This is a genomic window from Roseibium sp. AS2 (assembly GCF_038900065.1).
GTDB lineage: Bacteria > Pseudomonadota > Alphaproteobacteria > Rhizobiales > Stappiaceae > Roseibium.
Window position 1 is genome coordinate 115,343 of the sequence record NZ_JBBMQN010000010.1, and the last position, 57,671, is coordinate 173,013.

Sequence of the window (57,671 nt, forward strand, 5' to 3'; positions counted from 1 at the left end):
CGTGGGAGGTGGAATGCCAGGGGTACGCTTGGAAGGCATCGTCAAGGCCTATGGGGCCTTGCGTGTGGTGCACGGAATCGATCTGGAAGTGAACGAGAAGGAATTCGTCGTTCTTGTCGGCCCCTCGGGCTGCGGCAAGTCGACGACCCTGCGGATGATTGCGGGCCTGGAGGAGATTACGGAAGGTGATCTCGCCATCGACGGCCGTCACATGAACCGCATCGCCCCCAAGGATCGCGATGTCGCTATGGTGTTCCAGAATTATGCGCTGTATCCGCATCTGAATGTCGCCGGCAACATCGCTTTCGGCTTGCGCATCCGCGGCGAGAGCAAGGCCGCAATCGCGGCTGCGGTCGAGGAAGTCAGCGGCATTCTCGGCCTGAAGGACTATCTGCAACGCAGGCCTGCGGAATTGTCCGGCGGACAGCGCCAGCGTGTTGCCATGGGCCGCGCGATCGTCCGGCGGCCGAAGGTCTTCCTGTTCGACGAGCCCCTGTCCAACCTGGATGCCAAGCTGCGCACCCAGATGCGCGCGGAAATTCGCCGTCTTCACAACCGCCTCGGTGTCACCAGCATCTACGTCACGCACGACCAGGTCGAGGCGATGACCCTTGCCGACCGGATCGTCGTCATGAACAACGGCCACATCGAGCAGACCGGCGCTCCGATGGAGCTCTTCCTCAATCCCGTGAACACTTTCGTCGCCGGTTTCCTGGGGTCCCCGCCCATGAACATGGTCAAGGCGCGCCTTGCCGCGGGCGCCACAGCGCCGGTCGCCGAATTCGGCGGCCAGACGCTGCCACTCGCGCCGCTTGAGGCGCTGCGGGACAGTGTCGGGCGCGAGGTGATCCTCGGCATACGCCCCGAATTCGTGTCCGTTGCCGGCGACGGCGCCGAACATCGCATCACCGTGGACCTCGATCTTGTCGAGACCCTGGGCTCCGAGGCCCTGCTGCACACAAGGCTCGACGAAGAGCCTTTCGTGATCCGCACCGGAACCGTGGGCCACGCGGAAGGACTGCACGACGTCACCGGGTTCACTGTCGCGCCCGAAATGATCCGCGTCTTCGACGCCGAGACCGGCACGGCATTTCCCGGACAGGTGCACGTGTCATGATCAGCAATCCGGAATTCCAGGGCGGGACGACCGAGGAGCTGGTGATCGAGGCCTCCGAAGCCGTGCGCCGGCGCAAACCCGGCCGGATGGTGCGCGTTGGTGACCACCTGCGGCGGGAATGGCAGCTCTACCTGATGCTGCTCCCCACGATCGTCTGGCTGCTCCTGTTCCTGTACAAACCCATGTACGGCCTGCAGATCGCCTTCAAGGACTATTCGATCTTCCGCGGCATTGAAGCCAGCCCCTGGGTCGGATTCGAGCATTTCCGGACCTTGTTCGACAACGACCAGTTCCTCCGCGCCGTCAAGAACACGATCATCATCAGCGCATACGGGCTGCTGTTCGGTTTTCCGGTCCCGATCGTGCTGTCCCTGATGTTCAACGAGGTTCTCAACAGGTGGTTCAAGAAATCGGCTCAGACCATCGTCTATCTGCCGCATTTCATCTCGTCGGTCATCATCGCCGGCATCGTCATCACCGCACTGTCGCCCTCCGCGGGCATCGTCAACACGGTGCTGGGATGGTTCGGGATCGACGCGGTCTACTTTCTGACCAAGCCCGAATGGTTCAGGCCGATCTTCATCGGCACGGGCATCTGGCAGGAGGCCGGATTCCAGTCCATTGTCTATCTTGCCGCGATCGCCGGGGTATCGCCCACACTCTATGAATCGGCGGTTGTCGACGGTGCCAGCCGCTGGCAGATGATGTGGAAAATCACGCTGCCCTGCATTCTGCCGACGATCATCATCATGCTGATCATCCGCATCGGCAACATCCTCGAGGTCAGCTTCGAGATGGTGATCCTGTTGTACCAGCCCGCCACCTATGAGACGGCGGATGTGGTCAACACCTTCATCTACCGCCAGGGGATCCAGGACGGACAATACGACATGGCCGCCGCCGCGGGTCTGTTCAACGCGGTGGTTGCCTTCGTGCTGGTGATTTCGGCCAACACCCTGTCCAAGCGCTTCTCGCGCACATCGCTGTGGTGAGGGGACGACCATGAAGAAGCTTCATCTCTACAGCCGCGGCGACCGGATCTTCGTGATCCTGAACATGATCCTGATCGCCATATTCGCCGTCTCCACCCTCTATCCGTTCATCTACATCGCGGCCGTGTCGTTCAGTTCGGGTTTCGCCGCCCGCGCCGGCCAGGTCGTGCTGTCGCCGGTGGGGGCCACCTTCGAGGCGTACAAGCACGTCCTCAGCGAGCCGATGTTCTGGATCAGTTACAAGAACACCTTCATCTACACCATTCTCGGAACGGTGATGAGCCTGCTGATCATCATTCCGGGATCCTATGCCCTGTCGCGTCCGCAGCTCTACGGACGCCGGTTCTGGAACCTGATGGTGGCGTTCACCATGTGGTTTCACGCTGGCATGATCCCGTTCTTCCTGAACATGCGCGACCTCGGACTGCTGGACAGCTATTTCGGGATCATCATCGGCTTCGCCGTGAACGGCTTCAACATCATCCTTCTGCGCAACTTCTTCGAGGCGATCCCCAATTCCTTCGAAGAGGCCGCGCGCATGGACGGCGCCAGTGAATTCCAGGTGCTGTGGAAGGTCTATCTGCCATTGTCCAAACCCGCCATTGCGACCGTGACGCTGTTCTGCATCGTGTCGCGCTGGAACGGGTTCTTCTGGGCCATGGTGCTGCTGCAGGACGAACAGAAGATCCCGTTACAGGTCTATCTGCGGCACACCATCGTGACCCTGTCGGACGACAACGAATTCGGCGCCTCGCTGGTCGATGCGGCCTACAGCGTCGAAACCGTGACCGCGGCGATCATCGTCTGTTCGATTATCCCGATACTGGTCATCTACCCGTTCCTCCAGCGCTACTTCGAAAAGGGAACCATGCTGGGCGGAGTGAAGGAATGACGTTACGTGACACTAGGGAGGATACCATGCGAAATCTGACACTTGCAGCGGCTCTGCTTGGCGCGACCATGCTGGGCGGGCCTGTCATGGCCGAAGAAGACCTGCGCATCGTCGACGAACCGCTGGAGCTGACGATCCAGATGAACCACGCGCGCTACCCGCGCTACAAGGAAGACTGGCCGGTCGAGCAGATCGCCCGCGAACTGACCGGCATTCATCTGATCGACGCCACCGTGGGAGCGAACACCCGCACGGACGAGAACAACGGCAAGACCGAAGCACTGAACCTGATGCTCGCTTCCGGCGGCATTCCGGATATTGTCGGCTCCAGCCGCATCAAGGACTTCGTCAACCAGTTCGGTCCCGAGGGCGCGTTCATCGGCCTGAACGACCTGATCGAAGAGCATGCCCCCCACCTCAAGGCCTTTCTCGACGAGCGCCCCGAGATCCGCTCGGCGATCCAGGCCGCCAATGGCGAGATGTATTACATCCCCTACCTGCCGGACGGAAAATACGGCCGAGCGTATTTCATTCGTCACGACTGGCTGAGCAAGCTCGGGCTCGAAGCTCCGCAGACTGTCGAAGAGCTGGAAGAGGTTCTGATAGCGTTTCGCGACAAAGATCCGAACGGCAACGGACTGAAGGACGAAGTCCCGTTCTTCGCCCGCCAGTGGCCGGAGCTGATCCGCCTCGTCACCCTTTGGGACGGCCGCTCGTCTGGCTCCGATACCTATCATGATTTTTATGTCGACAACGGCAAGCTGCAACACCCATACGCCGGCGAAGGCTATCGGGACGGCATCAAGAACCTCGCCCGCTGGTATGCCGAAGGCCTGATCGATCCGGAAATCTTCACGCGCGGGTCCTCATCGCGCGAGTATCTGCTTTCCGAGAACCTGGGCGGCATGACCCACGACTGGTTTGCCTCGACCTCGGGCTACAATGATTCCCTCGGCGGCAAGGTGGAAGGGTTCCAGTTCAAGGCGTTCGCACCGCCTGCCTCCGTTTCGGGTGTGCGCATGGAAGAACACCGGCGCATTCCCATCAAGCCGGACGGCTGGGCGATCGGCTACACCAACGAGCACCCGGTCGAGACCATCAAGTATTTCGACTTCTGGTTCACCGAAGAAGGCCGCCGCCTGGCCAATTTCGGCGTGGAAGGCGAGCAATACACGATGGTGGACGGCCAGCCGCAATTCACCGAGGATTTCCTGACCAACGGCAAGCCGGTCAACAACCAGCTCTACGAGGTCGGCTCCCAGCTTCAGGCACGCGGCTATTTTCAGGATTACAATTACGAAAAGCAATGGTCGAACAAGTATGCGCTGGAAGGCATCGCCCTTTACGACGAAGGCGACTACCTGATCGACCAGTTCCTGGGCGTGGCGCTGAACGCGGAAGAACAGAAGGTCTACGACAAGTACTGGGCCTCGATCCGGACATACATGCTGGAACGCCAGCAGGGCTGGATCCTGGGCAATGGCGATGTCGTCGCCGACTGGGACGACTACGTGGCCACGCTCAACAAGATGGGTTTGCAAGAAGTGCTTGACGCGATGAACTCAGCCTACACGCGCCAATACGGCTGATCCCGCAAGCCGGCGGCCGCGGTGTTGATCTCCGCGGCCCCCTTCCCTTCGCAGACAACAGGATTTCTCCGCTCATGTCCGGAAACACCAACGTGCTCGATCAGCCCAGGACGGGCCGGCTGACCATTCAGTATGCGCCCGACGAACGGTCCGAAATTGTCGAGAACCCGCCAAGATTCACCTGGCTTCCGGTGATCGAGACCGAAGCCGAATACGTGCTGCGGATTTCTCCCGATGCGGACTACCCGGCTGGAGACACCCGGCAATACACCCGCATTCGCCTGAATTTCTTTACACCCGACACCGCCCTGGCGCCCGGCGAATACCACTGGTCCTACGCCGTCTGCGATCCGCACACCGGTGAACCGCTGTCGACGTGGAGCAAGACCAGAACCTTCACGATCAGGGCGGCACTGCCTGAAACGCCACTGCCGTCGCGCACCACACGCTTTGCAAGCGCCGACCGGTCGCATCCGCGCCTGTGGATGACGCCGGACAGGCTCGCGGCCTTCCGCAACGACGTCCTCGCCGACCCGGATCATTGCAGCTGGTCGACGTTCTTCGAAAAGTCCGTGCTGCCCTGGATGGATCGCGAGATCATGCAGGAACCTGCAGGCTATCCGGAGCACACGCGCATCGCCTCGGTCTGGCGGCAGACCTATATCGATTGTCAGGAGCTTCTGTATGCCATCCGGCACCTGGCGATCGGTGCGAAGGTCACCGGAAACGAGGCCATGCTGGAGCGGGCCCGCGCGTGGCTGCTGGCCGCCGCAGCCTGGTCTCCCACGGGCACGACCTCGCGCGCCTACACGGACGAATGGGCCTTCCGGGTCAATCTCGCGCTCGCCTGGGGATACGACTGGCTTTATGACGCGTTGAGTGAAGAGGAACGCCAGCTTGTGCGCGATGCCCTTCTGGCGCGCACCCGCGAAACGGCGGACCATCTGATCCGGAATGCCAACATCCAGCTCTTTCCCTTCGACAGTCATGCGGTACGCGCGGTATCGGCGGTTCTCGTCCCGGCCTCGATCGCTCTTCTGGACCATGCGCCCGAAGCCGAAGACTGGCTGAACTATGCGGTCGAGTTCCTGTTTACCGTCTATTCGCCCTGGGGCGATGCCGACGGCGGCTGGGCCGAGGGCCCGCACTACTGGATGACCGGCATGGCCTACCTGATCGATGCGGCCAATCTGCTCCGGTCCTACACGGGCCTCGATCTCTACCGACGGCCGTTCTTCCGCAACACAGGGGACTTTCCGCTCTACACCAAGGCGCCGGACACCAAACGGGCGACCTTCGGGGACGACAGCACGATGGGCGACCTGCCCGCGGTCAAGATCGGCTACAATCTGCGCCAGTACGCCGGCGTGACCGGCAACGGCGCCTACCAGTGGTACTTTGACGAAATCAGACGCACCAATCCGGGCACGGAAAAGGCGTTCTACAACTGGGGCTGGTGGGACTTCAACTTCGACGAACTCGTCTACAGGACCGACTTTCCCGAGATCGAAGCCGTGCCCCCGGCGGGAGACGACCGGCTCAGATGGTTCAAGGGCATCGGCTGGGCCGCGATCCAGCAACAGATCGACGACCCGGACAACCACATCCAGTTCGTGATGAAGGCCTCGCCCTTCGGCGCGGTCAGCCACAGCCACGGCGACCAGAACGCCTTCTGCCTCGCGGCCTTTGGCGAGGATCTCGCGATCCAGTCCGGTCATTATGTCGCCTTCAACAGCACGATGCACCAGACCTGGCGCCGCCAGACCCGATCCAAGAACGCAATCCTCATCGACGGCCAGGGCCAGTATGCCGGCAAGGACAAGGCCAAGGCGATCCGCTCGGCGGGGCGGATCGTCGACGCGGAGGACCGCGGCGATCACATCTTCATCCGCGGCGATGCCACGGCGGCCTACCGCACCCTGAACGACGACGTCACCTCCGTCCTTCGGGACGTCTATTTCGTCAATGGAGCGTATTTCGTCATTGTCGACAGCATCGATGCCCGCTCGCCGGTCGCGATAGACTGGCTGCTTCACGCCAATGCCCCGATGACCCTGGGCGACGCCACCTTCCGCTACACGGGCGAAAAGGCCGGCTTCTACGGCCAGTTCCTCTGGTCCGAGGCCGGGTCGCCGCAGCTCGGTCAGGAAACGGGTTTCCCGGGCGTCGATCCGGCGGAATTCGAGGGCCTGCCGGTGAGCACCTGCCTGAAGGCCACCTTCCCGAAGGCCGTCCGGCACCGGGTCGCGACCTTGCTGGTGCCCTATCCGCTGTCGGCCCCGCGCCGGGTCTTCAGCTTCCTGGACGACCAGGGCTACGACTGCGACCTCTATTTCACCGATTCCGACGACAGGACCTTCAAGGTGGTCGTTCCGAAAACTTTCGATGTCGGCAAGACCCCGGAAAAATGACACGCACAAAGGAAACAAGATGAAACTCAAGGGCAAAACCGCAATCGTGACCGGCGGCGGCAGGGATATCGGCCGGGCCTGCGCCATGCGCCTCGCCGAAGAGGGCGCCAGTGTCGCCATCAACTATTTCTCCAGCAGCAAGGGCGCGGACGAAACCGTCGCGAAGATCGAGGCCGCCGGCGGCAAGGCCTTCGCCCTGCAGGGCGACCTCAACGAGCCGTCCGGCGTGGACGCTCTCGTCGCCAGAACGGTCGAGACGTTCGGCGGCATCGACATCCTCGTCAACAACACCGGCGGCCTGATCGCGCGCAAGACCATCGCGGACATGTCGCTCGATCACTGGCGTGCGGTGATGGACCTCAACCTGACCAGCACCTTTCTGATGATCAAGGCCTGCCTGCCGCATCTGACCGCCGGCGCCATCGTCAACATCGCCAGCCAGGCCGGCCGCGATGGCGGCGGGCCGGGCGCCATCGCCTATGCCACCTCGAAAGGGGCGGTCATGACCATGACACGGGGTCTCGCGAAGGAACTGGGCCCGGCGGTCCGTGTGAATGCCCTGTGCCCGGGCATGATCGACACGGACTTCCACAACATCTTCACAAAACCGGAAGTCCGCCGCAACGTCGAGGCGGCCACGCCCTTGAAGCGTCAGGGAACCTCGGAGGATGTTGCCAATCTCGTGGCATTTCTCGCATCCGATGACGCGGCGTTCGTGACCGGCGCCAACGTCGACATCAATGGCGGCATGCTGTTCAGCTGATCGCTTGAAAAAGAAGGAAAACTGTCTTTGACCGAGTTTGCAGTTGTAAAGACCGCGGAAGGTGTCACCCGTCAGGTCATGGCGGATCATCCGGAACTGATGATGGTGGCATTCCGCTTCGAAAAGGCCGGTGCAGAAGGGGCTCTGCACAGCCATCCCCACGTGCAGTCGACCTTCGTGGAAAGCGGCAGGTTCAGGTTCATCCTCGGCGAGGAAGAGCGTGAAGTGCAGGCAGGCGACAGCTTTGTAATACCTTCCGGACTGACCCACGGATGCGTCTGTCTGGAACCCGGAAAGCTGGTCGACTGCTTCACCCCAAGACGAGACGACTTTCTCTGAGAAAAGACACTGAATTGTCTTCGGCGCGGGCGGGTCATCGAGGCCTCCGCGTTTTTCCCCTGACGCTTTTTCCCGGGCCTGTTTCCCTGGCCCGATACTCCGGTACCCTCGGTCGCGGCACCTGTTGCGACCGGGAGATCGGAAGTCCCGGTCGCCACCCCCGCCGGGTGACGAAGGCGCTGCCCGGCAATCCGGGGTCAAACGGTCCCCCGCTCCCGGCCTGAATCATCTTCCTGCCGTCTATTGATCTTCGTCAATTTTACCGGGCTTTTTCCTGCTATCTTCAGGCTGAAATCCAGTTTTCCAACTTGATCTGGAGGCCGTCATTTGGCGGGCCGGATCAAGGCCCTGCATCGGAAAGCTGGCGATGCATCGGCTCGACGGAGACCAATTGATGCCGAACGGGCGTGACCGCAAACGACGGGAAAACCGGGGTTTCGGCATCTGGCTAGCCGAAGCAATCGGATGACGACCAGGGGCGCTCCGAAACCGGATGCTTCAACGGATGGGCACATCGCCGCCATTCGCGGCGGAATTGTCGACGTGGCCTTCGACGGTCCGGTGCCCCGCATTCACGATCTCCTCTATGCGGGCGAGATTGCCCTGGAAGTGTCCGGACTGATCGGCGAGGGCATGGTGCGGGCCATGGCGCTGGCCCCCGTGCGCGGGCTGGGGCTCGGCATGACGGTCAAGGCGACCGGCGGCCCGATCAGGGTCCCGGTCGGAGAGGGTGTTCTGGGCCGGATGCTGGATGTGTTCGGGGCGCCGATCGATGACCAGCCAGCCCCTGCAGCGAAAGAATTCCGCTCGATCCATCAGCCGCCGCCGGACCTGAGCGACCGGGTCCTGCATTCCCGGATCCTGGAGACCGGGATCAAGGCCATCGATCTTCTGTCGCCCATTGAACGGGGCGGCAAGACCGGGCTGTTCGGCGGGGCCGGCGTCGGCAAGACGGTCCTGATCACGGAACTGATCAACAACACCGTCCAGCACCACAAGGGCGTAAGCCTGTTCTGCGGCATCGGCGAACGCTCGCGCGAGGCCGAGGAGCTTTACCGCGAGATGGGCGAGGCCGGGGTGCGCGAGAAGACCGTCATGCTCTTCGGCCAGATGAACGAGGCGCCCGGCGTCCGGTTTCTGGTTGGCAACACCGCCTTGACGATGGCTGAGTATTTCCGCGACGACAAGGGCCAGGACGTTCTGCTCCTGATCGACAACATCTTCCGGTTCGTTCAGGCCGGATCCGAGGTGTCGGGCCTGATGGGACGCATGCCGTCGCGCGTCGGCTACCAGCCGACCCTGGCAACGGAACTGGCCACGCTGGAAGAGCGCATCACCTCGACCAAGAGCGGGGCGATTACCTCGATCCAGGCGGTCTATGTGCCCGCCGACGATTTCACCGATCCGGCGGCCGCGCATATCTTTTCGCATCTTTCGGCATCTGTGGTGCTGTCGCGCAAGCGGGCCAGCGAAGGTCTTTATCCGGCGGTCGATCCGCTGGCCTCGGCCTCGGTGATGCTGACGCCTTCCGTTGTCGGACAGCGGCACTATGATATTGCCCGCGCCGTGCGCCGGACGCTGGCGGAATATGAGGAACTGCGCGATATCATCGCGATGCTCGGCCTTGAGGAACTGTCCTCCGCCGACCGTGCCACCGTGGCGCGGGCGCGGCGGCTGGAACGCTTCCTGACGCAGCCCTTCTTCACGACCGGCTCCTTCAGCGGGATGGAGGGCAAGCAGGTGCCGATCGCCGATACCCTGGCCGGTTGCGAGACGATCCTCTCACAGACCGAGTTCGAATTGCCCGAAAGCGCCTATTACATGATCGGCGGTCTGGATGATCTGGAGACCGGGACATGAGCATGGCCTCCGTGATGACCGTCATCCTGCGCCTGCCGACGCGCACGCTCTTCGAAGGGCAGGCCACGCGCCTGACGGCCGTGGCCCCGAATGGCGCATTCGGCATTCTGCCCAATCATGTCGACTTCGTCACCGCGCTGGTGCCATCGGTCATGACACTGCGTCTTCTCGACGGGCCGGAGGAAATCTTCGGTCTGGACGAAGGCCTGCTCGTGAAAAAGGGCCACGTGATCACCGTTGCCGCCCGGCGCGGCGTTCGCGGCGACGACCTGGACAGTCTGCAGGACACCGTGGAGACGAGCTTCATCCAGATGGACGAAGAGGAGCGCCAGGCACGCTCCGCCCTGTCCCGGCTCGAGGCCGACATGGTTCGGCGGTTTGCCGAGTTGCAGAGGCCGCTGCAATGACACCGGAACAGGACGAATCCACGGAGCAGATCGCCCGGCAGGCCAGGCGGATGAAGTCGACGCGCGATCATCCGGGACCCAGCCCGCTGAGGGGCATCGGCACATTCGGGATGGTCGGCTGGGCCATCGCCGTGCCGACGGTCGGTGGTGCTTTTCTCGGTCTTTGGCTGGACCAGGTCGCACCACAGGGGTTTTCCTGGACGATCGCCCTGATCCTGGGCGGTGTCGTGCTGGGCGCCATCATGGCCGCCGCGTGGATAAACAGGGAAGGAGGCGAATGATGATGGTTGTTGACTGGACCGCACTGTTGCTGGGGCTGGCGGCCGGCGCCGTCATGGGAGCCGTCTTCTTCCTGGGCCTGGCACTCGGGATGCGGCTCGCCCTGCGCAGCAGGAACACGATCGGGCTGCTGTCGTTGAGCGCCGTGCTGCGGATCGCTGCCCTGCTCCTGGCCGGCTGGCTGATCGTGGCACACGGCGGTCCGTGGGCCTTTGCCGGCTATGGTCTCGCGTTCCTCGCGGCACGATTCATCGCAACGACGCTTGCCCGCGTCGACGCACCCGCCGAAGGCGCGCCATGACCCTGTCCCCCGACCAGACCGTCATCGTGGACGCCTGGGGCATCCCCATCAACGCGACCGTTTTCTACACCTGGATCGTGATGGCGCTGCTCACCGTCGCGTCAATGCTGATCACGCGAAATCTGCGTCCGGACGTGCCGCCGAGCCGCTGGCGGACAATGCTGGAAGTGATCGTTCAGGGCATCGAGAGCCAGATCGGGGAAATCGCCCAGAGGCCCTCGCACCATCTGCTGTACTTCGTGGGGACCCTGTTCCTCTTTGTCGCCACGTCGAACCTGCTGCTGGTTGTTCCGGGGTTCGAGCCGCCCACATCGTCCCTGTCGACCACGACCGCGCTCGCGATCTCCGTTCTGATCGCGGTCCCGCTTTTCGGTGTCGGCAGCCGGGGCATAGGCGGATATCTCAGGACCTATATCGAACCGTCCGTGATCATGCTCCCGTTCAATATCATCTCCGAGTTTTCGCGCGGGGTCTCGCTGGCGATCCGCCTTTACGGAAACATCATGAGCGGGGCCGTGATCGCGGCCATCCTCCTGAGCGTCGCGCCCTTCTTCTTTCCGGTGGTGATGGATGTGCTCGGTCTCCTGACCGGCATGATCCAGGCCTACATCTTCGCGATCCTGGCGACGGTTTACATCTCAAGCGCCACCGCGCGCCCACCACAGTCCGAGCCTGAAAAGGATACTCCATGACAGACCTTGCCCTCATTGCCGCGATCTCGATCTTCACGGCGGGCCTCACCGTGTCGTTCGGCGCCATCGGACCGGCGCTCGGCGAGGGCCGCACCGCAGCCACCGCCCTCACCGCGATCGCCCAGCAACCGGACGCGGCCCCGACCATTTCCCGCACGCTGTTCGTCAGCCTTGCCATGATCGAATCCACGGCGATCTACTGTTTCGTTGTCGCCATGATCCTCCTTTTCGCGAACCCTTTCTGGAATGCGGCAATGGAAGCGGCGCAGACGGCGGGTAGCTGACCCATGTCCATAGACTGGATCACCGTTGCGGCCCAGATCGCCAACTTTCTGGTTCTGGTCTGGCTTTTGAAGCGGTTCCTCTACCGCCCCATTCTGGATGGCATTGACGCGCGCGAAGCGGAGATCACGACCAGGATGCAGGAGGCCGGGCAAGCCGAGAAGGCGGCACAGGCAGCCGAGGCGGCGTTTCTTGAAAAGACGCGCGCCCTGCAGGCAACCCAGTCCGGCCTGACGGAGACGATCCGGAAAAAGGCCGAGGAACAACGCGATGCGTTGCTGTGCGAAGCGCGCCAGCGGATGGAACAGGAACATGCAAGCTGGCGAGCGCATCTCGATCAGGAGACGCGCGATTACACCGCCCGCATGCATGGCGCCGGCGCAAGTGCGCTCCTGTCGCTCACGCGCAAGGCCCTGGCCGATCTGGCAGACGAGACGCTGGAAGAGCGGATGGCGCATCATCTCGTCCGGAAAATCAGGACGATGTCCACTGACCTGAAGCGCGCCGCGGGCAAGGCGACCGGCGCGGTGGTGACAAGCCATGCGCCCTTGCCGCAATCGGCGCAAGAGGGTCTGACCGCCGAGCTGGCAACCGTTTTTCCGCATGCATCTGTCCGGTTCGATACGGATACGGCACAGTCTCCCGGCGTGATCCTGCGCATGGGGGGCGCGCAGCTTGCCTGGACCGTGGACACATACATCGACGGGCTCGACGCCGTGATTTCGGAAAAACTGGCCAACGGCACCGATTTGAGAGCGCAAGATCATGAGCACTGACACCGGCAACATCGGCGCCGGTCCCGAGACCGTTCTGAAGGCCCTTCTGGACAGCCCGGCGCCCGCGCCCCAGTTGAGCGAGATCGGACGGGTCGAAGAGGTGGCCGACGGGATTGCCGTCGTGACCGGCCTGGAACGCGCGTTGTCGGAAGAATTGCTGCGGTTCGAATGCGGCGTCCAGGGCATCGTCCTCGATCTTGAACCGGGGCGCCTGGGCGTCGTTCTCCTGGGCGCATCGGACCGCGTCACCGTGGGAGAAAGCGTCATGCGCACCCGCAAGGTCGTCAGCACCAGGGTCGGTCCGGCGCTTCTGGGACGGGTCGTGGATGCTCTCGGTGACCCGCAGGACGGCAAGGGACCGGTCAAGGCCGAGGCGGAACGGCCCGTGGAGGCGGAGGCACCGAGAATTCTCGACCGGATGGCGATCTCGCGGCCGCTGGCGACCGGCCTGAAGGCAGTCGACGCGGCTGTGCCCATTGGTCTTGGCCAGCGCCAACTTGTCATCGGCGACCGCCAGACCGGCAAGACGTCTCTGGCCGTGGATGCGATCCTCAACCAGAAGAAGACCGAGGTCATCTGCATCTACTGCGCGATCGGGCAACGCGGCGACGCGGTGGCCAAGGTGATCGGCGCCATCCGCGAAGGCGGGATGGCGGCGCGCACCATCGTCCTGTCCGCGGGCGACGAGGGCGCAGCCGGCCTGGCCTATGTCGCGCCATATGCGGCACTGACAATGGCCGAGTATTTTGCGCATCAGGGCCGTGACGTGCTGGTGGTTCTCGATGACCTGACCCACCATGCACGATCGTACCGCGAACTCTCGCTTCTTCTGCGCCGTCCGCCGGGCCGAGAAGCCTTTCCCGGCGACATCTTCTACATCCATGCCCGCCTGCTGGAGCGCGCCGGGCAGTTCGCGCAATCCGCCGGCGGCGGCTCCATCACCGTTCTGCCGGTCGTCGAGACCCAGGCGGAAAACCTGTCCGCCTATATTCCGACCAACCTGATTTCGATCACGGACGGACAGATCTATCTGTCTCCGCGCCTGGTGCGCAAGAACCAGTTTCCCGCGGTCGATCTGGGCGTGTCGGTCTCCCGGGTCGGGGGTAAGGCCCAAAGCAAGGCGTTCCGGTCGGTGGCCGGAAACCTGCGTGTGACCCTGTCGCAATTCGAGGAGCTGGAGGACTTCGCCCGGTTCGGCACACGGCTGGATGATGCCACGCGGGCCCGGCTTGTGCGCGGGGCCGCCGTCCGCGCGTCGCTGCGGCAGGCAGAACGCGATCCGATCCCGGCCCTTGAGCAGCTTGCCGTCCTGGTGTCTGCCATGGACGGGCAATTCGATGGACTGAGTGAGGCCGACACATTCACGGCCATGAGCGCCCTCAGAGCGTCTGCCGCGCGCGACCTTGGCCCGTTGGCCGATCAGATTGCGCACAACCAGCCGCTCGGCGAAGAGGCCCGCGCGCAGATGGCTGCGCTTGGAAAGCAGGCCCGTCAAACTCTCGGGAAGCAAGATGGCGCAAACCCTTGAAGCACTGACCCGGCGCACCGCCAGCATGCAGGGCATCCGCAGCGTGGTTCACACCATGAAGACGTTGTCCGTCATCAATTCCGCCCCCTACGAGCAGGCGGCCCGTGCCATTGAATCCTATCACGACACCGTTCTGGAGGGCCTGCATGCCTTTGTGTCCCGAACCGGACCGATGATCTCCACGACACGGGACGTCGCGGCCCGGGTCTTCGTTGTTTTCGGGTCGGACCATGGCCTTTGCGGCAACTACAATGAAGCGCTGGCCACACATGTCAGGCGCCATATCGGGCTGAACGATGCCCCGTCCACAACGATCCTGTGCATCGGGGCACAGATGGCCGATGCCCTGAAGGATCAGGGGCTGAAAATTGAAAAGGCCCTGTTTCCGCCTGCGTCCGTCGACGGAATTGGCCGGCTCGCAAACCTCCTGACAAAGCGGCTGGACAGCATCCGGCACAGCAACCAGCCCCGGGAAATTTCCGTTTCGCTCGCCTATTTCGCCCGCTCCGGTGACGGATCGCAAGCGCCCCGGATCGCGGCCCTGCTGCCCCTCGATCCAGACCTTCTTCAGGATCTCGCGACCAGGCCCTGGTCCTCGCGCAGCCTTCCGACGTTCTCGATGCAGCCAGGCGATCTGTTCATGGCGCTGATCCGGGCGCATCTGTTCGCAAGCCTGTTCCGGGCGGCGGCAGAAGCACTGGTCACGGAAAACGCGGCCCGGCTCGCCCTGATGCAACAGGCCGAGCAGTCGGTCGACGATCGGCTGGAGATGCTCAGGTCCGATACCCAGGCCTTGCGCCAGAGCGAGATCACGACCGAGCTCCTCGATGTCATCATCGGCTTCGAGGCATTGAAGAAAGACAGGAAATCCGGAAAGCCCGTCCATCGCGGCGCGGACGAGGATGGGGATCGGGAGGAAACCTGACTTCGCACCGGTACAAGGCTGGTCCGCGCACAAGGTGATCCCGCCACGAGGTTGATCGGTGTCGGTGCCGGCAGCGGTTCCTTTTTTGAACCCGTCCCTGGCGGCGCGGATGTCCGCCTGTGCAACATCGACAGAACAAAAAAAACCGGCGGCCGGGTTGCTCCCGTGCCGCCGGTTTCTTTCTGACGTCTCAAAGGCCCTAGAACGTCGCCTTTGCACCTACGCCGAACATGCGCGGCGCCGACATGATCGCAAAGGATGCGACGCCCGGACGGTTTTCCAGATAGGTCGGAGAGCGTTCGTCGAAGATATTGTCCACATATCCGTAGATCTGGAAATGATCGTGGATCTGGTACGTCGCCCGGGCATTGGCGACCGTATAGGGATCCACCTGAAATGCCTGGGAGTTGAGGTCGTCGGAATAATAGCCGTCAAAATGCTCGACGTTCGCCGACAGAACCAGATTTTCCAGGATGCGCCACTCGGCGCCGAACCCGAGCGTATAGCCGGGGGCCTTGCTGAACTCGTTGCCTTCCACCGAGGGGAGCGCGTCGAACTGGCTGATATCGCTCTTCAGCACACCGGCATTCGCATTGAAGCGCAGGTTGTCCAGCACCTGGTAGCTCATCGCGACTTCAAGGCCATAGGCATGAGCCTTTTCCGCATTCAGCGTCAGGAGCTGGGTGACCGAACTGCCTGGAAGCACGGTCTGGAAGTATCTCTGGGAGTCCTGATAATCCGTGTAGAACAGGTTCGCGGATACGGACAGCTTGTCGTCGAGAAGTTTGGCACGGCCGAAGATCTCGTAGTTCCAGGACGTCTCTTCCTTGAACGCGAGGGGTGTTCCGTTGAGGAAGTCAAATGCGACACCGCCGGGATTGAAGCCCCGGTTGATGAGACCGCCCACGGTCACATCCGGCGTGATGCTGTATGCCAGGGCGATCTTGGGCAGGAGCGCGTTGAAGGTTTCGTCATAGTCGAAATCCACCGCCCTCGTGGCGGCCGTTGTAGATTGGCCTTCGCGCTTGACCCGGTCGCTTTCGAACCGGAGGCCGCCGGTCAGGGTCCAGACCTCGTTGATCCGATAGTCGATTTCCGTGAACACACCCAGGTTGGTTTTGGTGTCATCGAAATCCGGAGACCCGTTGAACGGCAGCAGCAGGCTCTCATCCGACTGTGTGTGTGCGGCGTAAAAACCGGCGACACCGCTGAACTTGCTGTCCTGGGTGCCGAAATTCAACAGGGCTTCGTTCGACCAGTTCTGCTGGTTGATGGTCGCATCGCCATTGCCGACGGTTTCCAGGCGGCGGTCGACATAAAGTTTGCTGTACTGCGTCTGGTTGCTGACGACGATACCGTTTTCAAACTCGTAGGAAAGATCGACGATCCCCGTGTTCGAGCGTGAATAGAAGCTCGGCACGCTGGCCTGTGAGTTCTCGAGCCTGTCGAACGGTTCGACTGTTGCTGCCTCATAGGTCGGCTGGTTGTTTTGCGCCGTCGAATAAGTGAGCTTGGCCGTCAGTCCCGGAATGGCGTCCGGAGTGAAGAGCAGCTTTGCGCGCCCGTTGAAGGACATGATGTCGAGGTCCGTGACATCCTCGGTAAAGCTCGAATTGATGTAGTCGATGAAGGTGTCGCGACCGTAATAGTCCATCGCAACGCGGGCGGCCAGTTGGTTGCTCAGGGGACCGGACAGCATGCCGGACACCCGGCGGGTGTTGTAACTGCCGTATTCCGCCTGGATGGCGCCTTCCGGCGTGAAGGTCGGATCCTTGGTCTTGACGATGATCGCCCCGGCGATGCTGTTGGCCCCTTGCGATGTGGTCTGGGGCCCGCGGAACACCTCGATCTGGTCGAGATCCCAGATGGACGTCGCCCCGAACACGGTTTCAAAGTAGGTCTGGTAGTGCCCGTCGATATTGATCGACGCGCGTGGCACGGTGCCGGAATAGAAGGCGACCGCCCCCGTGTTCGGCCCCTGCGTGTCCTGCCCGCGGATTACCGGCGCGACGCCGACCGTTCCGGGATAGTAGACGTTCGGAACGTCCTTGATGGCACTTTGCACACTCTGTTCATCAGGGCGCGTTGCCTGGTCAGCGCCGGAAATGATTTCCACCGAACTGGCCGTGTCCTGCAGACTGCGGGAGATTTTCTCTCCACTTACATAAATCGTTTCGAGAACAGTGGCACCTGGAGCGCCGTCTGGTCCAGTATCTTGAGCGAACGCGATACAGGAAACGAACTGTGAAATTGTGAACACAGCCGTACTGCCAAGCAACGTCGAAATCCGAGTCGGTTTCATCTTATTACCCTGATGATGATGTTTTTGCACAAGCTGGAATAATCTTGCCTGCGACAAATTTCGGAGGAGCAGACCCATTGACCAATGCGGTCCAAACTTGCCCAACCCCTTGAACAATGGATCAACTTGATTTCACTATACAGAATTGATTTCTCATTTCAACATGAGTTAAAAACTCATAAATAAAGGTTACCGAAACGCAACACTTGCTCTCAACAAGCTGAATTTTAACGAAAAATATCAGAGATGACCGATTGAACTCCCGGCGTTAGCCTCCTACCCTGACGGACAAACGGGAGGGAGACCCATGCAAAACAGTTTGAACAACGGCGGCGGGGGAGAGACGCACCGGTATCCCCAGCAGGTGCGGACTTCATGAGCAGCGAGACTGACGAGGACATGCCGGGACAGACGCCCAAACGCTCCGGAACCATCCAGTCCGTTTCCATTGCAACGCGGTTTCTGAACATTCTCGCCAACGGGACCGAAGCCATGGCCCTGGGCGTGATCGCCAGGAAAGCGGGCACCGGCAGCCCGACGGCGCATCGCTACCTGCAGAGCCTGGTGAAAGAAGGGCTGGTCATGCAGGACCCCCAGACCGGCTTTTACGATCTCGGACCGACGGCCCTGAGCATCGGCATCGGCGCCCTGAAGAGAATAGACCCCGTCGATATCGCCGCGAAGCACATGAAGCACCTGGCCGGCGGCTTTGCCGCGAGTGCCGGCGTGGCCATCTGGACGGAGCGCGGCCCGACTGTTGTGCGCTGGTACCGCAGCGCCCTCTTTTCCATCAGTTCAGTTGGACTGGGCGACGTTCTGCCGGTCGACAATTCCGCTTGCGGACTGATGTTCCAGGCCTTTTTGCCGGACAAGCAGATCGATGTGGCCCGAAAGCTCCAGCCCGCGCATTTCCGCGGCAAAAGCCCCTCGCGCGCAAGCCTGGAAAGCGTACGCACAAGCTGCTGGGCCGAACTGACCGACCATCTTCTGCCCGGCATCACCGGCCAGGCGGTTCCTGTATTCGATGCGCAACAGGAAATCGCGTGTGTCATGACGACGGTGACAAATCTCGGACTGCTGCACAAGCCGGAAGACAGGAAGGAATTGCTGAACTGCGCCAGACAGGCGGCACGGGAAACAGGCGGCACCACGGCCTTTTCTCCCGGGGACCACGCCCCCACGACAAACCCGGACGCCCTGTAGGATATTGATCGGCTCCACCAGGTAAAACCAACCGCAGTTGACAGGGGCAACCAGCGAACGCCCGGGACACTACCAGCCCTGGGAATTCAGACCCCCCTGCAAGAGCGTGTCGAGCGCGCGGGTGATTTCCGCAAAGCACGCGTCCAGATCCCCAACGGGCTCGCTCAGTTGCTGGACTGAAACCGCCGTCAGGAACTGGGTCACCATCACATGTGCCATGCCGTCGATTGTGAACATCGGGTTCAAAAATCGCGCAGGCGCCGGCGCGTCGGACTTCGGCAAAAGCGGCACGACGACCCTGGTGTTCAGGGTGTCGAGAATGTCCGCCTGTACGTCCAGCACCAGTACATTGTCGGGTTCAAGCCGGTAAAGATGGTTGCGCGGCATCAGAACAAACGGTTCCGGGCAAGCGGCAACCCGTGCCTGTCGACAAAGTCATTGGAGCTTTCCAGCGCCGCCTGGTTTTCCTGCTTCCACTGATCCGCCATCGTTTTGGAAACTGCCGAACGGATTCCATCCTCGGCCGCCTGGGAGATGTTGATCCCCAGTTCCTTGGCGGATCGAACCAGGGCGGCGTTTATCGTCAGGTTGGTGGGCTTGCGGGCAGATGATTGAGCCATGACGCCAACTCCGATGATTGAAAATCCGCTCCGAGACTAGGTTTGGAAATGCGTGCAGTCAATGCGCATAAGGCATGCGCGCAGTTCCGGACTTTGGACTTCTTTTGACCGTTTGAACATATTTCGCCGGCAGACAGAAACCGGGCGGGTATCTATCCAGGAGGTTAACCCCACACTCAATGAACTTTAGGCCGCAGGTCTTTTTCAGACACCGAGGCAAGAGGGTTTCGATGAAACCGGAGCGCATTGGCCCGCAGGCCAATGCGGAAATCTCTGCGACGGATCCCTCTCATGACGAGCGCGCGAAACTTTCGACCGTTTTCAGTGCGCCGTCGAGATCCGTACCCTTCTCGTCCTTGAGCGCTGCCTCGCGCAGGCGGGCGACCCATTCGGGACCGTCGTCCCGGTGTTCCACCAGTCTCGCGCCGGAAAGCACCTTGTCGAATTTCGACAGACCTCTGGCATGAGTGTCCGAATAGCCCTTGATCAGGCGCCGGCACTTGAGGACCTCGACCGCCATGGCATAGCGCGCGGGAAGATATCCCGCCACCATCTTCAGCCAGGTCTCCAGGTGGTCCTGCTCCATCCGGTGGCGCAGCGTCCTGCGGCGCCAGCCACGCAATCCGCCGAGCGTATAGAGCGTCAGAAAGCCACGCAGGCTGTCGGTGCGGATCCGCCGACCTCGGTTCACCCAGCGATCGATACGCTTCATCCAGACCGGATCGTTTTCCAGTTTGCCGCCGAGTTTTTCAGGCAGCAGGCCGACGATTTCCTCCGCGCGCGGGTGAAGATAATCGGTGAGCTGCAGGACATGCCCCGCGCCGACCCGCATCTCTGTCTCGATGCGGCCGAACCGTTGCGCCCTCGTTTTCAGGTCCGCCACCCGGATGACATCGTCATACGCCATGGCATTGGCGATGTGTTTCGCCGCCTCGCGCGACAGTTCGAAATCCTTCGCGGCATCGTCAGCGCCGACGAGCACCTCTAATTTGTCCAGATATTCCGTGCCGTAGGCAATGTCCTGAAAGTCGACGACCTTGCGCAAGCCTGCACGGGTCATCTCCTGCACGGCTTCCGGCAGCGCGACGATCCGCGCCTCCAGTCTGGCGTAGCCGTCGCGGATTTTTTTGGGACCGGCCGGCCCGAGTATTTCCTGCTGTGCGGGTTCGGATGCCTGTGTAACCGTCTCGCCGTTCCTGGCCAGGTCGAAGCCCACGGCGAAAGCGCGCAGACTGGCCTCGACGCCCTTGCCGCCCGCGCGGATCGCCTCTTCAAAAGCCTCCCGCTCGAAAGGCAGAGCCTGCGCGCCGGCCAGCGCACCGAACAGCGAGGCGGAAACGACGGAGCCGACCTTGAGCGCGGCCGTATCCATGTCGGCCAGCACGACCCTTCGTGCCGCCACCTCGGCAGCCGCCTTCACTTCATCGGACGAGGCCATGCCGTCACCCGGCACTGTCTTTTCGGAGACCGCGAGCATCCGGTGGGTCGAGGCGATCAAGGTGGTGCGGTCCGGCGTGACGAAGCCGCGCACGATGGCACGGCCCGCCTCCATCAGTTCCGCGGCAATGAGGATGTCGATATCACCGGCAGAAGGCGCCAGAGAAAAGACGGGGGCCGTCACGGTTCCGGGCGCCATTTCGACATAGTAGATCGTCGCGCCGGTGCGCTGCGCGACCCCGGCCACGCTGGTCGCCTGGCAGTGATAGCCCTGCGCGCGCGCAACGCTCTCGATCCAGTTGGTCAGGACACCGCCGCCCTGACCGCCGACGGCCATGACGGCGAGCTTGATGATGCCGTCGAGGGCCGGATCGGCCGGCTGTGCATCGAGAGGCAGGGCGAGAGACATCAGATCTCCTCAGCGGTGAAGGTCAGGCGGTTCCCGGATCGGCGGTCCTGAAGCCAGGTGATCACTTTTGTCCGCACACCGACCAGCCAGCGCTCGAAGCGACCGGGATTGTGCACCACCTTGGCCTCGAAGAACGACGGACACAGGATGGCGGCGTCGGCGACCTCGCCGCAGTTGCCGCAGCCGACGCAGGACTGATCGATATGGGCGACCGGATCGTCGCGCAGCGGATCGTCCAGTTTCTTCAGCGACAGGGACGGGCACCCCGACAGCCGAATGCAGGCGTGATCGCCGGTACACACGTCCTGATCGACGCCGAAGCGCGGCACCTCGACCCGGGTTCCGCCGGCGATGGCCTTGTTGCGCAGGGGCTTCTCGCGCCGCTGCCGGTTGAGCATGCATTCGGACGAGGCAACGATCACCTTCGGCCCGTCATAGTCGGTCGTCAGCGCCTCGCGAATGGTGTCGCGCATTTTCGTGACATCGTAGGTCCGGTCGATCTGCCGGATCCACTTGACCCCGGCCCCCTCGAGCGCCTTCGTGATCGGGTTGTTGGTCGACTTAGTAGTGTTCTTCGCCCGGCTGGAGGGAATATCCTGACCGCCGGTCGCCGCCGAATAGTAGTTGTCGACGATGATGGCGACGCTGTCGGACTTGTTGAAGACCATGTTGCCGATGGAGGAACTCAGGCCGTTGTGCCAGAAGCCGCCATCGCCCAGGATCGAAATCGCCCGCCGAGCACCGCCGCCGTCGAAGGCCGCGTTCGAGGCGGGACCCAGGCCATAGCCCATGGTCGAGCCGCCGATCTCGAAGGGCGGCAGGCAGGCGAACAGGTGACACCCGATATCGCCGGTAATCTGATGCTGGCCGACCTCCTGCTCCACCATCTTGAGCGACGCGAAGATCGGCCGCTCCGGACATCCGGTGCAGAATCCGGGCGGGCGGATCGGAACGGTCTGGCTGAGATCCGGCAATTCCGGCCTGGGCGCGTTCGGTGCCAGCACCTTGCCCGGCAATGTCTCCGGCGCATACCGCCGCACGAAGGCGTCAATACCGTCAAGCATGATTTGGCCGGTGTATTCGCCGGCGCGCGGGAAGATGCCCTTGCCTTCAAGCTTCGTGGTCCGGCCTTCCTTGTAGAGCATGGCACCGAGTTGCTGCTCGATGAATTCCGGCTGGCCTTCCTCGACCATCAGCACCGCCTCCTTGCCCGCGCAGAAATCCAGAAGATCGGATTTCACCACAGGATAGGTGACGTTGAGAACGTAGAGCGGAATTGTGGTGTTGCCGCTGATGTCGGCGAGACCCAGCCGCTGCAACGCACGGATCACGCTGTTGTAGATGCCGCCGGGACAGATGATGCCGACCCTGCCGTCTTCGAGGCCGAAACGCTCGTTCAGGCCCTTTTCCAGAATGAACTCTTCGGCCGCCGGCCAGCGGTTGTCGATCTTGTCGTGCTCGTGGGCGTAGGACATCGGCGGCAGCACGACGCGCTTGAAGTCGCGCTGCGGATTGGACAGGGCATCGCGGACCGACAGGGGCGGCGGAACGTTGTCTCCGGTCGCGAAACTGCCGGTCACATGGCAGGAGCGGATCCGGACCATCAGCATGACGGGCGAGTTGCTGGCCTCCGACAAGGCGAAGCCGTCACCGACGGATTTCACGATGGAGGTCAGGTTCGGGCGCGGGTCCAGAAGCCAGAACTGGGATTTCATGGCAAAGGCATAGGAGCGCTCCTGCATGATGGAGGAGCCTTCGCCGTAATCCTCGCCGACGATCACCAGCGCCCCGCCGTTCACCCCGGAAGACGCCAGGTTGGCGAGCGCGTCGGAGGCGACATTGACGCCGACCGAGCCCTTGAAGGTGACCGCGCCGCGAATGGGGTAATGCACGGAGGCCGCCAGCATGGCGGCAGCGGCCGCTTCCGAGGCATTGGCCTCGAAGCGGATGCCGAGTTCGCCCATCAGATCTTCTGCGTCCGCGAGCACATCCATCAGATGGGAGATCGGAGCGCCCTGATAGCCGCCGACATAGCCGACGCCGTTTTCCAGAAGCGCCTTGGTGATGGCAAGAATGCCCTCACCGGTGAAAGTGTCTCCGGCGCCTTTTCGAAGATGCTCTACCTCAGCCTTGAACGACCTTTCGGCCATCGGCTCCTCCTACGCGGTCACGTCAAATCGGGTGCTTGCGCACGTTTTTCAAGATGGTCTGCAGCGTGGCGACGAAGGTCCGCTGGTCGGCATCGCTGATGCCTTGAAACATCTGCTGATACGCATCGGCCAGATGCGGCCAGAGCTGCTCGTGGGTCTGGCGGCCCTTCGGGGTCAGGTGAACGCGCACGGCGCGGCTGTCGTCCTTGTCGGTAACCCTGAGGATCAGGCCGTCCCGCTCCAGGGTATCCAGCGCCCGGCTGAGGGTAGAGACCTCGACCACCGCATAAATCGACAATTCCCGGATCAGCAGACCGTCCAGCACGGACAGAACCGCGAGTGTTCTCATTTTCGGCGTGGTCAGACCCAGCCTGGTCATTTCCTCGCGAAGCGATGCGTTGTAGCGGCCCATGATGCGGTTCATCAGATAGGGCGGGAAATTCTCAAGTCCGATTTCGCCCAGTCGCGGCACACGGGTGTCTTCCACCAGTCGTTCAGCCGGATCCTCGTCGTTCATGCACCCATCCCTTTCGCCAGATTGTAGCCGGATCCGCCGCCAAGCCCCGGACCGGGGTGTGTCGAGGCACCTATCATGTGCAGGTTCCGGATTTGGGTGTCGCTGTTAGCGGAATGGGCAAAGGGACGCCAGAGAAAGAACTGATCGATGCTGCAGGACCCGCCATAAGGATCACCGCCGACCAGATTGATATTGAGATCGTTGAGATCCGCCGGCGAACAGGCGCTCCGTGCCAGCTTGATCTCGTCGAAATTCCTGATGTGCCGCCGCAGGATCTCCTCCACGCGATCGGCGAACGCCTCGCGGACGGCTTCCGTCCACTCCGGTCCGGTCTCGATGACCCCGGCGGCGTCTCCCTTGATCACACGCGGCGCGTCGGGAACCTGCAGCCACAAGATGCCCTTGCCTTGCGGTGCGCGGGAGGGATCGAGCCGGTGCGGCTGGCCGACACAGATGGTCGGCGTTTCGGGCAAGAGCCCGCGTTCGGCTTCGTTGCAGGATTTGGACACGCTGTCGATGCCGTCGGCAAGATGGATCAGGGCGACATTCTCAAGCCCTTCGGCGATCCAGTCCGGCTCCCCGTCCAGCGCATAGTGCAGTTGAAAGTTGCCGCGGCCATAGCGGTACTTGCGCACCGCATCGGGCGCCGGCTCTTCTCCCAGAAGCCGCTGGCTGAGCTGCGTCGGCGTCACAGAGGCAATGACCGACTGCGCGTCGATGGTCTCCCCGCTCGCAGTGCGCACGCCAACGGCCTTGCCGTTCTTGACCACAATGCGCTCGACATCTGTTCCGGTGCGGATTTCGCCGCCGTTTTCTTCAATCAGCTTGCAGAAGGCCTGCGGAACACTGGCCGCGCCTCCCCTGGCCACCGGCGCACCGACCGCTTCCAGGGCAAAGGCGATCACCCGGCCCATCTGACCGGAATAGGTGCTTTCAGGGGTCAACCCCGTGTGAAGCACCCAGGGTGCCCAGAGCGCCTGCAAGGTTTCGCTGGCATAGCTCGTCTCAAGCCAGCCTCGCGCCGGCTGAAGCGCGGCCCCGAACCAGGCCTTCAATCCGGCAAGGCCGCGTTTCCAGGCCTGCCTGGCCATCAGGCGCGCCATTTTGACCGACCAGAGCGGACTGCCGAGCAGCGCGAACAGGAAATCGGCATCGGCCTCGATGCCGCCCACGTCGGCGGCGTGCTGCCCGCCGTCTCCCGCAGCCAGCGCATCGAAAGCGGCCACATTGGCCGCCCGGTCCATGGACAGCACCGCCGTCTCTCCGCCCGGCCGCAGAACCGCCGCCGGACAAGGGCTGTGACAGAATTCCAGGCCATGCCGCCCGAGATCTCCCGCCAGCTCGCCATAGGCCGGCGACGTCAGAAACAGGACGAAGGTGGTTGCCATGACATCGTGCCGGTAGCCCGGCAGAGTGATTTCCTCGCTCCGCATGCAGCCGCCCGGCACCTCGGAGCGCTCCAGAACGAGAACCGGCTCGCCCTTGCGCGACAGCAGGGCTGCCGCAACCAGGGCATTGATGCCGGAACCGATGATCACGTGCGGGGCGGCCACGATGTCGACCTCAGGCTTTCGGAACCAGGACCAGGGCGCGGATCGGGCTGCCCGTCCCGCGTTCGATCTTCAGGGGCGCCGCGATCAGGATCGCGCCTTTCGCCGGCAGCTTGTCGAGATTGGCGAGCGACGCCAGCCCGAAGCAATTGTCCCGGTGCAGAAGATTATGCGCCGGGAACGGCGGCTCCATGCCTCCGGCCTGGCCGGCATCGGTGCCGATGCATTGCGTTCCCCAGCCGACGATCTTCTTCGACAGAAGGTACTCGATCGCATCCGGCGTCGGCCCCGGGCTGTGCGGTCCGGTTTCATCCGCGTTCAGAAACAGGCTCTCGTCATGGGCGCGCTTGTCCCAGTCGGTGCGCATGACGACCCACTCGCCGGCGCCGATCTCGCCGTTGGCCACTTCCCAGGCCTTGATCAGGTCCGCCGTCAGCAGAAAATCCGGATTGTCCGCGCTCTCCGCCGAGCAGTCGATGACATTGACCGGCGCGATCAGCCGCTGGACATTGAGCGTGTCGGTGAAGCCGTCTTCATAGTCCTTGCCGGTGATCCAGTGATGCGGCGCATCGAAATGGGTGCCGGAATGCTCCCCCAGGACCATCCAGTTCCAGGCAAAGAACGGGCCGTCGCTGTCGTATTCGCTGATCTTGTGAATTTCGATCTTGGGCGTGTTCTTGGCGAAATCGGGCGGCAACTGAAGAATCGGCGTCTTCGGCCCCAATGTTCCCGAACAATCCACCACTTCGATCTCTCCGGACAGGATCTTCGACCCCAGCCCGCTGAGCGCGCTCTCTGCAGACATGATGTGTTCCCTCTGTACCTCTTCGGCCTGTCGGCTCGTTATCGCAATTCAATGCTAGACAGATTTATTTGTATTTGCAATTATCTTCTTGATGAGGAGACGAGGTGCATGATGGACGAAACCCTGGACAGCGTGATTGTCGGCGGCGGACACAACAGTCTCGCCTGCGCTGTTCATCTGGCGTCCAAAGGCTGGAAAGTCGGCGTCCTCGAACGCGGCTCCCAACCGGGCGGCGCGGTAAAAACCGGCGAATACACCCTGCCCGGTTTTCGCCACGACTGGGCCGCCATGAATCTATCCCTGTTCGCCGGCTCTGCCTTTCACAAGGAATACGGCGCGGAGCTGAGCCGGCACGGATTGAAATTTGCCCCCGCATCCGATTGTTTTGCCTCCGTTTTTTCCGACGGCACCTGGCTTGGCGTCAGCAACGACCTGGAACTGACCGCCGGCAGGATTGGCGCCATGAGCGCGGAAGACGCCGAAACATGGCGGTCGCTTTCGGCCGAGTTCCCGGACCGGGCGGAATGCCTGTTCGGCCTGCTGGGCAGCCCGGCGAAAAAACGTGCATTTGCATATATATTGATCAAAGAGTGGCGCCGGAACGGCACCGGCGGCCTGCTCGACCTGATCCGCTTTCTGCTGTCTTCACCCAGGGACTGGCTGAACGAGACCTTCGTTTCGCCCAAGGTACGCGCCCTGCTGGGGGCCTGGGGCATGCATCTCGATTTCGCCCCGGACATTTCAGGCGGGGCGCTCTTCCCCTATCTGGAAGGCATGGCCAACCAGGCCTTCGGCATGGTGCTCGGCGACGGCGGTGCGGACACCCTCGTCAAGGCGATGGTGGCCTCGATCGAGGAAAAGGGCGGGTCGGTCGTCTCGAACGCCGAGGTGACACGTGTCATCGTGGAAAACGGCGAGGCCCGCGGCGTCGAACTCGCCGACGGCCGCCGGTTCATGGCCCGCCGGGCAGTCATTGCAAATGTCGCCCCGAAGGCGCTGTTGAAATTGACCGGCGAGACCGGCAACGACCGCTATGAACGCGGGATGACGACATCGGCGCATGCGCCTGGCACCATGATGATCCATCTGGCGATGTCCGGACTGCCCGACTGGCGGGCGGGCGAGGAGCTGAAGAACTTCGCCTATGTTCATCTGGCGCCGGATCTCGACCAGATGGCGCGCACTTATGCGCAGGCCCAGGCCGGCCTCCTCCCGGACGAACCGATCATCGTCTGCGGCCAGCCCACCGCCGTCGACCCGAGCCGCGCCCCCGAGGGCAGGCACGTGCTCTGGCTTCAGGTCCGCATGGCGCCCGGCACCATCACCGGCGACGCCGCCGGCGAGATCGGCGCCACCGACTGGAGCACAGCGGCCGAGCCTTTTGCCGAGCGCGCTCTTGATATTCTGGAGCACTATGCGCCCGGGACCCGCGCCAAGATCCTTGGCCGCCATATCGTGACACCCGCCATGCTGGAGGCGGACAATCCCAATCTGGTGGGAGGCGACCAGATCTGCGGAAGTCATCATCTGACCCAGCACTTCCTGTTCAGACCCGTTCGCGGCTTTGCCGACGGCACCACACCGGTGAGGAACCTGTTCCACACCGGTGCCGCCGTCTGGCCGGGGGCGGGCACCGGAGCCGGGCCCGGATATCTGCTCGCGCAAAAACTTGCCGGATAGCGACACAAAAAACGCGGCGGCACCAGAGCTATAAAATGGGGAACAGTAAACATGAAAGTATCAAGACGCACGCTGCTTAAAAGCGCAGCTGCCAGCGGAGTTCTGACGGCTGTCGGAACCCCGGTCCTTGCCAGTGAGATCGAGGAACTGGTGATCGCCTACAACGTCAACCTGCCAAGCTGGGACCCGACGGTCGGCCCCTCTGCGGTGAACCCGACCATCCAGGGACTCTATCAGTCCGTCTTCGACATGTTCATTCATCAGAACACGGACCTGAGTTTCGGACCAGGCCTCGTCACCGCCTGGGGCTGGAACGACGACAAGTCCAAAATCTGGATGGATGTGCGCGAGGGCGTGACCTGGCACAACGGCGATCCGCTGACACCGGAAGACATCGTCTGGTCGCTGGAACGCGCCGGCAATCCGGAGACCGGAAACCCGATCCAGTTCATCTGGGGCAAGATCGGCAATTTCGAGATCGACGGCAACCGCATCACCGCCGATGTCAAGGAATACGAGCCCACCATCTTCAAGTGGATGAGCTTCCTGACCGGTTATGTGCTGCCGAAAAAATACTTCGAGGAGGTCGGCGCGGATGGCTTCGAGGCCAACCCCATCGGAACCGGCCCCTACATGGTCGACAAGTTCGAGCGCAACGCCTTCGTGCGGCTGAAAGCCAACGAGAACTATTGGGGCGGCGCGCCGGAGTTCAAGTCGGTCACCATCAAGTTCGTCACCGACGCCTCCAGCCGCACCTTCGAGGTCATGTCCGGCAATGCCCACGTAACCCTGGAAATGCCCTACGAGGAATTCAACCGGCTGAAGGAGCAGGCCGGCATCGTCGGCACCGCCGCACCGGTGTCGGACATCGGCATGATCTTCCTCAACGACGTCGAGCCGATGAACGATCCGAACGTGCGCAAGGCCATGGCTCACGCCATTGACAAGAAACTGATCGTCGAGCGGCTGCTGTCAAACTACGGTGTCCCCATCGACACCCTGCAGACACCCGACTATTCGGCCTATGACGCCTCGATCACGGTGCCTTACGATCCGGAAAAGGCGAAGGAATTGCTGGCGGCTTCCGGCTACGGCCCGGACAATCCGGTCAGGTTCACCATCCAGACCACGCGTGGTTTCAAACCCAAGGACTACGAAATCATCCAGGCCATCGTCGGGCTGTGGCGCAAGATCGGCATCGAGGCGGAAATCGAGGTCTACGAGATCGCCAAGCATTACGAGCTGCGCGCTGCGGACACGCTCGCTCCGGCCGCCTTCTACAACTGGGGCAACGCCATCGGCGACCCGACCACCTCCACCGGCTTTGCCATGTTCGGCCCCTCGCCCCATTCCGTGTGGGACGGCGAGGACCTGATGCAGAAGATCCTGCCGCTGTGGGGCGAGGCCGACGAGGACAAGCGCATCGCGGGCTGGAAAGAGGTCGACCGGTTCATCGCGGACAACGCCCTGGTCATTCCGCTGATCCAGTATGTGCAGCCGATCCTGCACTCCGACCAGGTCAAGGTCACGCCCCATGCCTCCGGCGCGTTGCTGCCACATCTGATGACCCGCCCGTAGCGCGGTCACCAAACCCGCCTTCGCCGCAGCGCTCAAGCTGTTCCTTGCTCCCGGAGCGTTGCGGCGACTTTTTTTCCGACGGATCACAGGCCGGTCTTCATGCCAATTGCGCGCGCGTTCGCAACGCGCCTCTTCACCACCCTGATCACCCTGTTCGGGGTCGCCGTCATCGTCTTCGTCGTCATCCGCGTGGTGCCAGGCAACCCGATTGCCATGATGCTGCCACCGGGGGCGACCGAGGCCGACATCGCACGGCTTCAGGCGCTCTACGGCTTCGACAAGAGCATCCCGGAGCAGTTCTGGATCTGGATTTCCAACGTGGTCCAGGGCGATTTCGGCACGTCCATCACCCTGCGCCAACCGGTCTTCGGCCTTGTGCTGGGCCGACTTCCCGCGACGCTGGAGCTGTCCGTTCTGGCGCTTGTCATCGCGGTGGTTCTGGGCGGTGCGGCCGCCCTGACCGCGACCCTCTATCGTGGCACCAAGGTGGAAGGCAGCGTCGATGTCGCCGGCGGCGTCGCCCTCTCCCTGCCCGACTTTCTCTGGGGCCTTGCGCTGATCCTGCTTTTCGGCGTGGTCTGGCCGCTGTTTCACATTTCCGGCCGGATCTCACCGTCTCTCGGCTTCGAATTCAGCTCGCACTTCTATCTGTTCGAGGCGCTCGCCCGGCTGCGGTTCGACGTGGTCGCCGACCTGCTGGCACACATGCTGATGCCCGCGCTGGCCCTGGCGATCCCGCTGGCCGCGATCATCCTGCAATTGCTCAAGCAATCCCTGAAGGAATGCATGCACGACGACTACATCACCCTGGCCCGGACCAAGGGTTATTCCGAGACCTCGATCATCCTGCGCGACGCCCTTCCGAATGCGGTCCTGCCCACGCTGACGCTGATCGGCGTGCAGTTCACTTTCCTGATCGGCGGCACCGTGATCATCGAACGGCTGTTCTCCTATGAAGGGCTGGGCAACATGGCGATCGACGCGGTCATCAACCGCGACCTGCCGTTGATCCAGGGCATCGTTCTGGTGTTCGCGCTGCTGTTCACCCTGGTGAACCTACTGGTCGACATGACCTATGCCGCCCTGAACCCGAGGCTGCGCCATGCATGATGCCCGCGGACATGTTCGCCGCCTGCCCGGCCTGAGGCTCTGGCTCAGCGGCGGCTGGCTGACCCTGCTGGTCCTGGCAGCGGTCTTCGCGCCCCTGATCAGCCCGCACGATCCGCTTGCCCAGGACCTGTTCGCCGGGCGGCTGCCGCCCTTCTGGGAAACGGGCGCCGACCCGGCCTATCTGCTCGGCACGGATTCGCTTGGCCGTGACGTGCTGAGCCGAATGCTCTACGGGGCCCGGCTGGCGCTGATCGTGGCACTCGTCGCCGGCACCCTGACCTGCCTCATCGGCGCGACCCTCGGTCTGATCGCCGGTTTCTACCGGGGCTGGGCCGACCTTGCGATCTCGCGTCTTGTCGACATCTGGATGGCGTTCCCGCCAGTGCTGTTCGCGATCCTGCTGATTGCCGTTCTGGGCACGGGCCTCATGTCCGTGATCATCGCCATCGTCGTCATCGACTGGACCCGGTTCGCCCGGGTGGTCCGTGCCGAAGCGATGGGCCAGGGCGCGATGGACTATGTCGCCTCGGCCCGGGTCGCCGGCCGCACCCGCTTCGGCACCGCGCTCGCCGAAATCCTGCCCAACGTACTGCCGACCATCGTCGCCCTGTTGACCCTGGAAATGGGCATCGCCGTGATCGTCGAGGCGATCCTGAGTTTCGTCAACCTGTCGATCTCGACCGACCAGCCAACCTGGGGCGGCATGATCGCCGAGGGCAGGAGTTCGATCTATCAGGCGTGGTGGGTGCTGGTGTTTCCGCTTTTCGCCCTGTTTCTCACAGTGCTCAGTTTCTCCCAGTTCGGTGAGGGACTGAAAGAACATTTCGATCCGGTGCTGCGATGAGCTTTCTGCAGATACAGGACCTGACGGTCCGGTTGAGGAACGGCCCGCCGCTGCTGCGGCGTGTCTCGCTCGGTGTCGAAGCCGGAGATGTGCGCGCACTGGTCGGCGAGAGCGGCGCGGGCAAGAGCATGATCGGCAAGGCGGTGCTCGGCATCCTGCCGCGCGCGGCCGAGGTGAGCGAAGGCAGGATCCTGCTCGAGGGCGAGGACCTGCAGACTCTTTCCCCGAAGACCCGGCGTCAGCGGATCGGGGCGAAGGTCGCGCTCATCCCCCAGGACCCGCTGACCGCCCTCAACCCCTCGCGCCGTGTCGGCCCACAGATCACGGACCGGCTGGTGGATATTCTCGGCTGGAAACGGCCGGCCGCCGAAGCGCGCGCGCTGGAACTTCTGGAGGAAGTCCATATCCAGGAACCCGGCAGGGTCATGAAGGCCTACCCGCATGAATTGTCGGGCGGCATGCGCCAGCGCGTGCTGATCGCCTCCGCCTTTGCCGCGGAACCAAAGCTGATCATCGCCGACGAGCCGACCACCGCGCTCGATGTGACCGTGCAGAAGCAGATCCTCAAGCTGATCCGCGAAATGCAGCAGCGCCATGGCACCGCGCTGCTGTTCGTCACCCACGATCTCGGCGTGGTTTCCAAGATCGCCCAGTCGCTGACGGTGCTTTATGCCGGCAAGGTGGTGGAAGATACCGCCGTGCGATCCTTTTTCGCCGGCCCGGCTCATGCCTATTCCCGCGCGCTGCTGGCGGCAACCCCCAGATACACCGACCCGGACGGCTCGCTGACGCCTGTCCCCGACAGTGTTGTTGCGGAAGTGAACCGGGAAATCGCCGCCTTCGACGTGACCATGAAAGAAGGCGGGCAGCCATGACGGACAAGATTTACCAGTTGAACGACCTGAAGGTGTCGTTCCCGGACATGTCCCGCAAGCCGCTGCTGGGAGCAGCGCCACGCATCGAGGTTCTCAAGGGGCTGACCTTCAACATCCCGAAGGGCGAAGTGCTTGGCATCGTCGGCGGCTCGGGATCCGGCAAGTCGACCCTGGGCCGGGCCTTGATCCGCCTGATCGAACCGGACAGCGGCAGCATCCGCTTCGAGGGCACGGACATTACGCATCTGACCGAAGACAGCCTGCGCCCGTTGCGCCGACGCTTTCAGATGATCTTTCAGGATCCGATGTCCTCGCTCAATCCGCGAAGGCGGGTTGGCGGCATCATCGCCGGTCCCCTGCGGCTTCAGGGTCTGGACAATATCAGGAGCCGGGTCGACGAGGCGCTCGACATGGTCGGTCTGCCGCGTGAATTTGCGGCCCGCTATCCCCATGAACTTTCCGGCGGACAACGTCAGAGGGTGGGCATTGCCCGGGCGATCGCGCTGAAACCGGATTTCATTCTCGCGGATGAAATCGTTTCCGGCCTTGATGTCTCGTCCCAGGCACAGGTGCTCAATCTTCTGGAAAGCCTCGTCAAGGAACTTGGATTGACGCTGGCCTTCATCAGCCATGACCTGTCCGTCATCCGCCGGCTGTGCACGCGCATTCTTGTGCTCCACCACGGCGTGATCGTCGAGAATGCGCTGACGCCGGAGCTCTTCGACAATCCGAAAGCGGACTATACACGCATGCTCCTCGACGCCATTCCCCTGCCCGATCCGGATCAGGTCTGGTTCTGAGGGCTGCTGCTTCTGCGGGTTGACGATACAGAACAAGTTGCGCGCGACTGTAAGAACATATGCGGGCATTCTTGCTCGGGATGTTCATCCCTCTATGCCCTGCTACAGGACGTAAACATCCAGCGGCCGGAATCCGTTGAACCCTGTCGAAGCGTATGTCGCGGTATAGGCACCTGCGCCCTCGATCAGCACGTCGTCGCCAATTTTCAAACTCCGCGGCAAACCGCACGGTCTGTTTTCATAGAGCACATCCACCGAGTCGCATGTTGGACCCGCCAGGATGTAGGGAACAGTCCCGACACTTCCATGTTTGGTCCTGAGTGGATATCTGATCGCCTCGTCCATGGTTTCCGCCAGACCGCCGAACTTGCCGATGTCGACATAGACCCATTGCAACGGATCCCTGGCGGATTTTCTTGAAATCAGGACGACTTCGGACTTGATGGTCCCCGCGTTCCCGACGAGACCGCGACCGGGCTCAATCGCCGTATCGGGAAAGGCATTGCCGAAACGGGACCTCAGGGCCCTAAGGATTTCGCGGCCGTAGTCGGCCGCCATCGGAACGTCGCTCAGATACCGCGCCGGAAATCCGCCGCCGAGATTGAGGGACTTGATGAGAATACCGTCGTCGGCGAGGCCACGATACACTTGAACGACGTCTTCCAGAGCGCGCTGCCATGCGGACGGGTCGGTTTGCTGGGAGCCGACATGAAAGGTCAGCCCGCAGGGATCAAGACCAAGTCGCCGGGCATGACGCATGACATCGCGCGCGACGGTGGGATCGCAGCCGAATTTGCGCGAGAGCGGCCACTCGGCGCCAGCTCCGTCCGTCAGCAATCTGCAGAACACCTGCACCCCGGGCGCCGCACGGGCGATCTTTTCGACCTCCTCCGGGCAGTCTGCTGTGAACTGACGGACACCCAGCCGGTAGGCACGCGAAATGTCGCGCTCTTTCTTGATCGTGTTGCCGTAGGAGATGCTGCCTGCGGACGCGCCGGCCTCCAGCACCATCTCCACTTCCCGGATCGAGGCGACATCAAAGGACGCGCCCAGCCGGACGAGCAGCGCCAGGACTTCCGGAGCCGGATTGGCCTTGACCGCATAGTGGATTCGCGTCCGCGGCAGAGCGCGCTCATAGGCGCGATAATTCTTCCGGACGACTTCAAGGTCGACGACCAGGCACGGTCCCTCGGGTCTGTGGCAATCGAGAAAATCCAGAATTTTCTTCGTGGTCACCGGTTTCTCCTTCAGCCGGAAAGCGCGCTTTTCAACCCGCCAGTTGGTTCGCAGGCATGCAGGCCTCAAGTGTCGCGCAGGTGATCGAAAAAGGTCGTGCCCGTATAGTCCTTGCGGAAGAGGCCCAGATCGCCGAGTTCCGGGACGACCTGTTCCAGGAACAGCCGCACCGATTCCACCGATCCGCCGGGAAAGCCGACAAACCCGTCGATCGCTCCGGCGGCTGCCCAGTCCCTGATCTCGGCAACCGCGTCGGCAGGTGTTCCGACGACAAGCCAATGGGCGGATCCGATGACCTCGGGGCGGCTGAGCAGATCCGCCACCACCGGCCCGTCCCGCTCGATCATCCGCCGCAGCAGTTGCGAGTGTGTCCGGCTGCGTACCTTTTCCGGCGGCGGCGGCAGGTCCGTTGCCGTCACCTGCCTGTCCGCCGGCCAGTCGGAAAGATCCAGTCCTGTCATTTCGCGGACGGTGGCCAGGCACCGCTCCCGGCTCGTCCGGGCATTGGTTTCCGCAAAAAGCTCCTGCGCCTCCGCGCGTGTCGGAGCAAGGTAGAGGCTGAGGCCCGGCAGAAGCCGGATGTCGTCGCCGCGCCGTCCGCGCGCTTCGGCGCGGCCGCGAAGATCCGAACGCAGGTCGCCGGCGGCGGCCCTGTCCGGAGTGGATGCGAAGATGGCATCGGCGACCGAGGCGGCGAAGGCGCGCCCGGATTCCGAGGCCCCCGCCTGCACAAGCGGGATCGGCACCTTGCCGTGGCGTGGCAGGTTCAGAGGTCCCTTGACGCTGAAAAAAGTTCCATCGTGATCGATGGCACGGACGAGGCCCGGATCGGCAAACTGGCCGCTTTCCCTGTCCAGCTTCAGCGCCTCGTCGGGAAAGCTCTCCCAGAGCAGCCTGACGACTTCGGTGAACTCGGCAGCCCGGGCATATCTGTCTTCCGGGCTCGGCATCTCGGACAGGCCGAAATTTGCATTGCCGTCCAGAGCCGTGACGATGTTCCAGCCGGCACGGCCGTTGCTGAGCCAGTTCAGGGACTGGATCTGCCGCGCGACGATATAGGGCGGGTAGAACGTCGTCGAGGCGGTCGAGAGCAGGCCGATTCGGGAGGTCTCGCGCGCGATCGATGCAAGCAGGAGTGTCGGGTCGAGACTGGCGAAGCCTGTGCCGGTTTCCAGCAGGCCGGTGTTCAGGAACAGCGAATCCGGCAAAAAGGCGAAGTCCAGCTTCGCCCACTCCGCGCGCTGCGCGATGTCGAGAAAAAAGTCGCTGCCGTAGAGGCCTTCGACACCGCTGTCCGGGCGCCGCCAGGCGTCGCCGCTGAGCCATGTCGGGGCGAGCGACATTCCGATATGCAATTTCTTTAAGGGGGGCATCAAATCCGCTCTTGACTGGATTGGAAACGCGTTCGAGAGCTTGCTTTGAGTTTGCTGGCTCGTTTCGTATAGTATAAAGACTTCCGCATTGCAGAAGGTCAAGAGGTCGAAATTGCTGGAGACAAGACACGTAAGCGCGGCTTATGGAAAACGCGACGTGCTGAGCGATGTCTCCGTCCGGTTCCAGAAGGGCCGGCTGACGGCAGTCGTCGGGCCGAATGGCTGCGGCAAATCCAGCCTGCTGAAGGCCATCATGGGGTTTCTGCCCATGCACTCCGGGGACATCTTCCTGGAAGGCGAACCGGTGTCGAGAAGCGGCCGAAAAAAACTCGCGCGCAGAATCGCCTATCTGCCGCAAGACTGTTTCTGCCCGGATTACATGACGCTCGGCGAACTGATCGAGCTGGCAGGATACGCGCGCTATTCTCTGGTCGGCGGACCGTCGGAGCGTGATCGCGCACTTTACAGGCAGGTGCTGGAAACAGTCGGCCTGAGCGAAAGGGCCAACTTTCCGGTCAATCAGCTTTCGGGTGGCCAACGCCAGCGTGCGTGGATCGCCATGGTGCTGGCCCAGGACACGGACGTGATCCTGATGGACGAACCGGTGAACCATCTGGACATGAAGTACCAGTTTGCCGTTCTCGAACTGGTCCGGGACCTGACGGAGAACCACGGCAAGACGGTCATCGCGGTTCTGCATGACCTTAACCTGACCACCGCGTTCGCAGACGACGTCATCCTGATGCGGTCGGGCAAATGCCTGACTGCAGGGCCGGTCGCCGAAACGGTGACAACCCGGAACATCGAACAGGTCTTCGACCTCAGGACGCAGATTTTCCAGCGGGACGGCCGCCTCGTCTGCTTTCCGGAGCGGACGGGCCGCGCACCGGTCTCCTGATGGAAAAGCGCAGTCTGTTTCTTCTCGCAGCCCTGCCCGTTCTGGTGCTGACCTTCGCCATCCATCTGTTCTACGGATTTCGCGCGGCCGATATTCCCGGTTTGATCGAAGCCTTGCTGCATTTTGAGGCGCAAAGTTACGAGGAAGCCGTTCTCCTTTACCAAAGAGTGCCTCGAAGCCTGACGGCGATCTATGTCGGAAGCATCGCCGCCACCAGCGGCGTCGTTCTCCAGAGCCTTGTGCGCAACCCTCTGGCGTCGCCCGCCACGATGGGCGTCAATGCGGGCGCGGCCATGTTCCTGGTTGCAGGCGCCCTGCTCTTCAACATCGGGACGGGCCTGCAAGGGGCCGCCGCACTGGCCGGTGCCCTGGCCGGCTTTTTGGCCTGCATTGCCGTTGCCCGCTTTGCGGGCCGACAGAACGATCCGCGCGGACTGTCCCTGATCCTGTCGGGGGCGCTGGTTTCCATGCTCTTCACCGGCATTACCAATGCCCTGCTTCTGTCCGATCCCGCGCGGCGCTCCGATTTCCTGAGCTGGGTCATCGGCAACATCAATCATGCCTATATCGACCGCCTTGCAATGTTCTGGTGGATCGGTGCGGCCTCCATCGCGACTTTCATCGTGCTCGCGCGCCCGCTGACGCTGATCCTGTTCGGGCCGGAAAAGGCCGCCTCGGCCGGGGTCAATGTTCCGCTTGTGTCCCGTGCCGCGATCCTGGCCGCGGTGCTCGGATCCGGGTCGGCGGTTGCCGTATGCGGTCCGATCGGTTTCGTCGGGCTGGTCGTGCCGCATATCGTCCGCCCTTTCGTGGGCAACAATCTCGCCTTCGCCCTCCCCGCCGCCTTTGCGTGCGGTGCAGTCATCTGTCTGCTGGCCGACCTTGTCGCCAGGCAGGCCCTGCATCCTTTTGTCCTCAACACGGGGCTGGTGACGGATCTGCTCGGCGGCATCGTGTTCGTGGTGATCGTCAAGCGCTTCTATCTGTCACCGTCACATCGGGAGGCGGCATGATCAGGCGGGGCCTGGCGATGGACGGCAAGCGCGTCCTGCGTCTTTCAAACGGTCTGCAGATGCGGATCGGCAATCTGCGCACCGGCGTCGGCTTGGCCGTCGCCGCTCTTGTGCTGGCAATCCTTTCCACTGGACTGGGTCTCACGGATACCGGATTTTTCGATCTTCTGAACGCGCTTTTCGGGGGCCAGATCTCCGGCACCGAGGGGTATGCCCTCTGGACGGTCCGGCTGCCGCGCATCCTGCTGGGTTTCATGGTGGGATGGGCCGTTGCGCTGTCCGGTGCGCTTCTGCAGTCCATCGCGCGCAACCCGCTCGCCGATCCCGGCCTGTTCGGCTTCAGCCAGGGGTCGATGACGATGATCATGCTGCTTCTGATCATCGCGCCCATGGCACCGAAAAGCCTTGTGGTTCTTGCTGCGGTAACCGGCGGTCTGTGCGTTGCGGGGCTGCTCCTCTGGCTGGTCGGCGGGGAGCGCTCGAGCGGCCTGTCGATCGTCCTGATGGGGATCGCCATCGAAACGGTTCTCTCTTCTTTCGGCTCGCTTCTCATTCTCTACCTGCCGGCGGAAACCTCCATCGCGCTTTCGGAATGGCTGGCCGGGTCGCTCTTCCAGGCGAACTGGACGATGATCACTGCCTTCACGCCCCTGTTTGTGCTCAGTCTTGCCGGTATCCTGCTGGCGGGACCCGCCATGGCAACCTACGACCTGGGCCCGGAGATGGCGATGGCGCTCGGCGAGCCGGTGGCAAGATCGCGTCCGGTCATTCTCGTTTTTGCCGTCGTGTTGAGCGCCGCCGCCGTGACGGCGGTGGGGCCTCTGGTTTTCCTTGGCGTTCTTGCGCCGCATATCGCCGGCTTCATCTCACCGGCCATCGCCCGGGCCAGGCTCTTTCTCTCCGGTCTCATGGGCGGAATTCTGGTCGTTGCGGCCGACGCCATGACACGCGGCGTCGCCGGAGGCCTTCCCCTGCCGCTGGGGCTCAGTCTGACGATGGTCGGTGTGCCGCTGTTCATCATTGCGCTGCGTCTTCAGGCGCTGAGAAAACAACAGTCTCATTGAAAGAAAGGTTCATCATGCGTTTTCTGATCCCCTGCACAATCGCAGCCCTTCTGGCGGTAAGCCCGGTCCTGGCGGCAGAACGCACGGTCACCGACGATACCGGCCGGGAGGTCACGCTGCCGGAGCACCCGGAGCGCATCGTCGTCATGCACGAACCTCTGCTCGGTGTCCCCTTGATGGATCTCGGGCTCGATGTGACCGGCAGCTACGGGCGAACCGACGACGGCGGCTTCGTCATCGCGGTGGACTTCATCGATACTGTTCTTGGAGAAGGAAAACCCAAACCGAGCGGCTTCGGCCCCTTCGGCCAGCCCGACCTGGAGAAACTGCGGGCCCTGCAGCCTGACCTGATCCTTGCAACGGCCCTGGATGCCGGCAAGGTGGATCAGCTTGCCACCGTAGCGCCCGTTTATCTGCAGAATATCGACGGCAGCAAGGTGCACGGCTTCGAGGTCCAGGCAGATCTTGCAGCGCTCGTCGGTCTTGAAGACGCCTTCGCGGCGCGCAAGGCCGCCTACCTCGAACGCGTCGCCCAACTCCGGGAGACCCTGCCCGCCGAAATCGCCGACCAGACCTATCTTCCGATCTTTCTGACCGATCAGCTCAATGTGGTCGGCAACTCTTCAGGCATGATTCAGGCGCTTGAAGATCTGGGGTACACCCGCCTTGAGGTCAGCGACGCGGGCGGGCCTTCGGCCGAGGGCGGATCGATGATGCTGATGCCGCTCAGCACAGAGGCGTTCGGCAGACTGAATCCGGATGTCCTCGTTCTGTTGAACAACTACATGGGCGATGGACGCGACGAAGCGGGAACACGTGCCAAGCTCGGCAAGATCGTACCCGGCTGGGACCGCTTCATGAAACCCGCCCTGGAGGACCGCATCCTGTTCGTCGATCCCGCAAAAGTCATCACGCCGACGGTTGCGAGCGCTGAACACATGCTGGACGCCGTCGAAACCTGGAGCGGAAAAGCGCAGTAGGCTCCGCCTTCATCTTTGCAGCGCACCTGACGCAGGTCACCCGGGTCGCCCTTTTGGAGGCTCGGGTGATCTCGGAAAACCGCGACCCGGTTCTGAAACCCGTCCGTGAAATCGAGCGGGCCATGGACAGAATAAAAAAACATGAGTTTTTGATGCAAGTTTAATTGCTCCTGATTGGTGTGTCTGTTAAAATTACCACTGATTGCGGTCACGAGCCGTGGGTTCGCTTGCGGCCGTTGCCAGGCTGCATGAATCCTCCGTCGCGACATGGCTTTCAGGGACACGCAACCGGCACCAGACTTGATATCAGGAGATTTAAATGACCGGAGGCTTCGACCGCCTGTTGACGGGAAGTGAGTTCGAGCGATTCGACGACGTGCTCAAAACCCAAGCGGATATCGATTCAGCCATGGGAGACACTGCCTGGTTTCCGGAATCGGCAACATCGGCCGAACCGCTCGGCGTCACGCAGCATCAGGAGCGGATCTGGCTGGCGCAGAAGCAGGACCCGGCCCTGACCTTGCGCCATGCCCTGGCTTACAGGCTGGGCGGCATACCCGATATCGCCCGCTTGACCCGTGCTGTGGACACCGTTGCCGGCGCGCTCCCGGAGCTCACCATGCGCTATCGGTTCAGCGACGATGGCGAGCTGCTGAAATATCCGGCTGATGAACAAGTCGAGACCCTGGAAATCGTCAATGTAGAGTCCCGTCAGGAAGCCGTTTCGCTGATCCTGGCGCGTCAGCAGGCTTCCTGGGTCAGCGAATCCGAACCGCCGTTCAGGGCGCTCGTCATTTTCTGCCTGGACGAAGTGATCCTGACCCTTCTCATGCACCGCATCGTGGAGGAAATGTGCGCGCCCGAGGATGTCCTGAGAAACCTGGCGCTTGCCTACGGCCGCAAACCGCTCGCCGCGCCCTCGCTGAACGATGCGGTCGAGATCGACCTCGACACCAGTGACATTGCCCCCGTTGCCTGGCTGCGCCGGGACGATGTGCCCCCGCACACCGCGGTTGTCGATTGCGGCGTGCCGTTCGCCGGGACCGCCCCGAACGATCAGATGGCACGCAGATATGGAACCGTGATCGAGACCGGGCCGTCCCGCCCATCCCATGATCCGGTCCCGGACGTTCATGCGCAGCTGGCGTCGATCGGAGCCCGCTTTGCGCAATTCCTTTGCAGGCTCGGTGGACACGAGCGGATCGAAGCCGCATTCCCGGCAAGACCGGAGGACCGGCTGGGCGACCACTCCGAAGCATTTGCCTGCAAGGACACCGTGAAGGTCGTTGTATCGCACGACATGGACTTGCAGGATGCCGAGACCCGGATACGCGCCCTTCTGAGCAGCCCGGCGAGCCTCGACGCACCGGTGAACGACACCAACTCGGCGGTTCTCCCGAAGGTCGCCGTCAAGTGGCTGACCGAGCCACAGCAATTCTTCAATGTGCCGACCGTGACCCTGGACCGGGTGCCATTGCCAACGCCGGAACCGCGTTCGGATTTCGAACTTGCCATAGGCCGCGACGCGGAAGGAAGAACGGTTCTGGAACTGGTCACCGGCCAGAAGGTCAACCGGCATGCGGGCAGCCTGGTGCTGGACCTGTTTGCCGGCGTCCTGAGAAACGGAACGGTCCGGAAGGACACCGGTGATTTTCCTTTGGGCGATTTTCCTTTGGGCAATGTGCCGTCATTCGCCGGCAAGGCGGTTTCCGAAGAGCCGGCCAGAACACCTGCCGAAGGACAAGGGCCCGACATCGCAGCCGTCCAAACCGCAATTCTGACTGAGTTTCGAGAGGCCCTGGCCACGCCGGACCTGAAACCGGACGACGACTTTTTCGACTTTGGCGGCCATTCCCTGGTCGCGACCAGGATCATCGGCCGCCTCTTGCACAATCATGGCATCGAGGTCCGCTTCAACGACCTTTTCGGCAACCCGACGGCCTCCGCGCTCGCACATCATGCCAGATACGTCGAAGGCGCCAAAAAGGCGGTCGGCACAGTGCCGGACGAGACCGGTACGGGTCCCGCGGACACAGCTGTGGTGCCGCTCGCACTGGCACAGATGTCGCTCTGGAAGATCTATTCGGCTCTCGGCTACAACGAGATTTTCAATCTGCCGTTTGCCCTGGATTTCCTCGACACCGTCGATGAAAAAGTCTTTGGCGCGGCGTTTCTGGACCTCATGAAACGGCATTCCGCCCTCCGGACCCTGTTTTACAGGGACGAGCAAGAACACGTCCTGCAAAGGATCGTGCCTGTTGCGGAGCTTGAGACCTACAAGTGGTTCTGGACTAGCGAAGAGAGCACGGACACCGACCGAAATGCCGAAGCCGGCTATTGCTTCGATCTGTCCAGGGAGCTGCCGGTCAGGTTGCGGTTCCTGAGAGATCCTGAAACCGGCCGGCAGGTGCTTTCGTTCCTGTTCCAGCACCTTGCGCTCGACGAATGGTCGGTCAACCTGTTGATGGACGAACTTGTGGATGCCTATCGAGCTAGGGCGGCCGGCTCCGCGCCGGTCTGGTCCGGGCAGCCGGCCCCGTTTCATGACTTCGCGCGCAAGCAGGTTCTTGAGGGCGTCAATGGCGAGCACCTTGCCTATTGGACCGACATGCTCGGCGACGCGCCGAGAGAACTGGTCCTGTTCGCCGAAGAGCCCGCACCGGCGGATCAGCCGGACAGCGAGACCGTTGCCGGCGGCTGGGTCGAGATGCGGCTGGACAGGGAGATTTCCGAAGGTCTCTATGCGAATGCCAGGGAAAACAGCGCGTCTCTCTTCAATGTCGTCTATGCAGCGATTTCTGCAGCACTGCAAAGGCTTGGCGGCCTGACGGACCTGGTGATCGGCACGTCGGCTTCGGGCCGCACGGATCCGGACTATTTCGATACGATCGGTTATTTCACCACGGTCGTTGCCCATCGCGTGCGGTTCGCCGGTAATCCGACAGCCGGAAAGCTGATCGGCAACATCAAGGACATGATCAACGGATCGATGCTCTATTCCGACATTCCGATCGACCTGGTCGAAACGGCGCTCGGCATGACGTCCGAACGGGATCATCTTTTCGATGTGTTCATCCAGATCCACGCCCAGAACAAGCTGAACGGTGGTCTGCCGAAGCCCGATGGCGGCCGGATTGCCTTCCGCCAGGTCGATCCGGACAAGCACGAGTCCCATCTGGGACTGCAGTTCGAGGTGATGGAGGAGGTGATCGACGGCGACCGGTCCATCCGGGTCCTGATGAGTTACCAGTCGAGGCGCTACAGCCCGAGCCAGGTGGATGCGATCCAGGCAACGGTGATGGACATGTTCGAACAGTTCTCGCTGCCTGGCGTGTCCGCCACACCGCTCCGCGAGTTGCAACCGACCTGAACCGGATCTTGCAGAAGAACAAGGCCGCCTTCGGGCTGAATGCTCGAAGGCGGCCTGGCAGCAAGCGGCTCATACTTCCGGCAACGATGTCTGCCGGATGACCGAAACCGCTACATCGGGAAATGCAGCGCCACCTTTTCAAGATGCGCGGAAGAGGCCGTTTTCCCGACAAGACTGCCGACCGGGCGAGCCAGCATCTCCGGCTGAAGAATGCGGGACAGGAACGCCGGCAGCTCTTGTTCGTGCCGGGCGAATTCCTGCTTGCCGGTCAGGTTCGGATCGCCGTCCAGGCAGAGAACAAGCTCCCTGCCGTCGCCCTCCCCACGGAACGTGAGATTGAAGCCGTCGGCTGGCCCGCTGCCAAGAATGTGCCGCTGTGCCCGGCAGCCGTTGAAGGCAGGTGAATTGAACGGCAGAACGTTGATCAGCGGCGAAAAGAAGTAGCGGCTTCCTTCCGCTAGGCCCTGATCCTGAGAAATCTGCTCGATCCTGAAACGGCTGTGCCGCCTCTGCTGCTTCAGTTCCGCCGCGGAGCGTTTCAGAAAATCCCCCAGCCGTTCCGAGTTTTCAAGCTGCATCCGGAACGGCAGGATATTGACCAGCAGCGCCGGCATATGCGCCCCGACGCTGCCCCAACGGCTCATGAAGGGAAGCCACAGGGTCAGTGAATCCGAAGACAGTTTTTTTGTGTCGGGCAGCGTTGCATACAGATAAAGGCCTGAGACCAGCGTGAGCAGGTCGGGCCAGCCGATATCAACAGCCGCGGCCGTTCTCTGCAGCCCCCCGGCGAATTCGGGTGGAAAGGAATGCGTTCCGCAAAGACCCGGGCCGCCGTAGTCCTCGTCTCCCCGTTCCAGCACTTCGATACCTTCAGCCTTGCCGAAATAATCCGCCCAGAATGCCCGGTCGGCCTGCCATTGGGCGCTGTCCTGATACCGGTTTTCTTCGTCCAGGAAACTTGCAAGGGAATGAAACGGAAGGCCGGCGTCACCGGCCCCGCAATAATGATTGTAGAGCTGGGAGCAGCGCCGCTCGATCAGTGCAAGGCCGTAGCCGTCGACAATGATATGATGCGCGCGGATGTACCAGAGATAGCGCGCGTCGCCGATACGGTAGAGCGCATGGGCCGACAGCTTGTCATGCCTGAGATCCAGTCTTGCCGCCAGGTCCTGTTCCATCAGATCTCTGGCAAAGGCCAGCGGATCTTCCTTGTCTCTCAGGTCGGTGACCATCAGCTCGGGCACGAGGTCCGGATCGCAGATCTGCATGGGCGCTTCGCCCGTGTCCTCCGCCCGAAACCTTGCGGACAGGATTTCGGCTTCTCTGATGGTTTGATCTATCGCGCGTTTCAAGGCGATTTGGTCCACATTCCCTTCGATTTCAATGAAGTGTGCCACCGTTGATACGGGCTGATCGGGATGGAAGGTGAATTCCTCCCAGAAATCGAGCTGGGGCAAGGTCAGCGGCATCCAGTCGCCGGTGGGATTGGTGTCCTGCATGAACAGTCCTCCTGTGTCGGTGCGGATACGGACAGGGCCTGTCCGTCTGATTGGATAGTCAGCTTTTCGTCGCGGTCCTGCTCATGCGCATTGCGCGCACACGAGCTGGTGCACCTGATCGGCGTTGCGGCATTGCAGAAGCTGCTTGGGAACAATCGCAACACCGAATTCCGCGTTGATCCGGGTTGAAATCGATTTGAGATGAGACGGCAGAAGGCCGATCGACAGGAAATCGGTGGAGCCGTCCACGGGGCGGCCTTGTCCCTGGCCGACCACACCCAGATAGATATCGAGGACACGCCGGCTTTCCGGTCCCTGCTGCGGTTGCGGCCGCTGCTTCATGGCCGCGGCCTCGGCAAGGCAACGCTGCGCCTGCCTGCGGTCCGGCTTGCCGTTGGCCGAGAGCGGAATGCTGTCCACCTTGAGGAACCGTGAGGGAATGTGCGATTCCTGCAGATGCTGCCTGGCAAAGCTTCGCAGGTCCGCATCCGTGACACGGCTGCCGGCAACCGGCTCGTAGAGCGCTCCCAGCTCGGTTTCGCCGTTTCGCTCATTGCCCAGATCCGTCAGCAGGATCCGCGCGACCTCAGGATGTTTCACGAGTGTGTTCTCGACGTCGGGGATCGAAATCCTGACGCCGCGCACCTTGATGTAGCCCTGCACGCGGCTGTCGAACAAAATGATGCCGTCGCGGCGATATTTGCCCCTGTCCCCCGACCGGAAGGCGCGCATGCTCCGGCCATGTTCATCCGTGATCGTGACGAAGTCCTGCTGGTGCAACTCGCCGTCCTCGAGATACCCGAGCGCCGTGTTCACGCCGCAGGAAAGGATCCGGCCGACGACCCCGGGCGGGCAATGCGCGCCATGGTCGTTGAGGATGAAGTACCTGTTGCCCGGCAGCGGACGGCCATAGGGTATGTTGCCCGTGTCCTCGGGACAGATCCGGTGCCAGATGCTCCAGATGGTGGTTTCGGTCGGGCCGCCGATCGAACTCAGCCGTGCCCCGGGGTTGGTATGCCGCAATTCGGCAATCACCGCCGGTTTCAGATAATCGCCACCCTGATTGATGAGCCGCAGGGATCGAAGCTCCTCCCCCTTGCGGCACGACAGCAGCATCTCGAAAATCGTCGGCACGGACGACCAGATGGTCACGCCGTGTTCGGCGACAAGCTGGTTCCAGCGCACCGCGTCCTTTTCCTCGCCCTGCACCGGCTGGACCAGGGTGGCCCCCGCCGTCAGGCAGCCGAACACCTCGTAGACCGACATGTCGTGATAGAGCGGACTGACGGAGATGAAAGTGTCGCTGGACGTGATGTCCCATTCCGCATTGGTGCTGCCGATGACATTGTCCGTGGACCTGTTGGACAGCACGACGCATTTCGGCTTTCCGGTCGTGCCGGACGTATAGAGATAATAGGCGGCCGCATCGCTTGACGACAGCTCGTCCAGGGGAAGCGTCAGCGCAAGGGAGTCCTTTGAAGCAACCGTGTTCAGCACGGTTTCAAGCGGCACCACGTCGTACCCTTCCACGGATGTGGAGCCCACGACGAGGTCGGGCCTGCAATTGTCGTACATGTATTTCAAGCGGTCCGCCGGCGCGCAGGCATCGACAGGCACCCATGTGATACCCCTGAGGGCGCAAGCCAGGGTCAGCATTGTCTGTTCCGGGGAGCGCCGCAGCGACAGGACGACGATGTTGCCTTTTGTCAGCTTCCGCTCTTCCAGGAACGTCATCGCCTTTTGCACACCGATCCCAAGGTCCGCGTAGGAAAGGCGCCGGTCGCCATAGATGAGCGCATCGTTTTCAGGCGGTGCCTTGAACATGTGATCCGCAATGCGGCTCAAATAACCACAGCCGGAAGTGTCTTCCTCCGGGGAATTGAACCGGTAGTGGCTGAATTCCAGAATGTCCCGGGCGCCGAACGCGAGCGTTTCCGTATCGCAGATGACCCGGACCGCCTTGTCGATGGCCACCAGAATATCCCGGACCACGGCGCCGTCGACCGCTTCAACGGCATAGTCGATATCGACGGCAAGGTCGCCCTGCGGCGTGGTCGACAGGCGAATGTCCATCGCGACTTGAGGCGTCTGCGTCAGCCCCCCCTGCAGGCGGACGGGGTGATCCCGCGAGAGCGTCGGCCAGGAAAGGCCGTTGGTAAGAACGACCGGCAGGGCCACGCCGCCATCGGTGCCGCCGATGTCCATGAGAAACCGGTTGATGTCGACACCGGAAAACGAGAGGTGATCCAGCGCTTCCAGAGTATCCGACTGGAGCGCGCGCGCGCGCTCCGCGATATCGGTGTCCGGCCGTGTTTCCCAGGCAACGGCGAAGAAAGTCGACCGGTTTGCATATCCGCTGTCCCGGCGCGGCGCGGCGGGTATGCCCACGTGAAGGGACCCCTCACTCAGCCAGTGGGTCAGGACTTCCAGGATCGTGGCCGACAGGACCGTGTTCTGAAAGAGGCCGTTCCTTGCGCCCAGGCGGGAAAAAGTCCGGAACAGGTCCTTGTCGACGACAACACCGGCCCGTTCATAGCGGGAGGTCTTGATGCTTTCCAGGGGGCGCTTCCAGGGCAGCCGTGGGGCTCCCTGGTAAGAATTCAGTTTGGTTTTCCAGTATGACGCGTCCCGGCGAACCACGTCTCGATCAGGCTTTGCCGGGGATGTAGCCGGGAATACAGCCGGGGCAGCGGTTTGCGGCTGCTTGTCCTCGAACAAGTCGACCAGCAGGGACGCAATTGAAAATCCGTCCAGGATCAGGGCATCGAAACGGAAAAAGACGGCACAGGTGTCGCCGGTCGCCTCTGCCGGTTCAGGCAGCTTGAACGCGACCACCTGCCAGGGTGGCGCCGTCAGGTCGAACAGCCGGTGCGAGAATTCCTGCTTCAACTCTTCGATCTTGCGGTCTGCGTCCTCCGGTGCCAGACCGGACAGGTCGATGGCGGCGAAATCCACCGAGGGATTGTCCAGAACGTGTCTGGAATAGGTCTTGCGGTCGATGACCGTGCGGAGGCTCTCGTGTCTTTCCGCCAACGCAAAGAGCCGCTTCTCCAGAAGGACCGGATCAATCCGGCCGCGATACGCGCGGAACTCCTGCATTGCCACGCCGCCAAGCGGCACATAGTCGCTCCGACCCAGAAGATAGGCACGCTGCAATGACGTCAGTTCGGTTTCCATGGTGTCTCCAGCGGTTTTTTGGCAGTTTTTTCGGCGGGGTCTATTCGGCGGGTTGGGCTTCAACAGACGCGCGGTCACGGACGTCGATCGCTTCCAGATAGGCCCGGCCGACTTTTTCCGAGGCTCCGGCAGACCGGGTCCTGACGACCCTGGCAAGACTGGCGGCGGTTGTCGCCGGCCCGATGTCTTCCCGGGTGAGGTTCATGTCCGGAATGTAGCGGTTGAGGAAGGCCACAAGATCTGTCAGATCGGCATCGGAAAGCCCGCGCTCGCGGATTTCTTCCGGACCTTGTGCGCCCGTCTCGGGCACCAGCCGGCTCAGCAGTTCCCGCAGCATGCCTTCGGTGTACCGGCAGGCGTCGCCGGCAGTGGCCTCACGGGAAAATGCCGGTTCTCCCAACGCCGACGGATCTTGGGCAACCCTGCGAGCGAGCGCCACATAGCTGTCGAAGGTGGCGTTGATCCACGCTTCGGGCAGCGCGTCATAGCGGATGTCCCAGTTGATAAGAATGCCGCCGCTCATGGCGGCCACCTGCGCGTCCAGGGCCACCTGAGGCCCCTGGGACACGGCCCAGCTCATCGGACCGAAGACGCGGCTCACCCGTTCGGAGAACAGATCGCGCCCCGGCAGATCGAGACCGGAGGTGAAAACGATCGGGGCGGTCTGCAAGGATCGTCTTGCCCGCGAGAGATCCCGCATCACGTTGACCCCGGGATAGGACGAATGCGCCAGCAGATCGCGCATGCGCTCAGCCAGACGTTTGCAGAGCGACCCGAGCGCCTCTCCTGGCGCCGGATCGGCCGCCAGGATGAGAATATTGGAAAAATCGCCGACAAGCCGCTCGACGTTGGCCGTGTAAGGCGCCCGCCAGAACATCGGCACATTGAGACGGAACCTGTCGTCGCCGGTGGCCTCGCCGATAACCGCGGCGAACAGGCCCAGCATCAGGGCGGACGGCGTGATGCGAAGTTCGCGCGCGGTGCGTGTCAGAGACCTGCGCTCTTCGGGTGACAGCATCGCGGCCAGCCGGCCGCTATGCACGGATTGTGACATCGGCGCTTCGGGGAGGTTCGGGGCTGGTGGCAGCTCCGCGAGACGGTCCTGCCACCAGCGTTTGTCCTCCGCTTGACACCCGGCGAGGTCTGCGTCGGAATTTTTCCGCTCCAGCCAGTCGAAATAGCTGGAATCACCCTTTTCGATGCCGGTTTGAGGGTCTTCGTAAAATCGCGCGAGGTCCTCCATCAGAACGCAGAAGCTGGGCGGGTCGATGGCCGCCATATCCGTGTCGACATGCAGACGGCAGGCGCCGCCGGGCAGGACGCTCAGCCCGAACGCGGAGGTTCTTCCGGATGCGAGGTCGAGGGTGCGGCAGGTCCAGTGCGCCCGCTTCTCCGCCAGATTCCCATCGACGACATCGGCATCCAGCCCGGTCAGGTCCTCGGCTTCGAAGAAAACACTTTCCTCAATTTTTCCAATGAGTTGCAGCCCATCCGAGGTGATGCGCATACGCATCATCTCATGGGTTTCATAAAGTTTCAGAACGGCCTTCTCCAGCCGCTGCGGATCGAGATTCCCGCAATCGAATTCCACATAAAGATGGGCCGCGACATTTCCGAGGAAACCGTTGGCTTGGCGGCCTGTCCAGTAGGCCGCCTGCATGGGTGTAAGATTTTTCATTGCGACTTTTGGTGTTGACAAAATATGAGTCTTATACTCAGGTATTGAAGAAAGTCAACCAGCCATATAGGAGATGCTCCATGGCAATCGGAGCGCGAGTGATGAGTCATGAAGACATGGCCATCCTGCCTGATACCAAGGGAAAATTTCTGTTCACCTCGGGCGAAATTGAACTGCACGCTGAAGGTATCCGGGAGCGAATCACGGTGCCGGTTCGAAACGGAAATACGGCAGGAGACCTCTTTCACCGAGCCGTTGAGGACGCTCTCGACCGGGGCAGAAAAGCAGGCCAGGAAAACCCGATCGTCATCGGCGCCATTCCGTTCGATCTTGGTGAAGTTTCATGCCTCTACGTACCGGAAGACCACGAATGGCGAACACGGCCCGACGGAGGTGATTCGCCAGCCGATCGCCTGGACATGCCGACATTGCTCGAGCAGCGGAGCATCCCCGACGAAACCGGTTTCAAGCGGGCGGTACAGCACGCAATCGTCAATTTCCAGCACAGCGACGTGCGCAAGGCGGTGCTTTCGGTCATGCGGGAACTGCAGTTTTCCGCACCGATTGACGTGGACCGGCTTCTGCGCAGTTTGCGTGCGCAGAACAGGGACGGCTACCAGTTTCAAGTCCCGCTGCCCGATGGCGGCGAGCTGATTGGCGTCAGTCCGGAACTGTTGCTTCGCAAGACGGGAAACCGGATTGTCTCCAATCCGCTCGCCGGCTCCACAAAACGGCTGGCCGACCCTGTAGCGGACAAGGATGCCAGCGGCCGGTTGCTCGTTTCGGAAAAGGACCAGTACGAGCACAGGATCGTCGTCGAGGACATCCGGCGCATCCTTGAGCCCTTGTGCGCCAGTCTCGACATGCCGGACAGACCATCGCTCCTGAGTACAGCGGCCTTGTGGCATCTCTCCACCCGGATTGGCGGACTGTTGAACGACCCGTCGACAACGGCGCTGGAGCTTGCCTGTCGTCTTCACCCGACCCCCGCGGTCTGCGGCTACCCGACCGAACGGGCACAACAGCTCATCCGTTTTGTCGAACCCTTCGAACGGGGACTGTTCACCGGAATGGTCGGCTGGTGCGATGCGCAAGGCAACGGCGAATGGGCGCTCACCATTCGCTGCGGCATCGTGGAACGCGACAAGGTCCGCCTGTTTGCGGGTGCCGGCATCGTCGAGGCATCGCAACCCGACTCCGAGTGGGCTGAAGTCCAGACCAAGCTGGGCACGATGCTCAACGCCTGCGGCCTTGCCGCATAACCCGCCCGCCCCTTTCAAGACCCAGGTTATTCCAATGAACGTAGATTTTCAGCGCTGGCCGGACGATCTGGCCCAGCGGTACCGCAAGCACGGCTACTGGATCGACCGGCCGCTTACCCGGATTCTGGACCATCAGCAGCAGGCCCGGCCGTCGGCGTCGGCCGTGATCTGCGGTGAGCGAACCTTCACTTATGAGCGGCTCGACCAACTTTCCACAAACCTGGCCGCGAGACTCGCTTCCCGGGGGTTCGGACCCGGAGACACCGCGCTCGTGCAACTGCCGAACCTCGCCGAATTCTACATCGTCTTCTTCGCCCTTCTGAAGGTCGGCGTGGCACCGGTGAACGCGCTTTACAGTCACCGCCGGCACGAGATGACGGCCTATGCAAAACAGATCAGGCCGAAGCTTCTGATCGCCGGCCGCCAGCACGAATTGTTTGCGACCGACGACTTCATCAGGGACCTGCGCGACATGCAGGAAGAACCGCTCGCGGTTCTTCTCCTTGGAGAAGACGCGCCCGGGTCAAGCCTGTCGCACTGGATAGAAACCACACAGGACGAGGCTGCCCCGGATTTCGGGCCGACGGACCCCGGTGACGTCGCCTTCTTCCAGCTCTCCGGCGGCAGCACAGGAACGCCGAAACTCATCCCCCGCACCCACAACGACTACGACTACAGCGTGCGTGCCAGTGCGGAAATCTGTAAGCTGACGCCCGGGACGCGCTTTCTCTGCGCACTGCCGGCGGCGCATAACTTCCCGCTCAGTTCCCCCGGTGCCCTCGGCGTTTTCCACGCGGGTGGCTGCATGGTCCTGGCACCGAACCCGGAACCGCTTGCCTGCTTCGAGCTTGTTCGCAAGCATGGCGTGACAATGACCGGCCTTGTGCCGTCGGCCGTCAATCTCTGGCTCCAGGCCGCCCCCGACCACCGCAGCGCTCTCGCCAGTCTGAAGCTCCTTCAGGTGGGTGGGGCGCATTTTCCCGAATCTCATGCCCGCATGGTTCCCAGGATCCTCGGCTGCAAGCTCCAGCAGGTGTTCGGCATGGCAGAAGGGCTGGTCAACTACACCCGCCTCGACGATCCGGACGAACTCGTCTTCACGACGCAGGGACGCCCGATCAGCCCAGACGATGAAATCAGGATCGTCGATGAGGACGGCCGGCCGGTTCCCGACGGCGAGACGGGCAGGCTCGCGACAAGAGGCCCCTACACGTTCCGCGGATATTACCGGAGCCCCGACCACAATGCCGAGGTCTTCGACGACGAGGGTTTCTATTATTCCGGCGACCTGGTGTCCCGCTCGAACGGGACCTATCTGAGCGTGGTCGGTCGCGTGAAAGACCAGATCAACCGGGGCGGCGAGAAGATTGCCGCCGAAGAGGTTGAAAGCCTGCTGCTGCTTCACCCGGACGTGCGGGAAGCCGCGCTGGTCGCCATCCAGGACCCGATGCTCGGCGAAAAGAGCTGCGCGGTCATTGTCTCGCAGAACTCCTGTATCAAGCCGCTCGCTCTCCGGCGGCATCTGATGTCGCTCGGCATCGCCGAATACAAGCTGCCGGACCGGTTCAGTTTTGCGGACGCCATTCCCCTCACCGCCTTCGGCAAACCCGACAAGAAAAAGCTGCGTGCCGAGCTCGCACTGAAATTCACACCCGCCTTAACCCAGTAAAGGTGTTTCATGACCATTCCGACAATCTCCGACTATCCGATGCCGCGGGAGTTTCCCGACAACAAGACCTCCTGGAAACCGGATGCCGCGCGCGCCGTTCTGCTCATCCACGACATGCAGGACTATTTTCTGCGCTTTTATGGCGAGGACGGCGATCTTCGCCGGAAGCTGATTTCGAACCTGCAACGCGCCCGCTCCTGGGCGGATGAAAACAGCGTTCCGGTATTCTATACCGCCCAACCGCACGATCAGGCACCGGAAGACCGGGCGCTCCTCAACGACATGTGGGGACCTGGCCTGACCGTGGCCGATCCGGCGCTGCAAAAGGTGGTCAAGGGTCTTGAACCCGGCGAGAACGACGTGGTGCTGACCAAATGGCGCTACAGCGCGTTTCAGCGGTCCGACCTCAAGGAGCGCATGGCAGCGCTCGGCCGGGACCAGCTCGTCGTCGGAGGCATCTATGCGCATATCGGCTGCCTGATGACTGTCACGGACGCCTTCATGAATGACATTCAGGCTTTCATGATTTCCGACGCGGTCGCGGATTTTTCGGCGGCCGAGCATCAGATGGCCCTGAAATACGTCGCCACCCGCTGTGGCGCGGTCATCGACACGGACGGCCTGACGGGGGAAGCCGCGGCAGCACGGCCGACCAGGGACTGGCTGCAAAGCCGCGTTCTGGAGCTCATCGAGGACGATTCGGACCTCGATCCGGAAGAAAACCTGATCTTCTATGGTCTGGATTCGATCCAGGTGATGAAGCTCGCCAGCGAACTGAAGGAACGCGGTGTTGTCGTCGGCTTCGACGAACTGGCACGGGTCCCGACCTTGAACGGCTGGTGGTCCCTGATCGAGAGCAAGTCCCTTGCAGCCTGACGGAACAGGACAAGCGCCCATGTCCAATCCCCTGTTCGCCGGCAAACGCGTTCTCGTGACGGGGGCGGCCAGCGGAATAGGCCGCCGCATCGCAGAACGCTTTTGCGAATCCGGCGCGCAGGTGACAGGGCTTGACCGGCAAACAGGCGCAACCGGCCTGCCGTTCCCCGTCATCAAGGTCGACCTGGCCGACCCCGGACAGGTTGCAGACGTCTGCAACAGCCTCAAGGCCGAGCTCGACCGGCTGGATATCCTGGTCAACGCGGCAGGTGTTCTGAGGACCGGACCGGCCGAGGACCTGAGCCCCGAGGACTGGCAGGCCTGCTTTGACGTCAACGCCAGTGGCCCGTTCTATCTGCTCCGGCACTGGATACCGGTGTTCAAGGCGCAGCGCAGCGGTGCGATCGTGAATATCGCCTCGAACGCGGCGCATGCGCCCCGAACCGGCATGACCGCCTATTGCGCGTCAAAGGCGGCGATGGCGAGCCTCAGCCACTGTATCGGGTTGGAACTCGCCCCGTTCGGCGTTCGCTGCAACATCGTCTCGCCGGGTTCGACGGACACTCCGATGCTCAGTGATATGGTTGGGGGCCCCGCCGGGTACCAGCGGCTGATCTCGGGCCTGCCCGACCAGTTCAAGCTCGGCATCCCCCTCGGCAAGATCGCAAACACCGACGACATCGCCGAAACGGCGCTTTTTCTGGCGTCCGACCTGGCAGGGCACATCACCCTTCAGGACATCGTGGTCGACGGAGGCGCGACCCTTGGAGCCTAGGCGTGTTTCGATTCATTCGTTTTGGGCAAAGGCTCCGGAGCCTCGTTACAGGCCCGAAACGGATATCTACTGTGGACACGGGGCGGATGATTTTTCCATTCGTATTGGACAACCGAGCGAGAGAAGAGCTCGGTTTCAATCTCTTCGGGACACCCCGGATCAATGCCTGAAGCCTGTCCCGCACGGCACTCCGGGAATTCGACAGGGATGTGTCGGAGGACGCGCTGCGCGGCCGGAGGATTTCCCTCCGGAGAAGTGCCAGCAGGATTTCGTCCCGACACTCGGTCTGCGTGAAAACCACCCCTGCGATATGCAGGCCTTGGAATTTCGACATTTCAGACATCTATTCAGACAGAAGGAACGGCTAACATGAACTCATCCGCAGAAGCGCCGCAAGTACAGCCGGAGGGCGCCCCGCCGTTGAAGCTGATGGCCCAGATCACCGCCTATCGAACTTCCCAGTGTATACGGGCTCTGGTCGAACTCGGCATTCCCGCCCTTTTGGCCCAAGATGCCTGGTCTGTGGAAGACCTCGCGGCGAAAACCGGGTCGCGGGCCGCTCTGCTCGACCGGCTCCTCACCCATCTCGTCAACATGGATGTTATCGGCAAGGACGATCAGGAGCGGTATGTCGGCTTGCCCGTCACGCGCTATCTCATGCCCGGTCACCAGAAAAGCCTGTCCAATTGGATTGCCTGCGAACTCGACCCGCTGCTGTGGCGCTCGTGGGAGAGGTTGACGGACCAGCTTCGATCCGGAACGACGGCCTTCGATCTGGCCCATGGTTCCGCCTTCTTCGAGTGGCACGCTCGGGACAGCGCGGCGCAGAAGCGTTTCGACGATCAGATGCACGAAGCGTCGCAGGGAATCGGCGCCGTCGTCGTCCGGAGCATGCACTTCGAGCCGGGCACGAAAATCACGGATGTCGGTGGGGGCAACGGTTCGTTTCTGGCCCAGACACTGGAGAAAAACCCCGGGACCGAAGGGACACTGTTTGAACTGCCTCGCGCCGTCGAGTCTTACGATCCCCTTTTTGAGAACATGCGGCACGAGAAGCGCGCAACCGTTGTCACAGGGTCATTTTTCGAAAGCGTTCCCGGTGGCGCTGAGGTCTACCTGTTCAGCCGCGTCTTCCATGACTTCAACGATCATGCTGCTACGACGATTCTGCAGAATACCAGGCGGGCCCTTACGGGCGGCGAGCGGCTATTCCTGATCGAAATAATGACCGATGCGGTCGAAATCGGCGCCTGGGGCTCTTCGCAGGACATGTTCATGCTGACCCAGCTTGGCGGTCGGGAGCGGTCCGCAGAAGAATTCTCGCAGCTTCTTGCCCAAACAGGCTTTGAAACGCTATCAGTCACGCCGACGGCCAGCCCGGTGCGCATACTGGAATTCCGCGCGGCCGATTGATTTCGGCGTTCAGGCCTGTTTGAAGTCTGGGTGTGTCCGGTCACTTTTTCAGATGCGGCCCCGGTCCTGCGACGGGCCGCATTCAACAACGGCGTTAGGCATAGATGCTACAGACCCCTTACTACCTGATCGACAAGGCGGGCCTGCTCCGCAATCTGGAGAAGGTCGCCTATGTGCGGGACCGCTCGGGCGCCAGGGCACTGCTGGCGCTTAAGTGCTTCGCAACCTGGTGCGTGTTCGATTTCATGCGCGATTACATGGACGGAACCACGTCGTCGTCCCTGAACGAGGTCCGCCTCGGCCACGAGCGCTTCGGCAAGGAGACCCATGCCTATTCGGTCGCCTATGCCGATTACGAAATCGATGACGTGATCTCCCATGCGGACAAGATCATCTTCAACTCGATCAGTCAGCTCGAGCGATTTGCCGGCAAGTCCGCGGGCATCGTGCGCGGCCTGCGCCTCAATCCTCAGGTCAGTTCGTCCAGCTTCGATCTGGCCGACCCCGCCCGGCCGTTCTCGCGCCTTGGCGAGTGGGACCCGGCAAAGGTGGAAAAGGTCATGGACCGGATCAGCGGCTTCATGATCCACAACAACTGCGAGAACAGCGATTTTTCCCTGTTCGACCGGATGCTCGGCGACATCGAAACCAGGTTCGGCGACCTGTTGAAACAGGCGGAGTGGGTCAGTCTCGGCGGCGGCATCCACTTCACCGGTGAGAACTATCCGCTCGATCTGTTTGCCGACCGGCTGAAAGCGTTTTCTCAAAAATATGGCGTCCAGGTTTACCTGGAGCCGGGAGAAGCCGCGATCACCAACTCCACCACGCTGGAGACAACCGTGCTGGACACGCTGTTCAACGGCAAGAACCTGGCGGTTGTCGATGCGTCCATCGAAGCGCATATGCTGGATCTGCTGATCTACCGCGAAAGCGCCAAGGTGGAACCGGACGCGGGCGATCATGCCTACATGATCTGCGGCAAGTCCTGTCTTGCCGGGGATATTTTCGGGGAATTCCGCTTCCCCGAAAAGCTCCGCACCGGTGACCGTGTGTCCATTCAGGATGCGGCCGGTTATACGATGGTCAAGAAGAACTGGTTTAACGGCGTGAAAATGCCGGCCATCGCCGTGAAGGACCTGGATGGATCGATCACGTCCGTTCGCGAATTCACCTACCGGGATTACGAGCAGAGCCTGTCCTGAGATCTGGCTCGAAAATTCTCCCTTCATGTTTCAAGGAAGGCACGGGATCCAATGAAAAAGAATGTTCTCATCATCGGCGCCGGCGGCGTCGCCCAGGTGGTGGCGCACAAATGCGCGCAGAACAACGATGTTCTCGGCGATATTCACATCGCGTCGCGCACCAAATCCAAATGCGACGCCATCATCAAGACAGTCCATGAGAAAGCCGCGCTGAAACAGCCCGGTGTCCTTGAAGGGCATGAGCTGAACGCGCTCGACATCGACGCCACCGCGGACCTGATCCGCAGGACCGGCTCCCGGATCGTCATCAATGTGGGCACCGCCTTCCTGAACATGTCGGTGCTCAGCGCCTGCCTCAAGACCGGTGTGGCCTATATCGACACGGCGATCCACGAAGAGCCGGGCAAGATCTGCGAAACGCCGCCCTGGTACGCGAACTATGAATGGAAGCGCGCCGCCGAGTGCGAGAAGGCCGGTGTAACCGCCATTCTCGGAGCCGGCTTCGACCCGGGCGTCGTCAACGCCTATGCCCGCCTTGCCAAGGACGACTATCTCGACAAGGTCACCGAGGTCGACATCGTCGACATCAATGCGGGCAGCCACCAGCAGTATTTTGCCACCAATTTCGATCCGGAGATCAACTTCCGCGAATTCACAGGCACTGTCTATTCCTGGCAGAAGGGGGAATGGCAGGAAAACAGCATGTTCGAGATCGGCAAGGAATACGACTTGCCCGTCGTCGGCAAGAGCATGGCCTATCTTTGCGGCCACGACGAGGTTCATTCCCTGTCGAAGAACATGGACGGCGCGGATGTGCGTTTCTGGATGGGTTTCGGAGAACACTATATCAACGTCTTCACCGTCCTGAAGAACATTGGCCTCCTGTCGGAAAAGCCGGTCACAACGGCGGAAGGACTGGAAGTGGTGCCGCTGAAGGTGGTCAAGGCCTGCCTGCCGGATCCGTCCTCGCTGGCGCCCGAATACACCGGCAAGACCTGCATCGGCGACTTCGTCAAGGGCATCAAGGACGGCAAGGACCACGAGGTGTTCATCTACAACGTGGCCGATCACAAGGAAGCCTACGAGGAAGTCGGCAGCCAGGGCATCTCCTATACGGCGGGCGTGCCGCCGGTCGCCGCAGCCATGCTGGTCG

General features: G+C 62.1%; 48 protein-coding genes (1 of these 48 cut by a window edge). 35 read left to right on the forward strand and 13 right to left on the reverse strand.

Annotated elements, in window-relative coordinates:
* Positions 1 to 13: 13 nt before the first annotated feature.
* The 16 genes from ugpC (at position 14) to WNZ15_RS24270 (ending at position 15,153) form a co-directional block, all read left to right on the forward strand.
* Positions 14 to 1,117, forward strand: coding sequence for a sn-glycerol-3-phosphate ABC transporter ATP-binding protein UgpC (gene ugpC / locus WNZ15_RS24195; protein WP_342895611.1), 1,104 nt, complete (start codon positions 14 to 16; stop codon positions 1,115 to 1,117).
* Between the two features lie 86 nt (positions 1,118 to 1,203).
* Positions 1,204 to 2,109, forward strand: coding sequence for an ABC transporter permease subunit (locus WNZ15_RS24200; RefSeq protein ID WP_342895689.1), 906 nt, complete (start codon positions 1,204 to 1,206; stop codon positions 2,107 to 2,109).
* Between the two features lie 10 nt (positions 2,110 to 2,119).
* Complete coding sequence (locus WNZ15_RS24205; RefSeq protein ID WP_342895612.1) at positions 2,120 to 3,001, forward strand: carbohydrate ABC transporter permease; 882 nt, start codon at positions 2,120 to 2,122, stop codon at positions 2,999 to 3,001.
* 26 nt (positions 3,002 to 3,027) lie between these two features.
* Entirely contained in the window at positions 3,028 to 4,590 is a 1,563-nt protein-coding gene (locus WNZ15_RS24210; RefSeq protein ID WP_342895613.1) for a sugar ABC transporter permease, read from the forward strand.
* Positions 4,591 to 4,664: 74 nt separating this feature from the next.
* Positions 4,665 to 7,001, forward strand: a complete 2,337-nt coding sequence (locus tag WNZ15_RS24215; protein ID WP_342895614.1) for a DUF4962 domain-containing protein — start codon at positions 4,665 to 4,667, stop codon at positions 6,999 to 7,001.
* A 19-nt stretch (positions 7,002 to 7,020) separates the two neighbouring features.
* Entirely contained in the window at positions 7,021 to 7,764 is a 744-nt protein-coding gene (locus WNZ15_RS24220; RefSeq protein WP_342895615.1) for a 3-oxoacyl-ACP reductase family protein, read from the forward strand.
* Positions 7,765 to 7,842: 78 nt separating this feature from the next.
* On the forward strand, positions 7,843 to 8,103 hold the full coding sequence (locus WNZ15_RS24225) for a cupin domain-containing protein (RefSeq protein ID WP_342895690.1): 261 nt from the start codon (positions 7,843 to 7,845) through the stop codon (positions 8,101 to 8,103).
* Between the two features lie 465 nt (positions 8,104 to 8,568).
* Entirely contained in the window at positions 8,569 to 9,963 is a 1,395-nt protein-coding gene (gene atpD, locus WNZ15_RS24230) for a F0F1 ATP synthase subunit beta (RefSeq protein ID WP_342895616.1), read from the forward strand.
* A complete protein-coding gene (locus WNZ15_RS24235) occupies positions 9,960 to 10,370 on the forward strand; it encodes an ATPase (protein ID WP_342895617.1) in 411 nt (136 codons plus the stop codon). Before atpD ends, WNZ15_RS24235 begins: the two co-directional genes overlap by 4 nt.
* A complete protein-coding gene (locus tag WNZ15_RS24240; RefSeq protein ID WP_342895618.1) occupies positions 10,367 to 10,651 on the forward strand; it encodes an AtpZ/AtpI family protein in 285 nt (94 codons plus the stop codon). The genes WNZ15_RS24235 and WNZ15_RS24240 overlap by 4 nt, the downstream gene beginning before the upstream one ends.
* A complete protein-coding gene (locus WNZ15_RS24245) occupies positions 10,648 to 10,950 on the forward strand; it encodes a hypothetical protein (protein ID WP_342895619.1) in 303 nt (100 codons plus the stop codon). The genes WNZ15_RS24240 and WNZ15_RS24245 overlap by 4 nt, the downstream gene beginning before the upstream one ends.
* Positions 10,947 to 11,642 (forward strand): F0F1 ATP synthase subunit A, encoded by a 696-nt coding sequence (locus WNZ15_RS24250; RefSeq protein ID WP_342895620.1) that lies wholly within the window; start codon positions 10,947 to 10,949, stop codon positions 11,640 to 11,642. Before WNZ15_RS24245 ends, WNZ15_RS24250 begins: the two co-directional genes overlap by 4 nt.
* The gene (locus tag WNZ15_RS24255; protein ID WP_342895621.1) at positions 11,639 to 11,926 is read left to right on the forward strand and encodes a F0F1 ATP synthase subunit C; all 288 of its coding nucleotides are present in this window, start codon (positions 11,639 to 11,641) and stop codon (positions 11,924 to 11,926) included. Before WNZ15_RS24250 ends, WNZ15_RS24255 begins: the two co-directional genes overlap by 4 nt.
* A gap of 3 nt (positions 11,927 to 11,929) precedes the next feature.
* Positions 11,930 to 12,700, forward strand: a complete 771-nt coding sequence (locus WNZ15_RS24260) for a F0F1 ATP synthase subunit B (protein WP_342895622.1) — start codon at positions 11,930 to 11,932, stop codon at positions 12,698 to 12,700.
* The gene (locus tag WNZ15_RS24265) at positions 12,690 to 14,228 is read left to right on the forward strand and encodes a F0F1 ATP synthase subunit alpha (RefSeq protein WP_342895623.1); all 1,539 of its coding nucleotides are present in this window, start codon (positions 12,690 to 12,692) and stop codon (positions 14,226 to 14,228) included. The genes WNZ15_RS24260 and WNZ15_RS24265 overlap by 11 nt, the downstream gene beginning before the upstream one ends.
* The gene (locus WNZ15_RS24270) at positions 14,212 to 15,153 is read left to right on the forward strand and encodes a F0F1 ATP synthase subunit gamma (protein ID WP_342895624.1); all 942 of its coding nucleotides are present in this window, start codon (positions 14,212 to 14,214) and stop codon (positions 15,151 to 15,153) included. The genes WNZ15_RS24265 and WNZ15_RS24270 overlap by 17 nt, the downstream gene beginning before the upstream one ends.
* 199 nt (positions 15,154 to 15,352) lie before the next feature.
* Here WNZ15_RS24270 and WNZ15_RS24275 read toward each other — a convergent pair whose 3' ends face one another.
* Positions 15,353 to 17,455, reverse strand: coding sequence for a TonB-dependent receptor (locus WNZ15_RS24275; protein ID WP_342895625.1), 2,103 nt, complete (start codon positions 17,453 to 17,455; stop codon positions 15,353 to 15,355).
* Between the two features lie 375 nt (positions 17,456 to 17,830).
* Here WNZ15_RS24275 and WNZ15_RS24280 point away from each other — a divergent pair, with 375 nt between their 5' ends.
* Positions 17,831 to 18,658 carry an IclR family transcriptional regulator gene (locus WNZ15_RS24280; RefSeq protein WP_342895626.1) on the forward strand — a complete coding sequence of 276 codons (828 nt, stop codon included), beginning with the start codon at positions 17,831 to 17,833 and terminating at the stop codon, positions 18,656 to 18,658.
* 69 nt (positions 18,659 to 18,727) lie between these two features.
* Here the strand turns inward: WNZ15_RS24280 and WNZ15_RS24285 are convergent, their stop codons facing one another.
* The 7 genes from WNZ15_RS24285 to WNZ15_RS24315 form a co-directional block, all read right to left on the reverse strand.
* The gene (locus tag WNZ15_RS24285) at positions 18,728 to 19,045 is read right to left on the reverse strand and encodes a CcdB family protein (protein WP_342895627.1); all 318 of its coding nucleotides are present in this window, start codon (positions 19,043 to 19,045) and stop codon (positions 18,728 to 18,730) included.
* Positions 19,045 to 19,278, reverse strand: coding sequence for a type II toxin-antitoxin system CcdA family antitoxin (locus tag WNZ15_RS24290; RefSeq protein WP_342895628.1), 234 nt, complete (start codon positions 19,276 to 19,278; stop codon positions 19,045 to 19,047). Before WNZ15_RS24290 ends, WNZ15_RS24285 begins: the two co-directional genes overlap by 1 nt.
* 289 nt (positions 19,279 to 19,567) lie before the next feature.
* The gene (locus WNZ15_RS24295) at positions 19,568 to 21,124 is read right to left on the reverse strand and encodes an indolepyruvate oxidoreductase subunit beta family protein (protein ID WP_342895629.1); all 1,557 of its coding nucleotides are present in this window, start codon (positions 21,122 to 21,124) and stop codon (positions 19,568 to 19,570) included.
* Positions 21,124 to 23,274, reverse strand: coding sequence for an indolepyruvate ferredoxin oxidoreductase subunit alpha (locus WNZ15_RS24300; RefSeq protein ID WP_342895630.1), 2,151 nt, complete (start codon positions 23,272 to 23,274; stop codon positions 21,124 to 21,126). The genes WNZ15_RS24295 and WNZ15_RS24300 overlap by 1 nt, the downstream gene beginning before the upstream one ends.
* Before the next feature lie 22 nt (positions 23,275 to 23,296).
* Positions 23,297 to 23,791 carry a MarR family transcriptional regulator gene (locus WNZ15_RS24305; protein ID WP_342895631.1) on the reverse strand — a complete coding sequence of 165 codons (495 nt, stop codon included), beginning with the start codon at positions 23,789 to 23,791 and terminating at the stop codon, positions 23,297 to 23,299.
* Positions 23,788 to 25,347, reverse strand: a complete 1,560-nt coding sequence (locus WNZ15_RS24310) for an NAD(P)/FAD-dependent oxidoreductase (protein WP_342895691.1) — start codon at positions 25,345 to 25,347, stop codon at positions 23,788 to 23,790. Before WNZ15_RS24310 ends, WNZ15_RS24305 begins: the two co-directional genes overlap by 4 nt.
* 7 nt (positions 25,348 to 25,354) lie before the next feature.
* Entirely contained in the window at positions 25,355 to 26,146 is a 792-nt protein-coding gene (locus tag WNZ15_RS24315) for a cyclase family protein (RefSeq protein ID WP_342895632.1), read from the reverse strand.
* Positions 26,147 to 26,257: 111 nt separating this feature from the next.
* Here WNZ15_RS24315 and WNZ15_RS24320 point away from each other — a divergent pair, with 111 nt between their 5' ends.
* From WNZ15_RS24320 to WNZ15_RS24345, 6 genes are all read left to right on the forward strand, one after another.
* A complete protein-coding gene (locus WNZ15_RS24320; protein WP_342895692.1) occupies positions 26,258 to 27,826 on the forward strand; it encodes an NAD(P)/FAD-dependent oxidoreductase in 1,569 nt (522 codons plus the stop codon).
* Positions 27,827 to 27,877: 51 nt separating this feature from the next.
* Positions 27,878 to 29,404 (forward strand): ABC transporter substrate-binding protein, encoded by a 1,527-nt coding sequence (locus tag WNZ15_RS24325; protein ID WP_342895633.1) that lies wholly within the window; start codon positions 27,878 to 27,880, stop codon positions 29,402 to 29,404.
* A 99-nt stretch (positions 29,405 to 29,503) separates the two neighbouring features.
* Entirely contained in the window at positions 29,504 to 30,514 is a 1,011-nt protein-coding gene (locus WNZ15_RS24330) for an ABC transporter permease (protein WP_342895634.1), read from the forward strand.
* Positions 30,507 to 31,358, forward strand: a complete 852-nt coding sequence (locus tag WNZ15_RS24335) for an ABC transporter permease (RefSeq protein WP_342895635.1) — start codon at positions 30,507 to 30,509, stop codon at positions 31,356 to 31,358. The genes WNZ15_RS24330 and WNZ15_RS24335 overlap by 8 nt, the downstream gene beginning before the upstream one ends.
* Positions 31,355 to 32,233, forward strand: a complete 879-nt coding sequence (locus WNZ15_RS24340) for an ABC transporter ATP-binding protein (RefSeq protein WP_342895636.1) — start codon at positions 31,355 to 31,357, stop codon at positions 32,231 to 32,233. The genes WNZ15_RS24335 and WNZ15_RS24340 overlap by 4 nt, the downstream gene beginning before the upstream one ends.
* Positions 32,230 to 33,033: an ATP-binding cassette domain-containing protein gene (locus WNZ15_RS24345; protein ID WP_342895637.1), complete on the forward strand. Its 804-nt coding sequence runs from the start codon at positions 32,230 to 32,232 to the stop codon at positions 33,031 to 33,033. Before WNZ15_RS24340 ends, WNZ15_RS24345 begins: the two co-directional genes overlap by 4 nt.
* 102 nt (positions 33,034 to 33,135) lie before the next feature.
* Here WNZ15_RS24345 and WNZ15_RS24350 read toward each other — a convergent pair whose 3' ends face one another.
* Together WNZ15_RS24350 and WNZ15_RS24355 are read right to left on the reverse strand one after the other, a co-directional pair.
* The gene (locus tag WNZ15_RS24350; protein WP_342895638.1) at positions 33,136 to 34,269 is read right to left on the reverse strand and encodes a type III PLP-dependent enzyme; all 1,134 of its coding nucleotides are present in this window, start codon (positions 34,267 to 34,269) and stop codon (positions 33,136 to 33,138) included.
* A gap of 65 nt (positions 34,270 to 34,334) precedes the next feature.
* The gene (locus WNZ15_RS24355; protein WP_342895639.1) at positions 34,335 to 35,642 is read right to left on the reverse strand and encodes an NtaA/DmoA family FMN-dependent monooxygenase; all 1,308 of its coding nucleotides are present in this window, start codon (positions 35,640 to 35,642) and stop codon (positions 34,335 to 34,337) included.
* Positions 35,643 to 35,754: 112 nt separating this feature from the next.
* Between WNZ15_RS24355 and WNZ15_RS24360 the strand changes: the two genes are divergently transcribed.
* The 5 genes from WNZ15_RS24360 (at position 35,755) to WNZ15_RS24380 (ending at position 42,967) form a co-directional block, all read left to right on the forward strand.
* Positions 35,755 to 36,540 (forward strand): ABC transporter ATP-binding protein, encoded by a 786-nt coding sequence (locus WNZ15_RS24360; protein ID WP_342895640.1) that lies wholly within the window; start codon positions 35,755 to 35,757, stop codon positions 36,538 to 36,540.
* Positions 36,540 to 37,553 carry an iron ABC transporter permease gene (locus tag WNZ15_RS24365; protein ID WP_342895641.1) on the forward strand — a complete coding sequence of 338 codons (1,014 nt, stop codon included), beginning with the start codon at positions 36,540 to 36,542 and terminating at the stop codon, positions 37,551 to 37,553. The genes WNZ15_RS24360 and WNZ15_RS24365 overlap by 1 nt, the downstream gene beginning before the upstream one ends.
* Positions 37,553 to 38,617, forward strand: coding sequence for an iron ABC transporter permease (locus WNZ15_RS24370; protein ID WP_342895693.1), 1,065 nt, complete (start codon positions 37,553 to 37,555; stop codon positions 38,615 to 38,617). The genes WNZ15_RS24365 and WNZ15_RS24370 overlap by 1 nt, the downstream gene beginning before the upstream one ends.
* A 14-nt stretch (positions 38,618 to 38,631) precedes the next feature.
* On the forward strand, positions 38,632 to 39,597 hold the full coding sequence (locus WNZ15_RS24375) for an ABC transporter substrate-binding protein (protein ID WP_342895642.1): 966 nt from the start codon (positions 38,632 to 38,634) through the stop codon (positions 39,595 to 39,597).
* A 319-nt stretch (positions 39,598 to 39,916) separates the two neighbouring features.
* Positions 39,917 to 42,967: a condensation domain-containing protein gene (locus WNZ15_RS24380; RefSeq protein WP_342895643.1), complete on the forward strand. Its 3,051-nt coding sequence runs from the start codon at positions 39,917 to 39,919 to the stop codon at positions 42,965 to 42,967.
* 110 nt (positions 42,968 to 43,077) lie between these two features.
* Here the strand turns inward: WNZ15_RS24380 and WNZ15_RS24385 are convergent, their stop codons facing one another.
* The 3 genes from WNZ15_RS24385 to WNZ15_RS24395 form a co-directional block, all read right to left on the reverse strand.
* Entirely contained in the window at positions 43,078 to 44,466 is a 1,389-nt protein-coding gene (locus tag WNZ15_RS24385) for a condensation domain-containing protein (RefSeq protein WP_342895644.1), read from the reverse strand.
* 81 nt (positions 44,467 to 44,547) lie between these two features.
* Positions 44,548 to 47,643: an AMP-binding protein gene (locus WNZ15_RS24390; protein WP_342895645.1), complete on the reverse strand. Its 3,096-nt coding sequence runs from the start codon at positions 47,641 to 47,643 to the stop codon at positions 44,548 to 44,550.
* A gap of 40 nt (positions 47,644 to 47,683) precedes the next feature.
* Positions 47,684 to 49,321, reverse strand: a complete 1,638-nt coding sequence (locus WNZ15_RS24395) for a condensation domain-containing protein (RefSeq protein WP_342895646.1) — start codon at positions 49,319 to 49,321, stop codon at positions 47,684 to 47,686.
* 101 nt (positions 49,322 to 49,422) lie between these two features.
* Between WNZ15_RS24395 and WNZ15_RS24400 the strand changes: the two genes are divergently transcribed.
* The 7 genes from WNZ15_RS24400 to WNZ15_RS24430 form a co-directional block, all read left to right on the forward strand.
* The gene (locus tag WNZ15_RS24400) at positions 49,423 to 50,583 is read left to right on the forward strand and encodes an isochorismate synthase (protein WP_342895647.1); all 1,161 of its coding nucleotides are present in this window, start codon (positions 49,423 to 49,425) and stop codon (positions 50,581 to 50,583) included.
* A gap of 34 nt (positions 50,584 to 50,617) precedes the next feature.
* Positions 50,618 to 52,252, forward strand: coding sequence for a (2,3-dihydroxybenzoyl)adenylate synthase (locus WNZ15_RS24405; RefSeq protein WP_342895648.1), 1,635 nt, complete (start codon positions 50,618 to 50,620; stop codon positions 52,250 to 52,252).
* Between the two features lie 9 nt (positions 52,253 to 52,261).
* Positions 52,262 to 53,128, forward strand: a complete 867-nt coding sequence (locus WNZ15_RS24410) for an isochorismatase family protein (RefSeq protein ID WP_342895649.1) — start codon at positions 52,262 to 52,264, stop codon at positions 53,126 to 53,128.
* Positions 53,129 to 53,147: 19 nt separating this feature from the next.
* Positions 53,148 to 53,903 carry a 2,3-dihydro-2,3-dihydroxybenzoate dehydrogenase gene (gene dhbA, locus WNZ15_RS24415; protein ID WP_342895650.1) on the forward strand — a complete coding sequence of 252 codons (756 nt, stop codon included), beginning with the start codon at positions 53,148 to 53,150 and terminating at the stop codon, positions 53,901 to 53,903.
* A 369-nt stretch (positions 53,904 to 54,272) separates the two neighbouring features.
* Entirely contained in the window at positions 54,273 to 55,316 is a 1,044-nt protein-coding gene (locus tag WNZ15_RS24420) for a methyltransferase (protein WP_342895651.1), read from the forward strand.
* Positions 55,317 to 55,420: 104 nt separating this feature from the next.
* A complete protein-coding gene (locus WNZ15_RS24425) occupies positions 55,421 to 56,518 on the forward strand; it encodes a carboxynorspermidine decarboxylase (protein WP_342895652.1) in 1,098 nt (365 codons plus the stop codon).
* Positions 56,519 to 56,569: 51 nt separating this feature from the next.
* On the forward strand, positions 56,570 to 57,671 hold the 5' portion of the coding sequence (locus WNZ15_RS24430) for a saccharopine dehydrogenase family protein (RefSeq protein WP_342895653.1). The gene runs 137 nt beyond the window's last position; 1,102 of the gene's 1,239 nt are visible here — the first part of the coding sequence; it begins with the start codon at positions 56,570 to 56,572; the stop codon falls past the right edge of the window.

Bases quoted from the DNA above. Each gene is read 5' to 3' on its own strand.
- ugpC (WP_342895611.1), top strand. From the start codon at position 14: ATGCCAGGGGTACGCTTGGAAGGCATCGTCAAGGCCTATGGGGCCTTG.
- WNZ15_RS24200 (WP_342895689.1), top strand. From the start codon at position 1,204: ATGGTGCGCGTTGGTGACCACCTGCGGCGGGAATGGCAGCTCTACCTG.
- WNZ15_RS24205 (WP_342895612.1), top strand. From the start codon at position 2,120: ATGAAGAAGCTTCATCTCTACAGCCGCGGCGACCGGATCTTCGTGATC.
- WNZ15_RS24210 (WP_342895613.1), top strand. From the start codon at position 3,028: ATGCGAAATCTGACACTTGCAGCGGCTCTGCTTGGCGCGACCATGCTG.
- WNZ15_RS24215 (WP_342895614.1), top strand. From the start codon at position 4,665: ATGTCCGGAAACACCAACGTGCTCGATCAGCCCAGGACGGGCCGGCTG.
- WNZ15_RS24220 (WP_342895615.1), top strand. From the start codon at position 7,021: ATGAAACTCAAGGGCAAAACCGCAATCGTGACCGGCGGCGGCAGGGAT.
- WNZ15_RS24225 (WP_342895690.1), top strand. From the start codon at position 7,843: ATGGCGGATCATCCGGAACTGATGATGGTGGCATTCCGCTTCGAAAAG.
- atpD (WP_342895616.1), top strand. From the start codon at position 8,569: ATGACGACCAGGGGCGCTCCGAAACCGGATGCTTCAACGGATGGGCAC.
- WNZ15_RS24235 (WP_342895617.1), top strand. From the start codon at position 9,960: ATGAGCATGGCCTCCGTGATGACCGTCATCCTGCGCCTGCCGACGCGC.
- WNZ15_RS24240 (WP_342895618.1), top strand. From the start codon at position 10,367: ATGACACCGGAACAGGACGAATCCACGGAGCAGATCGCCCGGCAGGCC.
- WNZ15_RS24245 (WP_342895619.1), top strand. From the start codon at position 10,648: ATGATGATGGTTGTTGACTGGACCGCACTGTTGCTGGGGCTGGCGGCC.
- WNZ15_RS24250 (WP_342895620.1), top strand. From the start codon at position 10,947: ATGACCCTGTCCCCCGACCAGACCGTCATCGTGGACGCCTGGGGCATC.
- WNZ15_RS24255 (WP_342895621.1), top strand. From the start codon at position 11,639: ATGACAGACCTTGCCCTCATTGCCGCGATCTCGATCTTCACGGCGGGC.
- WNZ15_RS24260 (WP_342895622.1), top strand. From the start codon at position 11,930: ATGTCCATAGACTGGATCACCGTTGCGGCCCAGATCGCCAACTTTCTG.
- WNZ15_RS24265 (WP_342895623.1), top strand. From the start codon at position 12,690: ATGAGCACTGACACCGGCAACATCGGCGCCGGTCCCGAGACCGTTCTG.
- WNZ15_RS24270 (WP_342895624.1), top strand. From the start codon at position 14,212: ATGGCGCAAACCCTTGAAGCACTGACCCGGCGCACCGCCAGCATGCAG.
- WNZ15_RS24275 (WP_342895625.1), bottom strand. From the start codon at position 17,455: ATGAAACCGACTCGGATTTCGACGTTGCTTGGCAGTACGGCTGTGTTC.
- WNZ15_RS24280 (WP_342895626.1), top strand. From the start codon at position 17,831: ATGAGCAGCGAGACTGACGAGGACATGCCGGGACAGACGCCCAAACGC.
- WNZ15_RS24285 (WP_342895627.1), bottom strand. From the start codon at position 19,045: ATGCCGCGCAACCATCTTTACCGGCTTGAACCCGACAATGTACTGGTG.
- WNZ15_RS24290 (WP_342895628.1), bottom strand. From the start codon at position 19,278: ATGGCTCAATCATCTGCCCGCAAGCCCACCAACCTGACGATAAACGCC.
- WNZ15_RS24295 (WP_342895629.1), bottom strand. From the start codon at position 21,124: ATGTCTCTCGCCCTGCCTCTCGATGCACAGCCGGCCGATCCGGCCCTC.
- WNZ15_RS24300 (WP_342895630.1), bottom strand. From the start codon at position 23,274: ATGGCCGAAAGGTCGTTCAAGGCTGAGGTAGAGCATCTTCGAAAAGGC.
- WNZ15_RS24305 (WP_342895631.1), bottom strand. From the start codon at position 23,791: ATGAACGACGAGGATCCGGCTGAACGACTGGTGGAAGACACCCGTGTG.
- WNZ15_RS24315 (WP_342895632.1), bottom strand. From the start codon at position 26,146: ATGTCTGCAGAGAGCGCGCTCAGCGGGCTGGGGTCGAAGATCCTGTCC.
- WNZ15_RS24320 (WP_342895692.1), top strand. From the start codon at position 26,258: ATGGACGAAACCCTGGACAGCGTGATTGTCGGCGGCGGACACAACAGT.
- WNZ15_RS24325 (WP_342895633.1), top strand. From the start codon at position 27,878: ATGAAAGTATCAAGACGCACGCTGCTTAAAAGCGCAGCTGCCAGCGGA.
- WNZ15_RS24330 (WP_342895634.1), top strand. From the start codon at position 29,504: ATGCCAATTGCGCGCGCGTTCGCAACGCGCCTCTTCACCACCCTGATC.
- WNZ15_RS24335 (WP_342895635.1), top strand. From the start codon at position 30,507: ATGCATGATGCCCGCGGACATGTTCGCCGCCTGCCCGGCCTGAGGCTC.
- WNZ15_RS24340 (WP_342895636.1), top strand. From the start codon at position 31,355: ATGAGCTTTCTGCAGATACAGGACCTGACGGTCCGGTTGAGGAACGGC.
- WNZ15_RS24345 (WP_342895637.1), top strand. From the start codon at position 32,230: ATGACGGACAAGATTTACCAGTTGAACGACCTGAAGGTGTCGTTCCCG.
- WNZ15_RS24355 (WP_342895639.1), bottom strand. From the start codon at position 35,642: ATGCCCCCCTTAAAGAAATTGCATATCGGAATGTCGCTCGCCCCGACA.
- WNZ15_RS24365 (WP_342895641.1), top strand. From the start codon at position 36,540: ATGGAAAAGCGCAGTCTGTTTCTTCTCGCAGCCCTGCCCGTTCTGGTG.
- WNZ15_RS24375 (WP_342895642.1), top strand. From the start codon at position 38,632: ATGCGTTTTCTGATCCCCTGCACAATCGCAGCCCTTCTGGCGGTAAGC.
- WNZ15_RS24380 (WP_342895643.1), top strand. From the start codon at position 39,917: ATGACCGGAGGCTTCGACCGCCTGTTGACGGGAAGTGAGTTCGAGCGA.
- WNZ15_RS24385 (WP_342895644.1), bottom strand. From the start codon at position 44,466: ATGCAGGACACCAATCCCACCGGCGACTGGATGCCGCTGACCTTGCCC.
- WNZ15_RS24390 (WP_342895645.1), bottom strand. From the start codon at position 47,643: ATGGAAACCGAACTGACGTCATTGCAGCGTGCCTATCTTCTGGGTCGG.
- WNZ15_RS24395 (WP_342895646.1), bottom strand. From the start codon at position 49,321: ATGAAAAATCTTACACCCATGCAGGCGGCCTACTGGACAGGCCGCCAA.
- WNZ15_RS24400 (WP_342895647.1), top strand. From the start codon at position 49,423: ATGAGTCATGAAGACATGGCCATCCTGCCTGATACCAAGGGAAAATTT.
- WNZ15_RS24405 (WP_342895648.1), top strand. From the start codon at position 50,618: ATGAACGTAGATTTTCAGCGCTGGCCGGACGATCTGGCCCAGCGGTAC.
- WNZ15_RS24410 (WP_342895649.1), top strand. From the start codon at position 52,262: ATGACCATTCCGACAATCTCCGACTATCCGATGCCGCGGGAGTTTCCC.
- dhbA (WP_342895650.1), top strand. From the start codon at position 53,148: ATGTCCAATCCCCTGTTCGCCGGCAAACGCGTTCTCGTGACGGGGGCG.
- WNZ15_RS24420 (WP_342895651.1), top strand. From the start codon at position 54,273: ATGAACTCATCCGCAGAAGCGCCGCAAGTACAGCCGGAGGGCGCCCCG.
- WNZ15_RS24425 (WP_342895652.1), top strand. From the start codon at position 55,421: ATGCTACAGACCCCTTACTACCTGATCGACAAGGCGGGCCTGCTCCGC.